The 56,857-nt window shown below is 72.9% G+C and carries 49 protein-coding genes (2 of these 49 running past the window's edge); 24 read left to right on the top strand and 25 right to left on the bottom strand.

Going from position 1 to position 56,857, the window contains the following annotated elements; genetic code table 11:
- Together dxs and ABD954_RS07490 are read left to right on the top strand one after the other, a co-directional pair.
- A protein-coding gene (gene dxs / locus ABD954_RS07495; protein ID WP_345485002.1) for a 1-deoxy-D-xylulose-5-phosphate synthase crosses the window boundary here: on the top strand, nt 1-1,822 show its 3' portion. Its footprint begins 98 nt before the window's first position; only the last 1,822 of its 1,920 coding nucleotides appear in the window; the start codon falls outside the window, past its left edge; its stop codon occupies nt 1,820-1,822.
- 169 nt (nt 1,823-1,991) lie between these two features.
- A complete protein-coding gene (locus tag ABD954_RS07490; protein WP_382746067.1) occupies nt 1,992-3,470 on the top strand; it encodes an amino acid permease in 1,479 nt (492 codons plus the stop codon).
- Between the two features lie 33 nt (nt 3,471-3,503).
- Here the strand turns inward: ABD954_RS07490 and ABD954_RS07485 are convergent, their stop codons facing one another.
- On the bottom strand, nt 3,504-3,872 hold the full coding sequence (locus tag ABD954_RS07485; protein WP_345484999.1) for a PIN domain-containing protein: 369 nt from the start codon (nt 3,870-3,872) through the stop codon (nt 3,504-3,506).
- Nucleotides 3,873-3,891: 19 nt separating this feature from the next.
- Nucleotides 3,892-4,965: an LCP family protein gene (locus ABD954_RS07480; protein ID WP_345484998.1), complete on the bottom strand. Its 1,074-nt coding sequence runs from the start codon at nt 4,963-4,965 to the stop codon at nt 3,892-3,894.
- A gap of 260 nt (nt 4,966-5,225) precedes the next feature.
- Between ABD954_RS07480 and ABD954_RS07475 the strand changes: the two genes are divergently transcribed.
- The 6 genes from ABD954_RS07475 (at nt 5,226) to ABD954_RS07450 (ending at nt 16,217) form a co-directional block, all read left to right on the top strand.
- Nucleotides 5,226-6,953, top strand: coding sequence for a PLL family lectin (locus ABD954_RS07475; protein WP_345484997.1), 1,728 nt, complete (start codon nt 5,226-5,228; stop codon nt 6,951-6,953).
- A gap of 354 nt (nt 6,954-7,307) precedes the next feature.
- Nucleotides 7,308-8,765 (top strand): stealth family protein, encoded by a 1,458-nt coding sequence (locus tag ABD954_RS07470; protein ID WP_345492019.1) that lies wholly within the window; start codon nt 7,308-7,310, stop codon nt 8,763-8,765.
- Nucleotides 8,766-8,780: 15 nt separating this feature from the next.
- The gene (locus ABD954_RS07465; protein ID WP_345484996.1) at nt 8,781-10,397 is read left to right on the top strand and encodes a sugar phosphotransferase; all 1,617 of its coding nucleotides are present in this window, start codon (nt 8,781-8,783) and stop codon (nt 10,395-10,397) included.
- Nucleotides 10,394-12,157, top strand: a complete 1,764-nt coding sequence (locus ABD954_RS07460) for a stealth family protein (RefSeq protein ID WP_345484995.1) — start codon at nt 10,394-10,396, stop codon at nt 12,155-12,157. Before ABD954_RS07465 ends, ABD954_RS07460 begins: the two co-directional genes overlap by 4 nt.
- Complete coding sequence (locus ABD954_RS07455) at nt 12,154-14,250, top strand: glycosyltransferase family 4 protein (protein ID WP_345484994.1); 2,097 nt, start codon at nt 12,154-12,156, stop codon at nt 14,248-14,250. Before ABD954_RS07460 ends, ABD954_RS07455 begins: the two co-directional genes overlap by 4 nt.
- A complete protein-coding gene (locus ABD954_RS07450; protein WP_345484993.1) occupies nt 14,247-16,217 on the top strand; it encodes a hypothetical protein in 1,971 nt (656 codons plus the stop codon). The genes ABD954_RS07455 and ABD954_RS07450 overlap by 4 nt, the downstream gene beginning before the upstream one ends.
- Nucleotides 16,218-16,297: 80 nt before the next feature.
- Here ABD954_RS07450 and ABD954_RS07445 read toward each other — a convergent pair whose 3' ends face one another.
- Together ABD954_RS07445 and ABD954_RS07440 are read right to left on the bottom strand one after the other, a co-directional pair.
- On the bottom strand, nt 16,298-18,427 hold the full coding sequence (locus ABD954_RS07445) for a 3-hydroxyacyl-CoA dehydrogenase NAD-binding domain-containing protein (RefSeq protein WP_345484992.1): 2,130 nt from the start codon (nt 18,425-18,427) through the stop codon (nt 16,298-16,300).
- The gene (locus ABD954_RS07440) at nt 18,424-19,650 is read right to left on the bottom strand and encodes a thiolase family protein (protein ID WP_345484991.1); all 1,227 of its coding nucleotides are present in this window, start codon (nt 19,648-19,650) and stop codon (nt 18,424-18,426) included. Before ABD954_RS07440 ends, ABD954_RS07445 begins: the two co-directional genes overlap by 4 nt.
- A 335-nt stretch (nt 19,651-19,985) precedes the next feature.
- Between ABD954_RS07440 and ABD954_RS07435 the strand changes: the two genes are divergently transcribed.
- A complete protein-coding gene (locus tag ABD954_RS07435) occupies nt 19,986-21,167 on the top strand; it encodes an alpha/beta fold hydrolase (protein ID WP_345484990.1) in 1,182 nt (393 codons plus the stop codon).
- Nucleotides 21,168-21,194: 27 nt separating this feature from the next.
- Here the strand turns inward: ABD954_RS07435 and ABD954_RS07430 are convergent, their stop codons facing one another.
- The 3 genes from ABD954_RS07430 to ABD954_RS07420 all read right to left on the bottom strand — a co-directional run bounded on the left by ABD954_RS07430 (nt 21,195) and on the right by ABD954_RS07420 (nt 24,314).
- Nucleotides 21,195-22,478 carry a ribonuclease D gene (locus tag ABD954_RS07430; RefSeq protein WP_345484989.1) on the bottom strand — a complete coding sequence of 428 codons (1,284 nt, stop codon included), beginning with the start codon at nt 22,476-22,478 and terminating at the stop codon, nt 21,195-21,197.
- A gap of 190 nt (nt 22,479-22,668) precedes the next feature.
- A complete protein-coding gene (locus ABD954_RS07425; RefSeq protein WP_015037008.1) occupies nt 22,669-23,334 on the bottom strand; it encodes a response regulator transcription factor in 666 nt (221 codons plus the stop codon).
- A 251-nt stretch (nt 23,335-23,585) separates the two neighbouring features.
- Entirely contained in the window at nt 23,586-24,314 is a 729-nt protein-coding gene (locus tag ABD954_RS07420; RefSeq protein WP_345484988.1) for a DUF3000 domain-containing protein, read from the bottom strand.
- 91 nt (nt 24,315-24,405) lie between these two features.
- Here ABD954_RS07420 and hemE point away from each other — a divergent pair, with 91 nt between their 5' ends.
- The gene (hemE, locus tag ABD954_RS07415) at nt 24,406-25,482 is read left to right on the top strand and encodes a uroporphyrinogen decarboxylase (protein WP_345484987.1); all 1,077 of its coding nucleotides are present in this window, start codon (nt 24,406-24,408) and stop codon (nt 25,480-25,482) included.
- Between the two features lie 37 nt (nt 25,483-25,519).
- On the opposite strand, the gene ABD954_RS07410 is transcribed toward hemE, so the two are convergent.
- The 3 genes from ABD954_RS07410 to ABD954_RS07400 all read right to left on the bottom strand — a co-directional run bounded on the left by ABD954_RS07410 (nt 25,520) and on the right by ABD954_RS07400 (nt 28,677).
- The gene (locus tag ABD954_RS07410) at nt 25,520-26,011 is read right to left on the bottom strand and encodes a hypothetical protein (protein ID WP_345484986.1); all 492 of its coding nucleotides are present in this window, start codon (nt 26,009-26,011) and stop codon (nt 25,520-25,522) included.
- Nucleotides 26,012-26,077: 66 nt separating this feature from the next.
- Nucleotides 26,078-27,451, bottom strand: coding sequence for an FAD-dependent oxidoreductase (locus tag ABD954_RS07405; RefSeq protein WP_345484985.1), 1,374 nt, complete (start codon nt 27,449-27,451; stop codon nt 26,078-26,080).
- A gap of 179 nt (nt 27,452-27,630) precedes the next feature.
- Nucleotides 27,631-28,677 (bottom strand): DUF4349 domain-containing protein, encoded by a 1,047-nt coding sequence (locus ABD954_RS07400; RefSeq protein WP_345484984.1) that lies wholly within the window; start codon nt 28,675-28,677, stop codon nt 27,631-27,633.
- 138 nt (nt 28,678-28,815) lie between these two features.
- Between ABD954_RS07400 and hemG the strand changes: the two genes are divergently transcribed.
- Nucleotides 28,816-30,351 (top strand): protoporphyrinogen oxidase, encoded by a 1,536-nt coding sequence (gene hemG / locus ABD954_RS07395; protein ID WP_345484983.1) that lies wholly within the window; start codon nt 28,816-28,818, stop codon nt 30,349-30,351.
- Between the two features lie 17 nt (nt 30,352-30,368).
- Nucleotides 30,369-31,082, top strand: a complete 714-nt coding sequence (hemQ, locus tag ABD954_RS07390; RefSeq protein ID WP_345484982.1) for a hydrogen peroxide-dependent heme synthase — start codon at nt 30,369-30,371, stop codon at nt 31,080-31,082.
- A 58-nt stretch (nt 31,083-31,140) separates the two neighbouring features.
- Here the strand turns inward: hemQ and ABD954_RS07385 are convergent, their stop codons facing one another.
- From ABD954_RS07385 to ABD954_RS07370, 4 genes are all read right to left on the bottom strand, one after another.
- Nucleotides 31,141-32,847, bottom strand: a complete 1,707-nt coding sequence (locus tag ABD954_RS07385) for an alpha/beta hydrolase (protein WP_345492018.1) — start codon at nt 32,845-32,847, stop codon at nt 31,141-31,143.
- Nucleotides 32,848-32,990: 143 nt separating this feature from the next.
- Complete coding sequence (locus ABD954_RS07380; RefSeq protein ID WP_345484981.1) at nt 32,991-34,034, bottom strand: TIGR04222 domain-containing membrane protein; 1,044 nt, start codon at nt 34,032-34,034, stop codon at nt 32,991-32,993.
- Between the two features lie 7 nt (nt 34,035-34,041).
- Nucleotides 34,042-35,463, bottom strand: coding sequence for a multinuclear nonheme iron-dependent oxidase (locus tag ABD954_RS07375; protein ID WP_345484980.1), 1,422 nt, complete (start codon nt 35,461-35,463; stop codon nt 34,042-34,044).
- A gap of 205 nt (nt 35,464-35,668) precedes the next feature.
- The gene (locus ABD954_RS07370) at nt 35,669-36,466 is read right to left on the bottom strand and encodes a peptidyl-tRNA hydrolase (protein ID WP_345484979.1); all 798 of its coding nucleotides are present in this window, start codon (nt 36,464-36,466) and stop codon (nt 35,669-35,671) included.
- Between the two features lie 82 nt (nt 36,467-36,548).
- On the opposite strand from ABD954_RS07370, the gene ABD954_RS07365 reads away from it, so the two are divergent.
- The 3 genes from ABD954_RS07365 to ABD954_RS07355 all read left to right on the top strand — a co-directional run bounded on the left by ABD954_RS07365 (nt 36,549) and on the right by ABD954_RS07355 (nt 38,130).
- Entirely contained in the window at nt 36,549-37,223 is a 675-nt protein-coding gene (locus ABD954_RS07365; RefSeq protein ID WP_345484978.1) for an AIM24 family protein, read from the top strand.
- 197 nt (nt 37,224-37,420) lie between these two features.
- Nucleotides 37,421-37,918, top strand: coding sequence for a hypothetical protein (locus ABD954_RS07360; RefSeq protein ID WP_345484977.1), 498 nt, complete (start codon nt 37,421-37,423; stop codon nt 37,916-37,918).
- A gap of 14 nt (nt 37,919-37,932) precedes the next feature.
- Complete coding sequence (locus ABD954_RS07355) at nt 37,933-38,130, top strand: hypothetical protein (RefSeq protein WP_345484976.1); 198 nt, start codon at nt 37,933-37,935, stop codon at nt 38,128-38,130.
- Nucleotides 38,131-38,161: 31 nt separating this feature from the next.
- Here ABD954_RS07355 and ABD954_RS07350 read toward each other — a convergent pair whose 3' ends face one another.
- The 4 genes from ABD954_RS07350 to ABD954_RS07335 form a co-directional block, all read right to left on the bottom strand.
- A complete protein-coding gene (locus tag ABD954_RS07350; RefSeq protein ID WP_345484975.1) occupies nt 38,162-39,001 on the bottom strand; it encodes a thermonuclease family protein in 840 nt (279 codons plus the stop codon).
- A gap of 321 nt (nt 39,002-39,322) precedes the next feature.
- Complete coding sequence (locus ABD954_RS07345) at nt 39,323-40,174, bottom strand: polysaccharide deacetylase family protein (protein WP_345492017.1); 852 nt, start codon at nt 40,172-40,174, stop codon at nt 39,323-39,325.
- A 38-nt stretch (nt 40,175-40,212) separates the two neighbouring features.
- Nucleotides 40,213-41,079 (bottom strand): PPK2 family polyphosphate kinase, encoded by an 867-nt coding sequence (locus tag ABD954_RS07340; protein ID WP_345484974.1) that lies wholly within the window; start codon nt 41,077-41,079, stop codon nt 40,213-40,215.
- Between the two features lie 108 nt (nt 41,080-41,187).
- Nucleotides 41,188-41,943, bottom strand: a complete 756-nt coding sequence (locus ABD954_RS07335) for an acyl-CoA-like ligand-binding transcription factor (protein ID WP_345484973.1) — start codon at nt 41,941-41,943, stop codon at nt 41,188-41,190.
- 76 nt (nt 41,944-42,019) lie between these two features.
- Between ABD954_RS07335 and ABD954_RS07330 the strand changes: the two genes are divergently transcribed.
- Nucleotides 42,020-42,967, top strand: coding sequence for an oxidoreductase (locus ABD954_RS07330; protein WP_382746068.1), 948 nt, complete (start codon nt 42,020-42,022; stop codon nt 42,965-42,967).
- A gap of 185 nt (nt 42,968-43,152) precedes the next feature.
- Here the strand turns inward: ABD954_RS07330 and ABD954_RS07325 are convergent, their stop codons facing one another.
- The 3 genes from ABD954_RS07325 to zapE form a co-directional block, all read right to left on the bottom strand.
- Entirely contained in the window at nt 43,153-44,535 is a 1,383-nt protein-coding gene (locus tag ABD954_RS07325) for an alkaline phosphatase PhoX (protein ID WP_345484972.1), read from the bottom strand.
- A 126-nt stretch (nt 44,536-44,661) separates the two neighbouring features.
- On the bottom strand, nt 44,662-45,087 hold the full coding sequence (locus tag ABD954_RS07320; RefSeq protein ID WP_345484971.1) for an OsmC family protein: 426 nt from the start codon (nt 45,085-45,087) through the stop codon (nt 44,662-44,664).
- Nucleotides 45,088-45,121: 34 nt separating this feature from the next.
- On the bottom strand, nt 45,122-46,201 hold the full coding sequence (gene zapE, locus ABD954_RS07315) for a cell division protein ZapE (protein WP_345492013.1): 1,080 nt from the start codon (nt 46,199-46,201) through the stop codon (nt 45,122-45,124).
- Nucleotides 46,202-46,252: 51 nt separating this feature from the next.
- On the opposite strand from zapE, the gene ABD954_RS07310 reads away from it, so the two are divergent.
- The 4 genes from ABD954_RS07310 (at nt 46,253) to msrB (ending at nt 49,579) form a co-directional block, all read left to right on the top strand.
- Entirely contained in the window at nt 46,253-47,050 is a 798-nt protein-coding gene (locus tag ABD954_RS07310) for a pyrimidine reductase family protein (RefSeq protein WP_345484970.1), read from the top strand.
- Between the two features lie 106 nt (nt 47,051-47,156).
- A complete protein-coding gene (locus ABD954_RS07305; protein WP_345484969.1) occupies nt 47,157-47,630 on the top strand; it encodes an indole-3-glycerol phosphate synthase in 474 nt (157 codons plus the stop codon).
- A gap of 112 nt (nt 47,631-47,742) precedes the next feature.
- Nucleotides 47,743-49,152 (top strand): UDP-N-acetylmuramate--L-alanine ligase, encoded by a 1,410-nt coding sequence (gene murC, locus ABD954_RS07300; protein WP_345484968.1) that lies wholly within the window; start codon nt 47,743-47,745, stop codon nt 49,150-49,152.
- A 19-nt stretch (nt 49,153-49,171) separates the two neighbouring features.
- Complete coding sequence (gene msrB, locus ABD954_RS07295) at nt 49,172-49,579, top strand: peptide-methionine (R)-S-oxide reductase MsrB (protein WP_345484967.1); 408 nt, start codon at nt 49,172-49,174, stop codon at nt 49,577-49,579.
- 120 nt (nt 49,580-49,699) lie between these two features.
- Here msrB and ABD954_RS07290 read toward each other — a convergent pair whose 3' ends face one another.
- Nucleotides 49,700-50,143, bottom strand: a complete 444-nt coding sequence (locus ABD954_RS07290; protein WP_345484966.1) for a Fur family transcriptional regulator — start codon at nt 50,141-50,143, stop codon at nt 49,700-49,702.
- Between the two features lie 210 nt (nt 50,144-50,353).
- Between ABD954_RS07290 and katG the strand changes: the two genes are divergently transcribed.
- From katG to ABD954_RS07270, 4 genes are all read left to right on the top strand, one after another.
- Nucleotides 50,354-52,588 carry a catalase/peroxidase HPI gene (katG, locus tag ABD954_RS07285; protein WP_345484965.1) on the top strand — a complete coding sequence of 745 codons (2,235 nt, stop codon included), beginning with the start codon at nt 50,354-50,356 and terminating at the stop codon, nt 52,586-52,588.
- Between the two features lie 164 nt (nt 52,589-52,752).
- Nucleotides 52,753-54,822: a serine/threonine-protein kinase gene (locus ABD954_RS07280; RefSeq protein ID WP_345484964.1), complete on the top strand. Its 2,070-nt coding sequence runs from the start codon at nt 52,753-52,755 to the stop codon at nt 54,820-54,822.
- 20 nt (nt 54,823-54,842) lie between these two features.
- Nucleotides 54,843-55,595, top strand: a complete 753-nt coding sequence (locus ABD954_RS07275; protein WP_345484963.1) for a hyaluronoglucosaminidase — start codon at nt 54,843-54,845, stop codon at nt 55,593-55,595.
- Between the two features lie 17 nt (nt 55,596-55,612).
- On the top strand, nt 55,613-55,777 hold the full coding sequence (locus ABD954_RS07270; protein ID WP_345484962.1) for a hypothetical protein: 165 nt from the start codon (nt 55,613-55,615) through the stop codon (nt 55,775-55,777).
- Between the two features lie 9 nt (nt 55,778-55,786).
- On the opposite strand, the gene ABD954_RS07265 is transcribed toward ABD954_RS07270, so the two are convergent.
- The 3 genes in view from ABD954_RS07265 to ABD954_RS07255 are tightly spaced (each overlapping or abutting the next) and all read right to left on the bottom strand, a layout consistent with a single transcriptional unit that may run on beyond the window.
- The gene (locus ABD954_RS07265; protein WP_345492011.1) at nt 55,787-56,557 is read right to left on the bottom strand and encodes an SDR family NAD(P)-dependent oxidoreductase; all 771 of its coding nucleotides are present in this window, start codon (nt 56,555-56,557) and stop codon (nt 55,787-55,789) included.
- A complete protein-coding gene (locus ABD954_RS07260; RefSeq protein ID WP_345484961.1) occupies nt 56,557-56,802 on the bottom strand; it encodes a DUF397 domain-containing protein in 246 nt (81 codons plus the stop codon). Before ABD954_RS07260 ends, ABD954_RS07265 begins: the two co-directional genes overlap by 1 nt.
- Nucleotides 56,799-56,857, bottom strand: partial view of a helix-turn-helix domain-containing protein gene (locus ABD954_RS07255; RefSeq protein ID WP_345484960.1) — the 3' portion only. It continues 769 nt past the right edge of the window; the window shows 59 of its 828 coding nt (coding positions 770-828); its start codon lies beyond the right edge, outside the window — the gene reads right to left on this strand; the stop codon is at nt 56,799-56,801. The genes ABD954_RS07260 and ABD954_RS07255 overlap by 4 nt, the downstream gene beginning before the upstream one ends.

Here is a 56,857-nt window from a genome sequence, read left to right as displayed (position 1 = left end):
GGACGCCGTCTCCAAGACCGGCGGGCACCTCGGTCCCAACCTCGGCGTGGTCGAGCTGACCATCGCCCTGCACCGCGTCTTCGACTCGCCCAGGGACAAGGTCCTGTGGGACACCGGCCACCAGAGCTACGTGCACAAGCTGCTCACCGGCCGTCAGGACTTCTCCCGCCTGAAGATGAAGGGCGGCCTGTCCGGCTACCCCTCGCAGGCCGAGTCCGAGCACGACGTCATCGAGAACTCGCACGCCTCGACCGTCCTCGGCTGGGCCGACGGCCTGGCCAAGGCCAACGAGATCCTCCGCAAGGACGACCACGTCGTCGCCGTCATCGGCGACGGGGCGCTCACCGGCGGCATGGCCTGGGAGGCGCTCAACAACATCGCCGCCGCCAAGGACCGCCCGCTCGTCATCGTGGTCAACGACAACGAGCGCTCCTACGCCCCGACCATCGGCGGCCTCGCCAACCACCTGGCGACCCTGCGCACCACCGACGGCTACGAGCGCTTCCTCGCCCGCGGCAAGGACATCCTGGAGCGCACGCCCGTCGTCGGGAAGCCGCTCTACGAGACCCTGCACGGCGCCAAGAAGGGCCTGAAGGACTTCATCGCCCCGCAGGGCATGTTCGAGGACCTCGGCCTGAAGTACGTCGGCCCGATCGACGGCCACGACATCGAGGCCCTGGAGTCCGCGCTCACCCGCGCGAAGCGCTTCGGCGGCCCGGTCATCGTCCACTGCATCACGCAGAAGGGCCGCGGCTACGAGCCCGCCCTCGCCGACGAGGCGGACCGCTTCCACGCCGTCGGCAAGATCCACCCCGACACCGGGCTGCCGATCTCCTCCTCCGGCGCCGACTGGACCGGCGTCTTCGCCGACGAGATGGTCGCACTCGGCAAGGAGCGCGAGGACATCGTCGCGATCACCGCCGCCATGCTGCAGCCGGTGGGCCTCGACAAGTTCGCCAAGGTCTTCCCCGAGCGCGTGTTCGACGTCGGCATCGCCGAGCAGCACGGCGCGGTCTCCGCGGCCGGCCTCGCCACCGGCGGCCTCCACCCGGTGTTCGCGGTCTACGCGACCTTCCTCAACCGCGCCTTCGACCAGGTCCTCATGGACGTGGCCCTGCACAAGTGCGGTGTCACCTTCGTCCTGGACCGGGCCGGTGTCACCGGCACCGACGGCGCCTCCCACAACGGCATGTGGGACATGTCGATCCTCCAGGTCGTGCCCGGCCTGCGGCTCGCCGCCCCGCGCGACGCCGACCAGGTCCGCGCCCAGCTGCGCGAGGCCGTCGAGGTCACCGACGCCCCCACCGTCGTCCGCTTCTCCAAGGGCGCGGTCGGCCCGGCCGTCCCCGCCGTGGGCCGGGTCGGCGGCATGGACGTGCTGCGCGAGGCCGGCACCGACACGCCCGACGTCCTCCTGGTCTCCGTGGGCGCACTCGCGCCCATGTGCCTGGAGATCGCCGACCTCCTCGACAAGCAGGGCATCTCCACCACCGTGGTGGACCCCCGCTGGGTCAAGCCGGTCGACGAGGCCCTCGCCCCGCTCGCCGAGCGCCACCGGGTGGTCGTCACCGTCGAGGACAACAGCCGCGTCGGCGGCGTCGGCTCGGCCGTCGCCCAGGCGCTGCGCGACGCCGGCGTGGACGTGCCGCTGCGTGACTTCGGCATCCCGCCGCGGTTCCTCGACCACGCCTCCCGCGCCGAGGTCCTGGCCGAGATCGGCCTGACCGCGCCGGACATCGCGCGCCAGGTCACCGGCCTCGTCTCGCGCCTCGACGGCCGCTTCGAGACCAGCGCCGAGGCCGTGGAGCCCGCCCGGGACTGACGTCCCGTCGGCCGTCGGGCCGTCACACCGCGTCACCATTGGGCCGGTCGGACCACCCTTACGGGTGCCGACCGGCCCTTGTCCGTGCATTCTGGGCTGAGGACGGGCAGCCCCAGTGCCAGGAGGTGCGACGGTGAGTACGGACCAGCAGCCACGCGCGAATTCCGGGATGTTCCGGACGAAAACGGTCGAACAGTCGATCCGTGACACGGAGGAACCGGAGCACGCGCTCAAGAAATCCCTCTCCGCCTGGGATCTGACCGTCTTCGGCGTCGGCGTCATCATCGGCACCGGCATCTTCGTCCTCACCGGCAAGGTCGCCAAGGAGAACGCGGGCCCCGCCACGGCGCTCGCCTTCGTCGCCGCGGGCATCGTCTGCGCGCTCGCCGCCCTGTGCTACGCGGAGTTCGCCTCGACCGTCCCGGTGGCCGGCTCGGCCTACACCTTCGCGTACGCCTCCATCGGCGAGCTGCCCGCCTGGATCATCGGCTGGGACCTCGTCCTGGAGTTCGCCCTCGGCACCGCCGTCGTCGCCGTCGGCTGGTCCGGATACGTGCGCTCCCTCATGGACAACGCGGGCTGGCACCTACCGGCCTGGATGGAAGGCCCCGACGCACCGGGCGGAACCTTCGACATCCTCGCGTTCTTCCTGGTGCTGGTGCTGACCGCGATCCTCGTCGTGGGCATGAAGCTGTCCGCCCGGATCACCGCCCTGGTCGTCGCCATCAAGGTGACCGTGGTGATGATCGTCATCATCGCGGGCCTGTTCTTCGTCGTCGGCGACAACTACAAGCCGTTCATCCCGGACGCCGTCACTCCGGAGGGCGGCGGCTCCAACTGGGACTCGCCCCTGGTGCAGCTGCTGTTCGGCTACGAGCCGACCAACTTCGGCGTCATGGGCATCTTCACGGCCGCCTCCGTCGTCTTCTTCGCCTTCATCGGCTTCGACGTGGTCGCCACCGCAGCCGAGGAGACCAAGCTCCCGCAGCGCGACATGCCCCGCGGCATCCTCGGCTCGCTCCTCATCTGCACCGTGCTGTACGTGGCGGTGGCGCTGGTCGTCACCGGCATGCAGCACTACACCGAGCTGTCCACCAGCGCCCCGCTCGCCGACGCGTTCAAGTCGGTCGGGCATCCGTTCTACGCGGGCGTCATCAGCTTCGGCGCCGCCGTCGGCCTCACCACGGTCTGTCTGATCCTGCTGCTCGGCCAGACCCGCGTCTTCTTCGCGATGAGCCGCGACGGACTGCTGCCCCGCTTCTTCTCCGTGACGCACCCGAGGTTCAAGACCCCGTACCGCCCCACCATCCTGCTCGGCGTCGTCATCGCGATCGTCGCCGGGTTCACCAGCATCAACGAGCTGGCGACCCTGGTGAACATCGGCACCCTCTTCGCCTTCGTGATGGTCGCCGCCGGCGTGATCATCCTGCGCCGCACCCGCCCGGACCTGCACCGCGCCTTCCGCACCCCCTGGGTGCCGGTGCTGCCGATCCTGTCCATCGCGGCCTCGCTCTGGCTGATGCTCAACCTGCCGGGCGAGACGTGGTTCCGCTTCGCCGTGTGGATGGCGATCGGCATCGTCGTCTACTTCCTGTACGGACGCAGCCACAGCCGCCTGGGCCGGATGGGCGCCGACGCGAAGTACTGACGAGGCGCCCTTCGGGACGCGACGGGCAGCGTCCTACGGCAGACTGCGCGGCCCCGCGCAGACGGCGCCGGACTCCTCGACCCGCCGGCGCAGCTCCCGGTCGGCCGTGACCACCAGGCACGGCCGGCCGGCCGCGTTCCGGGCCAGTTCCGCGATCAGGTCGTCACCACTGCCCGTCGCCTCCTCGACCCGTACGCCCGGGACGGAGGCCACGCCACGGGCCCGGCCCTCCACGACCAGGACGATCTCGTACGGGCCGGTGAACGGCCCGTCCTCGGGGCCGCCGCGCTCGGCGAGCCGGTCGCGCAGCCGCTCGGCGGCGCCGCGGCGGTCCTTCCACCAGCCGTCGGGGACCGAGCCCACGACATTGGCGCCGTCGACGACGAGCAGGGGACGTGTCATGCCCTCAGGATGCCCCGGCTCAGCCGCCGGTGGCAGGGGACTTGCGCACCTCGTCCGGGATGGTGAGGTCCTCGCGGATCGCCTTCCACAGCCGGGAGGCGTTGGGCTCGTAGGCGACGACCCGGTTGGGGTCGCGCTTGTCGTAGGCCACCGGGAGCATGACCGTCTCCATGTTGGCCGGGTCGACGCCGTCGAGGCTGCGGGCGTAGTCGCTCAGCGCGGTCAGGGAGGCCAGCTCCGAGTCGGTGGTGAGCGCCTTGGTCATCGAGTCGGCGATCTCGTACGTCTTGGCCGGGCTGCCCAGCAGGTCCTGCTTCTTGACCTCGGTCAGCAGGGCGGTGAGGAACTTCTGCTGGTTGCCGATGCGGCCGAGGTCGCTGCCGTCGCCGACCCCGTAGCGGGTGCGGACGAAGGCGAGGGACTGGGTGCCGTCGAGGCGCTGGGGACCGGTGGCGAGGTCGAGGCCGGACCTGCTGTCCTTGATCGGCTCCTCGATGTCGACGGTCACCCCGCCGATGGCGTCGACCAGGTCCTTGAACCCGGCGAAGTCGATCTCCAGGTAGTGGTCGAGCCGGACGCCGGACATCTTCTCGACGGTCTTCATCACGCAGGCCGGTCCGTACTGCGCGTACACCGAGTTGAACATCACGCGCTGGGCGGAGGGGGCGGTCCCGCCGCCCTTGCGGTCGCACTCCGGCCGGGTCACCAGCGTGTCGCGGGGGATGCTCACCGCCACGGCGCTCGACCGGCCCTCGGGTATGTGCACCACGAGCGCGGTGTCCGACCGCGCCCCGCTCACGGCCGCCCCGTCCAGCGCGCCGTTGGCCCCGGCCCGCGAGTCGGACCCGAGCACCAGCAGGTTCTGTCCCGACATGGGGGCCTTCGGCGGGCGGTTGTCGCCGAGCTCCTTGTCGAGGTCGACGGCGGCCTTGATGTTGCCGTCGATGCTGGCGTACATCCAGTAGGCGGTGCCGCCGGCGGCGAGGAGGAGGACGAGCAGCGTCAGCGCGATCTTCCGCCCCAGCCGCCCCCCTCCACGGGAGCCGCCCCGTCGGCTCCGGCGCGTGCGTCCGGTCGTGGTGGTGTCGCTCATTGCGGCGCGAGTCCTCTGCTCAAGGGCCCCGTGACGGGCGGTCGGCGTTGGTGGGGACTCGGGTGGGGGGGTGCCGGTCCACGGACAACAGGTGGCTGACCCCGCACTATAGACAGATTTTCGACTGGGGCGGGAAGCGGATGCGCTCGGCGCCCGAACGGTTGCCTACGTCACGAAAATAGTTCCTTCCTCAACGGAAGGAGGCCGTGCGGTGTGTGTAATGTGAGGGGGCTGTGAAGTGAGATGTGAGGAGCGGTTCGGTGAGCCGGGGGCGTACCCAGGGTGAACGGCGGTCGGCGGACCGCGGGCGCCGTCGTACCCTCCGCCGGACCGACGCCGGGCGTTCCGCCGGCCCCGTCACCGCCGACCGGAGCCGTGTGCTGCACCTCGTCGCCCACCCCGCCGACGCCCTGACGGTCACCCGGGCCGACGTCCAGGACCCCCTGGCCGACCCCGGCCGGTCGCTCACCGTCGTGAGCCTCGCACCCGGCGGTCCGGACGCCGCCGCGCACCTGCTCGACGCGCTGGGCCGGGGTGAGCCCTGGCACCGGCGCGGGGAACGGCTCGCCGACGGCACGGCTCTGGAGGTCCACACCCTCGCTTCGGCGCCCCGTGTCGAGGTCTGCTTCGCGGACGCCGCCGAGGTGTCGCGCCCCGAGGCGGCGGCCGAGCTCACCGGCCGGGTCCTCGCCCTGCTGGAACGTTTCCCGGCATCGGTTCTGCGCACCACCGACCCCGACCCCGGCCATGTCGCCTGGGACGGCGAGACCGCCACCCACGTCGACCACCCGGAGCACGCCGCCGTGGCGCAGGCCGCGCTCGAAGCCGTACGGCTGCGCGCCGGTGCCGCGGACGCGACGGGCCTCGTGGTGGAGTGCTTCCGCGCCACCGGGGCCTGCGACGCTCCCGCCACGCGCGCCCTGGGAGTGCCGCGCTACGCCGGCCGCCGGCTCTGGCTGACGCGTGGCGCGGACGGCCGGCTCACCGCGTACGCCGCCGTCGGCGGCGGAGTCGCGCGCTGGACCGAGACCGAGCCCGGCGGGCCCGGCTGGACCGTCGAGCAACTGCCCGGCACTCCGTCCCTCTTGCCCGTCCTGTCGGTGGCGCAGAGCCCGGAGGGCTGGGTCCACCTGGTCTCCCTCCGCCGCACCCCGGCCCGGGGCGGCGGGGCCCGGGTCGAGGTCATGCACGCGGTGCAGTACCAGACCGGGCGACCGGTCGGCCAGTGGCGTTCCCTCGGCAGCCCCAACGGCGACCATCCGGTCAAGAGCCGCGAGGTCGGCGTCCCCTGCGTGATCGTGGACGCGGAGGGCAGCCCGCACCTCTTCGCCCGCAACTTCGGGCGGGGCGTCAGCTCCAGGACGCAGGCGAGGAACGGTTCGTGGGGGCCGTGGGTCGACCGCGGCGGCGCGGGCGTGACCGACGGACTCGCCGCCGTGCTCGACGAGCAGGGCCGGCCGGAGGTGTACGCCCCCTCCGAGGAAGGCGTGATCCGCTGGCACCGCGCACCCGACTCCGCCGGGACGGACCTGGTGCGCAGTCCGCACCTGCTGCCCCTGCTGCCGGTCCCCGGATCGTCCCTGGCCGCGCAGCCGACCGGCCCCCGCCGGGTCACGGTGTACGGCTCCGACCTCCGTGACGGTGCCCTGTGGGCGCTGCGCACCGATGGCGTGACGACCCGGATCGGCGGTGTCGGGGGAGCGGGGACGACTCTCGTGCGGCACGCGATCGACGGATACGACTGCACGGTGCTGCTGCAGCGCGCCCCCGACGGCGAGACCGCCGTCGCCGCCTTCGCGACGGACCACGAGCCCGTCGACGTCTGGTGGGAGCGGACCGGCGGGCAGGGGGTCCGCGAACCGGCCGCCGCCGTCGACGCGTACGGCAGGATCGTCGTCGCCTCGCTCGATCCGGACGGCCGGCTGCGGGTGGCCCGTCAGGACACCGCCGTGCCAGGACTGCTCCTCGGCCGATGGATGACCGTCTGACAGGAACACGGGGAGGGGAACACGCCGACGCGGCAGGGGAGGCTGCGGCCGGCCGGAGCGCACGCGGCTCCACGAGACGGGGCAATGGCGCCCCGTTTTTATCGATTTATCTTCATTCGTTGTCCCGCACCGCTTCCGGACGTCCGGCGGCGGCCGCGGATCGCTGGACACAGCAGGAGGGAGGGGGAGGAGCTCATGACCGTGCCCGGGCAGGTGGCGGAGGCGCTGACCGAGGGCGGGACGAGCGCGGACACCGGTGGCGTTCCACAGGTGCCGTCCCTCAGGGTCCCCGTAGGTGACACCGGCGACGAGGCGTACGTCAACCCCCGGGTGCGTCCGCTCGCCGCCAGGGAGATGAACCGGGACGCCGTCGCCGAGCTCCTGGAGCACGTCGGCGTCCCCTACTTCGCCGTCCGCGGCACGACCGACCACGGCACCGTCGTGGCCGTCGCCGAGGACGACCGGGAGCGCGTGCTCGGCGGTCTCTTCCGCTACCTGACGACGTACCCGGGCCACCTCACCGTGTACGGCCCGGACCCGGTCGTGCCCGCGCGGCCGGTCCCCAGCAAGGACCCCCGCGCCTGGCGCGACGTCCGCACCGCGGTCGCCGTCCGGCTGAGCTGGCTCCAGACCGACCCGGGCGGACACCTGGTCCTCGGCCACGAGTACGGCGGCACCATCGAGTTCTGGAGCCGCCGGGGAGACCGACTCGTCGCCCCCCGGCCCAACCGGGTCACCTGGTCCGTCGCCGCCGACGGCGTCAACGTCGGAGGCGCGGCCCGGCTGTTCAGCCGCTTCGTCTCCGACCACACGCCCGCCGTCGACGCGCCGGCGCTCATGACCCGGCCGGAGTTCCTCGTCCCCTCCGTCGAGGACATCTCCTTCCCCGTCGACGCCGTCTACACCTGGGTCGACGGCCAGGACCCGGCGTGGAAGGAACGCAAGGCCACCGCCAAGGGCGAGATCTACCACGCGGAATCCGCCAGCGACGCCCGCTTCATCAGCCGCGACGAACTGCGCTACTCCGTCCGGTCGCTCCACCTCTTCGCCCCCTGGATCCGGACGATCTACATCGTCACCGACGACCAGGTGCCCGCCTGGCTGCGCGAGGACGTGCCCGGCATCCGGGTGGTCAGCCACCGCGAGATCTTCGCGAACCCCTCCGACCTGCCGACGTTCAACTCGCACTCCATCGAGAGCCAGCTGCACCACATCGACGGCCTCGCCGAGCACTTCCTCTACTTCAACGACGACATGTTCATCGGGCGGCCCGTCGCACCGCACGCCTTCTTCACCCCCACCGGCACCGCCCGCTACTTCCCGTCCCGCAACCGCATCCCGCAGGGCCCGGTCGTCGAGACCGACACCCCCGTCGACGCCGCCTGCAAGAACAACCGCGCACTGCTCCAGGCCCGCTTCGGCCGGGTGATCACCCAGCCGATGGAGCACATCCCCTACGCCCTGCGGCGCAGCGCCATGTACGAGGCGGAGGCCGACTTCCCGGAGGCATGGGCCAGGACCTCGGCCAGCCGCTTCCGGGCGATGACCGACCTGTCGCCCACCTCCTCCTTCGCGCTCTACTACGCGGCCCTGACCGGACGCGCCCAGCCGGGCTCGATGCCCTTCACCTACCTCCAGCTCGCCGTGCCCGACCTCGCGGACCGGCTGCAGCGGCTCCTCGACGGCCGCGACCAGGACTCGTTCTGCCTCAACGACGCCTTCTCCACCCCGGAGGACCTGGAGGCGCAGCAGGAACTGCTCGACGGTTTCCTCAACGCCTACTTCCCGACCCCCAGCCCCTTCGAGCGGTGAACAGGAACCGTCGTCATGTCTGAACCGGGGTCCATGAGCTCCGCCGCCGGCGTCTACCAGAAGGTCGTCCCCCAGCCGCTGCGCGCCGTCGCCGCCAGCCGGGTACCGCCCCAGGTCCGCCGCAAGGTCAAGTCCAGGCTCGCCCGCACCCTGGCCGAACGCGAGTCACGCCTGCACCGGCGCAGCCTCCGGCAGGTGCGGGACGCCGGCTTCACCCACCGGCCCGAGGGCCGCACGCTCGCCCCCGACGGCCGCGTGGCCCACGTCCACGCACGCCTCACCGCCGACCGCGCCCGCCGACTCGACCACGACCTGGTGACCGCCGCCCTCGACATGGCCGGCGTCCCCTGGTTCGCCGTGCCGCCGCTCGACGACCGCCGCACCGCCCTCGCCGTACCGAAGGAGCACAAGCCGGCCGTACGGCGGGTGCTGCGCGCCCTGCTGGAGGAGCAGACCGGATACCTCACCTCGGTGTCGCCCGCGGACAACTCCGCCGCCCAGATCCCCGGCAGCCACCTCAAGGCGTGGAAGCACTTCGGCAAGGCCCGCGTGATCCGGGTGGTGTGGCTGCGCACCGAGCCCACCCACTCCCTGTGGATCGGCGAGAACCAGGGCGTCGAGATCGAGTTCTGGAACCTCAACACCGACCTGCCCACCCCCCGGCTCGTCGGCCCGCGCCCCAACCGGGTGCAGCGGGTCGTGCCGGTGGACGGCCCCGTGATCGGCGCCGACCACCACCGGCTCACCGGCTACGCCGAACTCGCCGGATCGGCGGAGCAGACCAGGACCCGCGAACACTTCGACATCGTCCGGGTCGAGGAGGTCACCTTCGCCGTCGACGCCGTCGTCCTCTGGCAGCACACCGGCCCCTGGGCCGAGGAACTGCTCCGGGCCACCCTGCGCTCCCTCCACCAGTACGCCCCCTGGACCGACATCGTCCACGTGGTCGCCCTCGCGCCGCTGCCCCAGTGGGTCCGGCGCAGCGACTGGCTGACCGTCCACTCCGCCGGCCGCGACGCCGAGGCGCACCTGCACGACCTGCCCGACCTCGCGGAGCACTTCCTGCTGTTCCGGCCCGGCGCGGTCCTCGCCCGCCCGGTACGGCCCTTCGACTTCTTCACCCCGATGGGCGGCACCCGCCCCCGGCGCGGCCCGTGGACGGCCGAGGAGGCCACCGCGCCCTGGACCGCGACCGCCTTCTCCTTCACCACCCGGGCCGTGGCCCACGGCTACGGCAGCGGGCCCCAGCCGTACACCCGCACGGTCCTCGCCGCGCTCGCCGACGGCTACGACTGGACCGAGTACGCCGTCGACACCCAGACGGCGCCCCAGCTGACCGGCACCCACCCGCTCGACGGCATCGTCCACCACTCCGCCCACTGCGCCGGTCTGGCGGAACCCTCCGGCGAGACCACCATCGCCCTGCACGCGGCCATGCCCGGCGTCCAGCGCTGGCTCGAACGGCTCCTGGTCCGCAGGGACGTCCAGCAGTTCCAGCTCTTCGGCCTCGACAGCCCCGACGCGCGCGGACGCGGCGGCACCGCCGCCGTTCTCACCTTCCTCCGGCGCTACTTCCCCGTGGAGAGCCCCTTCGAGCACCGGGACGACGAGGAAGGAGACGCCCGCAGATGACCGCACTGAACCCCGAGGCCTCCTCCGCGGTCGGGGCATACCGTGCCCTGCTGCCCACCTCACTGCGCCGGGGCATCGCCCGGCGCGTCCCGATGCGCCTGCGCACGCTCGTCAAGCGGCTGCTGCGCCGGCTCCAGCTCGGCGTCGGACTCACCCGTGCCCTGCGCGCGCTGCGCGCCCGGCGCCGCTGGCCCGCCCTGTTCGCCGGCGGCGAGCGGCTCGCCACCCTCGTCGACCGTGGGGCCCTGATCGCGCTGGTCCGCCCCACCGCGTCCCCGCTCGGCCTGCGCGAGGGCAACCTCGAACTGGTCGCCTCGGCGCTCGACGCCGTCGGCGTCGACCACTTCGCGGTCCGCGGCAGCTCCGAGTTCCGCGCCTGCCTCGCCGTGTCCCTGGCCGACCGGGCCCGGGTCGTCGAGGCACTGACCCGGGCGGGCGAGCAAGCCCCCGTCTACGTCGCCCGCTGGCTCGGCGGCCAGACCTACGGCCGTCCGGCACTGGTCGGCGCGCGCAGCGGCCGGCGCGTGACCGCCGAGTCCTCCGTCATCCGCGTCGGCATGGTGTGGCGCGACCCGGGCGGCACCCTCTCGCTCGGCCTCGAATACGGATGCGACATCGAGTTCTGGGTGCCCGAAGCGGGCCGTCTCGTCGCCCCCCGCCCCAACCGGGTCACCGAGGACGTGGCGGCCGACGCCCCCCGCGTCCACGTACCCATCAGCAGGCTCACCGGCTTCGCCGCGCTGCACGGCCGCCGCACCCGCACCGTGCGCACCATCGCGCCCTGCGCCACGCCGCTGCCCGAGGACGTCCGCTTCCCCGTGGACGCCGTCTACACCTGGGTGGACGGCAACGACCCCGCATGGCAGGAACGGCGCAGGCAGTACGGTGCCGGCGGTTACCACGAGGAGTCCGCCAACGCCGCCCGCTACATCAGCCGCGACGAACTGCGCTACTCCCTGCGGTCCCTGGAGCAGCACGCACCCTGGGTGCGGCGGATCTACCTGGTCACCGACCGGCAGCGGCCGCGCTGGCTCGACCCGAACCACCCGCGCATCCGGGTGGTCGACCACACGGAGATCTTCGACGACCCGCAGGCGCTGCCCACCTTCAACTCGCACGCCATCGAGAGCCGGCTGCACCACATCGACGGTCTTTCCGAGCAGTTCCTGTACTTCAACGACGACATGTTCCTCGGCAGCCCCGTGACGGCTCAGGACTTCTTCCTGTCCAACGGGATGACGCGGATCTTCCTGTCCCCCTCGCAGGTGCCCCAGTGGGACCTGCACCTCGGCGACCGGCCGGTGGACGCCGCCGGCAAGAACAACCGCAGGATCCTGGAGGCGAGCTTCGGCTCCTCCATCGTGCAGAAGATGCGGCACGCGCCCTACCCGCTGCGCCGCAGCGTGCTCTTCGAGATCGAGCGGGCCTTCGCCGAGCAGCACCGGGCGACCACCATGAGCCGCTTCCGCAGCGCCACCGACATCTCCATCCCGTCGTCGCTCTACCACTACTACGCGTACTTCACCGGGCGCGCGGTGCCCTCCGACATCCGCTTCGCCTACCTCGACCTCGCCAAGCGGGAGATCGAGCGGCGCTTCGGCATCCTGCTCGCCCGCCGCGACCGGCAGGCCTTCTGCATCAACGACACCCTCTCCGACGGACAGGACGTCGCTCGCCAGGCGGCCATGCTCACCCGGTTCCTGCGCGCCTACTACCCGATCCCCAGTGCCTTCGAGCTGAAGGAGCCCCAGGAACGATGAAGGTCTCCTTCCTCATCAACAACATCTACGGCATCGGCGGCACCAACCGGACCGTGATCAACCTGGCCGAGGCGCTGTCCGCCCGGCACGAGGTCGAGATCGTCTCCGTCTTCCGCCGCGCCGGTACCACCAAGTTCGAGATCTCCCCTCAGGTCACCGTGCGGGCCCTGGTCGACCTGCGGGCGGGCAGCGGCGCCGACCGGGGCGCGGACGGCCTCGACGAGCCGAGCTCCGTCGTCCCGCGCCAGGAGGAGTTCTACGCGCAGTACAGCAGACTGTCCGACGAACGCATCATCAACCACCTGAAGAAGACCGACGCGGACGTCGTCGTCGGCACCCGGCCGAGCCTGAACCTCTTCGTCGCCCGCTTCACCCGCGACTCGGTCCTGCGCGTAGCCCAGGAGCACATGACCCACCTGGCCATCCCCCTCGCCGTACGCGAGGAGATGGCCCGGGTCTATCCGCGCCTCGACGCCATCACCACCGTGACCGACGCCGACGCCCGCTCCTTCATGGAGAACACCCCCATCGCCGGCGTACCGGTGACGGGCATCCCCAACAGCGTGCCCCAGCCCGTCGTCACCCCCTCCGACGGCACCCGCAAGGTCGTCGTCAGCGCCGGCCGCATGCACCCCGTCAAGCGCTACGACCTGCTGGTCCGGGCCTTCGGGCAGGTCGCCGACGAGTTCCCGGACTGGCAGCTGCGGATCTACGGCGACGGCGCCGAGGCGGGCAAGGTCCGTGCCCTCGTCACCGAACTCGGGCTGACCGGGCGGGCCCTGCTCATGGGAGGCTTCTCGCCGATCGAGTCGGAATGGGCCAAGGGCTCCATCGCCGCGGTGACCTCCAGCGCCGAGTCCTTCGGCATGACCCTGGTCGAGGCCATGCGCTGCGGCCTGCCCGTGGTCTCGACCGACTGCCCCGTCGGCCCCCGCGAGATCCTCCGCGACGGCGAGGACGGCCTGCTCGTGCCCAACGGGGACACCGAGGCCGTCGCCGCCGGCCTGCGCCGGCTGATGGGGGACGACGCGCTGCGCGGCGCCATGGGCGCGGCCGCCCTGCACAACTCGGCCCGCTACGACCCCACCGTCATCGCCGACCGCTACCTCCGGCTCTTCGAAGAGGCCGCCGAACGCAGGGCCGCCGCCGAACCCAAGTACCGCCGGCCGTCCCGCAAGACCCTGCAGCGCGGTCCCGGCGGCAGCGCCCCGCCCACCACCATCAAGACCACTCTCGTGCACACCATCGCCGACGACTCCGGCTGGCTGCGGTTCACCGCCGACGGCCCCGACGACGGCAAGCACCGCTGGACCTTCCAGCTGCGGCAGAACCCCGGCGCCGGCCGCCGGCTGCCCGACCTGCCCCTGCGGACCACGCGCAGGACGCTGCCGTCCGGCGCCACCCGCTACACGGCGGCCGTCACCCCCTCCGCCCTCGACGTCCTCGGTGACGGCCGCTGGCGCGTCACCATGGTCTCCGCCAAGGGCGAGACCGTGCACATGAAGGCCGGCATCCGCGACACCCGGGCCCTCATCACGGCACGCGAACGCCTCCTCGCGTCCCCGGCCGGCGCCCCCGTCGTCTGGAACCTGCCCTACGCCCAGCCGAACGGCAAGCTCATGCTGCGCACCATCCTGCGCACCGAGCACGCCGAGTGCACCGGCATCGCGATCACCGACGACTCGATCACCGTCAGCGGCGTCTTCTGCGCCGAGCGGCCCGTCCGCCCCGGCGCCCGCTTCGTTCTGGTGCGCCGCGGACACCACCGCGCCGAGGTCTCCGTACCCGCCCACGCCCTCGACGAGCGCACCTTCCACGCGGAGGTTCCGCTGCGCCAGGTCGTCGACGACCGGCTGGAGCGCTGGGAGGACTGGGACTGGTGGCTGCAACCCACCCCCGGCGACCGGCGCAAGGTCCGCGTCTGCCACCTCTTCGAGGACTTCCCGGACGTCAAGGGCGCCTACGCCTACCCGGCCGTTCCGGTAGCCGACGAGGCGTCCCGTTTCGTCGTCGTACACCCCACCCGACCCGTACGGGTCCGTCCCTACTGCTCAGTGTCTGGAGCCATGGCCATGAACGTGGTGGACCGATGAACCACGACGCACGCTCGATCCTGCACGTCGTCGCCCACCAGGACGACGACCTGTACTTCATGAACCCGGACCTGGTGCGGGCCCTCCAGGACGGCGACCGGATCACCACCGTCGTCCTCACCGCGGGCGAGGGCGACGGGATCAACGCCGACACCGACAACCCGCGGCGTGCCTCGCTGCCGCCGGACTTCTCCGGCTACAGCACCGCCCGCGGCTGCGGTCTGCGCTCCGCCTACGCGCGGATGACGACCGGTGACCGGAACAGCCCGTGGAACCGTGACGTCGTCGACCTCGTGCCCGGCTTCGCGGTCGAACGCTTCGTCCTGGCGGCCGACGAGCGGGTGCAGATGTTCTTCTGCCAGCTGCACATGAGCGCCGCCACCCCGGAGGGCACCCGCGCCCGGATCACCGACCTGTGGGCCGGCCGGACGGCCACCCAGCCCACGCTCCCGGTCCGCGGCTCCGTCCTCACCGAGGTGCAGCACATCTCGCGCGACCAGGTCATCGGCGGTCTCGTGACCCTCCTCGCCTACGCCCGGCCGACCACCGTCCGCACCATGGACCCCGACCCCGAACACGACGGCGGCAAGCAGGGGTTCGTGATGTCGGACCACCTCGACCACACCGCCACCACCCAGTTCGCGCTCGCCGCGCTGGAGCGCTACCGGGCCGGCGCCCAGGTGATCCCGGTCGTGGAGCACTTCCGTGCCTACTCGAACCGCTTCTGGGGATACAACCTGGACGCGACCGCCCTCACCGAGAAGGCCCAGTACCTGGCGACGTACGCGGGACTCGACGCCACCGCGTGCCCGCAGGGCACCTGCGACGAGTGCGGCGACCGTCAGCTCGGCACCAACCCGTACCGCAGCACCCACATGCGCAGCGCCGCCTACCGCTACTCGCCCGACGCCAACTGGCTGCGGCTCGGACCCGGCGGGCGGCTCAACGCCTTCGGCGTCCTCGGCGGCCGGTTGGCCTTCTGGTCGGAGACCGGACCCGGCACCGGCGACTGGCGCGGCCCCTTCCTCGTGGGCGAGGGCTGGATCTCCCCGACCCTGGCGGTGGCCGGCCGGCCGGGCGGCCCGGCCCACGTCGTGGCCCTGCGCCGTCAGCACGTGCCGGGCGGCGACGTGAACGTCGACCTCGTCCACACCATGCAGGACCCCGAGGGCAACGGCTTCTACGACTGGGAGAGCCTGGAGAACCCGGACTGGCACCACACCGACCGGCGCCACCAGCGCGAGATGGGCGTCCCGTCCGCCGCCGTCGACGGCACCGGCCGGCTCCACGTCTTCGTCCGCAACTTCGGGCAGGGCGTCAGCACGCGCCGCCAGACCGAGCACGGCGCCTGGGGTCCGTGGGAGGACCTCGGCGGCTCGTTCGTCCAGGACGCCGGCACCGCCCTGTGCAACGAGCTGGGCGCGATCGAGCTGTACGTGCCCGGCAAGGGCTCCGTCCACCGGTTCCACCAGAACGACGTCGGCGGGGCGTTCGTCCGGGACGACACGCTGACCACCGGCAAGGTCGCCACCGGCGGCATCACCGCCGTCAACTCCGGTGGCGGGCGCACCTGTCTGTACTTCCGCGAGGCGGCCACCGGACAGGTCATGGCCTATCGCCAGCACGACAACGGACGCTGGCCCGGCTCGGGGGCGGGCGTCGGCGGACACGGCGGCACCGGCGCGATCGCCGCGCTGTGGGCGCCCGAACGCGGCGCGCGTGAGGCGTACCTGGCACACCGGGGCTCGCGCGGGCGCCTGGTCGTCTCGATGCCGCTGCCCGACAAGGACGTGTCCGGCGCGCACTGGCGCGAACGCGGCGAGATGCTGACCCACGCCCCGGCGATGGCGCTCGACGCGAACGGCTCGCTGGTGATCACCGCCATCGGCACCGACGGCCGGCTGCACGTCCACCGGCAGCTCGTCCCCGGCCCCGGCGGCCCGCTGGGCCCGGTCCGGGTGTTCTGACGGCGCCGCGCACGGACGGACGGGCCGTACGGAATCCTTCCGTACGGCCCGTCCGCGTCGGTGCGCTCGCGCGCTCGCGGTTACGCCGGGACGCTCGCCACGCCCTGCGCCAGGAACCGCTTGCCGTTGACGCGCTCGGAGACGCCCTCGCGGTCCAGGTACGGCGTGATGCCGCCCAGGTGGAAGGGCCAGCCCGCGCCCGTGATCAGGCACAGGTCGATGTCCTGCGCCTCGGCGACGACACCCTCCTCCAGCATCAGGCCGATCTCCTGGGCCACCGCGTCCAGGACCCGGTCGCGGGCCTGCTCCTCGGTCAGGACGGTGTCGCCCTGCTTCAGGAGCGCGGCGACCTCGGGGTCGAGCTCCGGCTTCCCGGAGTCGTACACGTAGAAGCCGCGCTTGCCGGCCTCGACGACCGCCTTCAGGTTGGGGGAGACCTTGAAGCGCTCCGGGAAGGCGCGGTTCAGGGTCTCGGAGACGTGCAGACCGATGGCCGGGCCGACGAGCTCCAGGAGGACCAGCGGGGACATCGGCAGGCCCAGCGGCTCGACCGCCTTCTCCGCCGTGGCCACCGGGGTGCCCTCGTCGATGATGTTCTGGATCTCGCCCATGAAGCGGGTCAGGATGCGGTTCACGACGAACGCCGGGGCGTCCTTCGTCAGCACACCCGTCTTCTTCAGCTTCTTGGCGACGGCGAAGGCCGTGGCCAGCGAGGCGTCGTCGGTCTTCTCGCCGCGGACGATCTCCAGGAGCGGGAGGATCGCGACCGGGTTGAAGAAGTGGAAGCCGACCACGCGCTCGGGGTGCTGGAGCTTCGAGGCCATCTCGGAGACCGACAGCGAGGAGGTGTTGGTGGCGAGGATGGCGTGCGCCGGGGCGACCGCCTCGACCTCCGCGAACACCTTCTGCTTGACGCTCATCTCCTCGAACACGGCCTCGATGATGAAGTCCGCGTCCGCGAAGCCCTCGGCCTTGTCCAGGACACCGGAGACCAGGCCCTTCAGGCGGTTGGCCTTGTCCTGGTTGATCCGGCCCTTGCCGAGCAGCTTGTCGATCTCGGCGTGGACGTAGCCGACGCCCTTGTCGACGCGCTCCTGGTCGATGTCGGTCAGGACGACCGGCACCTCCAGGCGGCGCAGGAAGAGCAGGGCGAGCTGGGAGGCCATCAGACCGGCGCCGACGACACCGACCTTGGTGACCGGGCGGGCCAGCGACTTGTCCGGCGCGCCGGCCGGGCGCTTGGCGCGCTTCTGCACCAGGTTGAAGGCGTAGATGCCGGCGCGCAGCTCGCCGCCCATGATCAGGTCCGCGAGGGCCTGGTCCTCGGCGTCGAAGCCCTTCTGCAGGTCGCCGTCCTTGGCGGCCTCGATGATGTCGAGGGCGCGGTAGGCGGCCGGGGCGGCGCCGTGCACCTTGGAGTCGGCGACGAAGCGGCCCTTGGCGACGGCCTGGTCCCAGCCCTCGCCGCGGTCGATCTCCGGGCGCTCGACGGTGACGTCGCCCTTGAGGACGGACGCCGTCCAGATCAGCGACTGCTCCAGGAAGTCGGCGCCCTCGAAGATCGCGTCGGCGATGCCGAGCTCGAAGACCTGCTTGCCCTTGAGCTGGCGGTTCTGGTTCAGCGAGTTCTCGATGATGACCGAGACGGCCTTCTCCGCGCCGATCAGGTTCGGCAGGATCGTGCAGCCGCCCCAGCCGGGCACCAGGCCGAGGAAGACCTCGGGCAGCGAGAAGGCCGGCAGGGCCTTCGACACGGTGCGGTAGGTGCAGTGCAGACCGACCTCGACACCGCCGCCCATCGCCGCGCCGTTGTAGTACGCGAAGGTGGGCACGGCCAGGTTCGACAGACGCTTGAAGACGTCGTGGCCGCCCTTGCCGATGGCGAGCGCGTCCTCGTGCCGCTTCAGCAGCTCGACGCCCTTGAGGTCGGCGCCGACGGCGAAGATGAACGGCTTGCCGGTGATGCCGACGCCGACGATCTCACCGTTCGCGGCCTCGGCCTCGACCTGGTCGATCGCCGTGTTCAGGTTGGCGAGCGACTGCGGGCCGAAGGTGGTCGGCTTGGTGTGGTCGAAGCCGTTGTCCAGCGTGATCAGCGCGAACCGGCCCGCACCCGCGGGGAGTTCGAAGTGCCGTACGTGGGCGGACGTGACGACCTCGTCCGGGAAGAGCTCGGCGGCGCCCTTCAGAAGCTCTGCGGTGGTGCTCACTTGCTGCCTCCGGCGTCCTTGTGGTTCGGGTTCTCCCAGATGACCGTGGCGCCCATGCCGAAGCCGACGCACATGGTGGTGAGGCCGTAGCGGACCTCCGGCTGCTCCTCGAACTGGCGGGCCAGCTGCGTCATCAGACGGACGCCGGAGGAGGCGAGCGGGTGGCCGTACGCGATGGCGCCGCCGTACTGGTTGACGCGGGCGTCGTCGTCGGCGATGCCGTAGTGCTCCAGGAAGGCGAGGACCTGGACGGCGAAGGCCTCGTTGATCTCGAACAGGTTGATGTCGTCGATCGTCAGGCCGGCCTTGGCGAGGGCCTTCTCGGTGGCCGGGATCGGGCCGTAGCCCATGACCTCGGGCTCGACGCCGGCGAAGGCGTAGGAGACCAGGCGCATCTTCACCGGGAGGTTGTTCTCGCGGGCGAAGTCCTCGGACGCGATGATCGAGGCGGTGGCGCCGTCGTTCAGGCCGGCCGCGTTGCCCGCGGTGACGTTGCCGTGGACGCGGAACGGCGTCTTCAGGTTCGCCAGCGACTCCAGGGTGGTGCCCGGACGCATCGGCTCGTCGGCGGTGACCAGGCCCCAGCCGGTCTCGCCGCCCTCCGGGGAGGTGCGGCGGACCGAGATCGGCACCAGGTCCTGCTGGATCTTGCCGTCGGCGTACGCCTTGGCGGCCTTCTCCTGCGAGCGCACGGCGTACTCGTCGGCGCGCCGCTTGGTGATGCTCGGGTAGCGGTCGTGCAGGTTCTCGGCGGTCATGCCCATGAAGAGGGCGGACTCGTCGACGAGCTTCTCCGACACGAAGCGCGGGTTCGGGTCGACGCCCTCGCCCATGGGGTGGCGGCCCATGTGCTCGACACCGCCGGCGATGACGGCGTCGTACGCGCCGAAGGCGATGGAGCCGGCGACCGAGGTCACGGCGGTCAGCGCACCGGCGCACATGCGGTCGATGGAGTAGCCGGGCACCGACTGCGGCAGACCGGCGAGGATGCCGGCGGTACGGCCGAGGGTCAGGCCCTGGTCACCGATCTGCGTGGTCGCGGCGATGGCGACCTCGTCGATCTTCTTCGGGTCGAGACCGGGGTTGCGGCGCAGCAGCTCCCGGATGGCCTTCACGACGAGGTCGTCGGCGCGGGTCTCGTGGTAGATGCCCTTCGGGCCCGCCTTGCCGAACGGGGTACGGACGCCGTCGACGAAGACGACGTCCCTGACGCTACGAGGCACGATGGCTCTCCTCCAGGGTGCGGGGTGGCACTGCTGCGGGCGCACTGCCCGGCACGCGGCTAAGCGCGCGCTTGCTCCCTCCATGCTACTTGCGGGTAACCAGGCTGCCCAGTCCCCCCGCCCCAAGCGGTGAAGGTCACACCCGGACTCCCTACCCCGAGGCGCCCGCGCGCCCCTCCCGCACGCCCGGCCGATCGGAGCGAACCCCCTACCCGATCGGGTCGGCCGCCCCGCCGTCCCGGTCACGTCGGCCCCCTCCGGCACCCGCCCGAGCGGACCCTGTCCACGCCCGGGCGACCGCAGCCCCGGGTCCGACCGAGAGCAGGGAGCCGCCCATGCCACCCACCGTGAACGACCTCTACGTGGACCACGTGTCCACCATCCCGGCCAACCAGGGACACCAGGTCAAGCTCTTCGTCCGCGAGCACGTGGCCGCCAACCCCGGCGATCCGCGCAGACCCGTCCTCATGCTGCACGGCCGCAGCATCCCGGCCGCGGCCGGCTTCGACCTGCCGTACAAGAAGTACAGCTGGGCGGCCGAGCTCGCGAAGGCGGGCTTCGACGTCTACATCATGGAGCTCCAGGGCTCGGGCCTCTCCACCCGGCCGACGATGGACACCCACAAGAACGTCAGCCCCGCCCCCGCCCAGCGGGCGCTGCTCAGCCCGAACCCGAACGCCACGCCGTACACCGGCCCGCCGGACTACAAGGCGCAACTGAACAACTCCCGGAGCGACTGGGACGAGGTCGGCACCGTCGTCGACTTCGTCCTCCAGCGCACCGGCGCGACGAAGATCGACCTGATCGGCTGGTCCGCGGCCGCGCAGCAGCTCGGCCCCTACGCCATCCAGAACCCCGGCAAGGTGCGCAGCCTCTTCCTGACGGCACCGATCTTCCCGCCGAACGGCCGGAGCAGTAAGCCCGGCACCGACTTCGACGCGCCCGTGCCCCTGCCCGTCACCGGCCCGGCCGGCGCCTTCGACTACCCGATGACCGTCAGCACCAAGGCCGGACTCGACACCGCCTGGCGCAGGGACCTGGGCTGCCCGGACCAGCGCGAGGCCGGCATGGTCGACGAGGTCTGGAAGGCGATCATGGCGGTCGACACAATCGGCGCCGCCTGGGGCGGCCCGACGCCCGGACAGCCCGAGGGACTCAACCGCATCCGCAACTCCTACTGGTGGGGCTGGAACAAGACCACGGTCAAGCTCCACGGCGTCCTCGGCGACAAGGTGCCCGTCTGCATCGTCTACGGCGAGCACGACACGATCATCAACACCTCACCCGACCTCGGCCTGGTGTACTTCTCCACGCCCGAGCTGTACCGGAACATCCCGGGGCCCAGGAAGCTGATGATCCGGGTCTCCTGCGCCGGCCACCAGATCGTCTGGGAGCGCAAGGCCAAACTGCTCCACACCATGTCCGAGCACTGGCTCAGGCACGGCAAGGTCGAGGGCGCCCAGGCCGGCAGCTACGCCCGGGACGAGGACGGGGCCCTCACCCTCCTGGAGGAGTGAGGACCCCGTACGTCACGGGCCCGGCCGTCAGGCCGTGGCCGTCAGCGCCCCCACCAGCAGCGGAGTCACCAGCTCCACCTGCCACGGGCGCGCCCCGTGGCCCGTCAGCGCCGCCGCGACCGTCTCCGGGTCGGCGGGGGACGGCGGCTCCCAGCAGACGCGGCGGACCGTGTCGGGAGTGATCAGGTTCTCCTGCGGCAGGTTCAGCTCCTCCGCGAGGGCCGACACCGCCGCGCGGGCCGCGGAGAGCCGGGCCGCGGCCGCCGGGTCCTTGTCCGCCCAGGCACGCGGCGGCGGCGGGCCCGCCACCGGCTGGCCCGGCTGCGGCAGCTCGGCGTCCGGCAGGGCCTTCGCCCGGTCCACGGCCGCCTGCCACTGCTCCAGCTGGCGCCGGCCCATCCGCTGCCCGAAGCCGGGCAGCGCGGACAGCGCGCCCACGTTCGGCGGCAGCGCGAGGGCCGCCTCCACGATCGCCGCGTCGCTCAGCACCTTGCCGGGGGAGACGTCACGCCGCTGGGCCACCCGGTCGCGGGCCGTCCACAGCTCCCGCACCACCGCCATCTGCCGGCGCCGGCGCACCTTGTGCATGCCGGACGTACGGCGCCACGGGTCCTTGCGCGGCGGCGCCGGGGGAGCCGAGGCGATGGCGTCGAACTCCTGGCGCGCCCACTCCAGCTTGCCCTGGCGGTCCAGCTCCTCCTCCAGCTCGTCGCGCAGGTCGACCAGCAGCTCCACGTCGAGCGCGGCATAGCGCAGCCAGGGCTCGGGGAGCGGGCGGGTCGACCAGTCGACGGCGGAGTGGCCCTTCTCCAGGGCGTAGCCGAGCACCGACTCGACCATCGCGCCGAGACCGACCCGCGGGAAGCCGGCCAGGCGCCCGGCGAGCTCGGTGTCGAAGAGCCGCGTCGGCACCATGCCTATGTCCCGCAGGCACGGCAGGTCCTGGGTCGCCGCGTGCAGGATCCATTCGGCCCCGGCGAGCGCCTCGCCGAGGCCGGACAGGTCCGGACAGCCCACCGGGTCGATCAGCGCGGTCCCCGCGCCCTCCCGGCGGAGCTGGACGAGATAGGCGCGCTGCCCGTAGCGGTAGCCGGAGGCGCGCTCGGCGTCGACGGCGACGGGGCCGGTTCCGGCGGCGAAGGCGGCGATCACCTCGGCGAGCGCGTCCTCGGTCGCGACGACGGGCGGAATGCCCTCACGGGGTTCGAGCAGCGGGATCGGCAGCCCATGCGCAGGGACGTCGTCGTCCGAGGGGGCGCCCCCGGTGGTTCGCAGTGCGGTGTCACTCGCGGTGTCTTGGGCGTCGGTCACCTGTCAAGGGTATCTGCGAATGGCAAGCCCCCCTCGACGGAACAGCCGGAACAGGCGGAACAGTCGAAACTCCTGTAACGGTCGAAACAGGAGAACGAACCGGCCGGACCCATGGGTCCGGCCGGTTCAGAGGGAACGTTCCGTCGACAGGCGCCTGCCGGTTCTCACACCCTTTCCGGGGCCGGGCGGCTCAGTGGATGATCCCGGTGCGCAGGGCCACCGCGACCATGCCGGCCCGGTCGCCGGTGCCCAGCTTGCGGGCGATGCGGGCCAGGTGGCTCTTCACGGTGAGTGCCGAGAGGCCCATCGAGACGCCGATGGCCTTGTTGGACTGGCCTTCGGCCACCAGTCGCAGCACCTCGACCTCGCGGCCGGAGAGCTCGCGGTAGCCGCCCGGGTGGCTCGGGGCACCCGGGGGGCGGCGGTGGCCGAGGCGGGCGGCCGCGGCGCCGATGGGGGCGGCGCCGGGACGGGTCGGGTGGCCGATGTTGGTGCGGGTGCCGGTGACGACGTATCCCTTGACGCCGCCGGCGAGGGCGTTGCGCACGGCGCCGATGTCGTCGGCCGCCGAGAGGGCGAGGCCGTTGGGCCAGCCCGCGGCGCGGGTCTCGGACAGCAGGGTCAGGCCGCTGCCGTCGGGCAGGTGGACGTCGGCCACGCAGATGTCGCGCGGGTTGCCGACGCGGGGACGGGCCTCCGCGATGGACGATGCCTCGATGACGTCGCGCACGCCGAGCGCCCACAGGTGGCGGGTGACGGTGGAACGGACGCGCGGGTCGGCCACGACGACCATGGCCGTCGGCTTGTTCGGGCGGTAGGCGACCAGGCTTGCGGGCTGCTCGAGGAGAACGGACACCAGGCCTCCTGGGGAAGGTGGGGGACGGAGCCGGCTCGGGGAAGAAGCCGGGGGCGGACCCGTGCTGTGAAGGGGTCACTGACTCCTTCGGCACCCGGGCCGCCCGCCTTTAGGGAAAGATCACGATTTAGTGAGTAACAATTGGTGCAATTCGGACGCGCGATCGATCATCGTACGAGCCTCATGCTCCCTGCGCCCGAAAGTGTCCGAAAAACGACGTCCGCCCCCGCGCGCCCGCTGACACCCGACGGTCAGGGCTGCTGCGGCCCGCGCCGCTGGGGCAGCGGCACGACCCCCGCCCCCGAGGCCGAGCCCGCCCCCGGGCCGGTCGCCGGACCCGCCCCCGGATCCACGGGCGACGGCGGCAGCCCCGCCACCTGGCACAGCAGGTCGCACCACGCCGCCAGGTGCGTCCCGGTGTCCGGCACCCCGGCCAGACCCTCCTGCGGCGTCCAGGAGGCCCGGATCTCGATCTGCGTCGCCGGACGCCGCTCCGCCAGTCCCCCGAAGTAGTGGGAGCCCGCCATCGTGACGGTGCCGCTCGCCTCCCCGTACGCCAGGCCGCGCGCCTCCATGGCGCCGGTCAGCCAGGACCAGCACACCTCGGGCAGCAGCGGGTCCGCGGCCATCTCCGGCTCCAGCTCCGCCCGGATCAGCGTCACCAGCCGGAAGGTGCCCTTCCAGGCGTCGTGTCCGGCCGGGTCGTGCAGCAGCACGAGCCGCCCGTCCGCCAGGTCCTCCTCGCCCTCCACGACCGCCGCCTCCAGGGCGTACGCGTACGGGGCGAGCCGCTGCGGCGGCCGGGTCGGATCCACCTCGATCTCGGGCCGCAGCCGGACCGCGCGCAGCCCCTCCACCGCCCGCCGGAAGGCGGGAGGTACCGGATTCGTCTCCGTGGGGTCCACCCTGTCGCCCGCCGTCTTCCCCGTCCCTCGAATGCCGTCGGAATGATCGGAAAAATGTCCCTGAGCCGCAGCCATGCCGGGAAGAGTAGGCGGAACGGGGCCCCTGCGCAGGGAGGGACACCCGGGCCGGGTGAGCGGCTTCTCGCCACATGCGAAGATTCTGGGCGTGAGCGCCATCGATCGCCCTCAGGGCCAGCAGACGAAGCACCAGCCGCAGACCTACGACTCCGCGTTCCTGAAGGCGTGCCGGCGCGAGCCCGTGCCGCACACGCCCGTCTGGTTCATGCGGCAGGCCGGGCGGTCCCTCCCCGAGTACCTGAAGGTCCGCGAGGGCATCCCCATGCTCGAGTCGTGCATGCGCCCCGAGCTGGTCACCGAGATCACCCTGCAGCCCGTGCGCCGCCACAAGGTCGACGCGGCGATCTTCTTCAGCGACATCGTCGTCCCGCTGAAGGCCATCGGCATCGACCTCGACATCAAGCCCGGCGTCGGCCCCGTCGTCGCCGGGCCCGTCCGCACCCGCGCCGACCTGGCCCGGCTGCGCGACCTGACCCCCGAGGACGTCCCGTACGTCACCGAGGCCATCGGCATGCTCACCGGCGAGCTGGGCGCCACCCCCCTGATCGGATTCGCCGGCGCGCCGTTCACCCTCGCGAGCTACCTCGTCGAGGGCGGCCCGTCCCGCAACCACGAGCACACCAAGGCGCTCATGTACGGCGACCCGCAGCTGTGGGCCGACCTCCTCGACCGCCTCGCCGAGATCACCTCGGCCTTCCTCAAGGTGCAGATCGAGGCCGGCGCCTCCGCGGTGCAGCTCTTCGACTCCTGGGTCGGCGCCCTCGCCCCCGCCGACTACCGCCGCTCGGTCATGCCGGCCTCCGCGAAGGTGTTCGACGCGGTCGCCTCGTACGGCGTCCCGCGCATCCACTTCGGCGTCGGTACGGGCGAGCTGCTCGGCCTCATGGGCGAGGCGGGCGCCGACGTGGTGGGCGTCGACTGGCGCGTCCCGCTCGACGAGGCCGCCCGCCGCGTCGGCCCCGGCAAGGCGCTCCAGGGCAACCTCGACCCGGCCGTGCTGTTCTCCTCGCGGGAGGCCGTGGAGGCCAAGACGGACGAGGTCCTGGCCGCCGCGAAGGGCCTGGAGGGGCACGTCTTCAACCTCGGTCACGGGGTGCTGCCGACGACCGACCCGGACGCGCTGACCCGCCTGGTGGAGCACGTTCACACGCGGACGGCCGTCTGACCCCTCGGGGTGCGGCCGCCCGCGTGCGGGGACGGGCTCAGTACTCGCAGTTGACGGGCGGCGCCCCCGTGGTGACCCGGCAGGAATCGAAACCGCCGGCCCCGTCCACGGTGCCGTTGTTGACGTTCACCCGGAGGATGTCGTTCCCCAGCCCACCGGTGACGGCGCTGCCGGGACCGACCGTCCCCTGCACGGCGATGTAGTCGGAGGCGTCGTTCCCGGACACCGTTCCCGTGTCCAGCGAGCCGGAGACGGTGATGTGGTCGCTGCCGGGACCGCCGGTCACGAGGCCCGCGACGTCACCGGTGACGGAGATGCTGTCGTTCCCCGCGACGCCGTTGACCTGGTGGCCGTCGGGCACCGTACCGCAGCGGATGACGTCGTTGCCGGGCGTGCCCATGACGACGTCGGCGGTGACGGTGGCGCCGTTGACGGTACAGGTCACGGCGTGGGCGGGAGTCGCCGTCAGGGCGATCGGGGCGATGACGAGAGCGGCCGCGCAGAGCGCGCGCATGCTGTGTCTGATCATGTGACCAGTCGCACACGGTGACGACCGAGGTGCAAGCCGTCACCGTGCGTCGCTGCGCCGCCCGGGTCAGCCCGCCGCCCGAACGGCGGCCACCGCCTTCCGCGCCGCCACCAGCACCGGGTCCCACACCGGCGAGAACGGCGGCGCATAGCCCAGGTCGAGGGACACCATCGTGTCCACCGTCATCCCCGCCGTCAGCGCCACGGCCGCGATGTCCACCCGCTTCCCCGCGCCCTCCCGGCCCACGATCTGCACCCCGAGGAGCCGCCCGGTCCGCCGCTCCGCCAGCATCTTCACCGTCATCGGCGCGGCCCCCGGGTAGTAGCCCGCACGACTGGTCGACTCCACCGTCACCGTCACATAGCGCAGACCCACCGCCCGGGCGTCCTTCTCGCGCAGCCCGGTACGGGCGATCTCCAGGTCGCAGACCTTCGACACCGCCGTCCCCACCACCCCGGGAAAGGTCGCGTAACCGCCGCCCACGTTCGCGCCGATCACCTGCCCGTGCTTGTTGGCGTGCGTGCCCAACGGCACGTGGCGCTCCCGCCCCGACACCAGATCCAGGACCTCGACGCAGTCGCCGCCCGCCCACACGTTCTCGTACCCGCGCACCCGCATCGACAGATCGGTCAGCAGACCCCCGTACGCGCCGAGCGGCAGCCCCGCCGCCCGCGCCAGCGAGGTCTCCGGCTCCACGCCCATGCCGAGCACCACCACGTCCGCCGGATACTCGGCGTCGTCCGTGACCACCGCCCGCACCCGGCCGTCCTCGCCCGTGAGGATCTTCGTCACCTCAGCCGAGCCGACCGTCGTGATCCCCAGACCGTCCATCGCCCGGTGCACCAGACGCCCCATGTCCGGGTCGAGCGTCGCCATCGGCTGCTCACCCCGGTTCAGGACCGTCACCTCGAAGCCCCGGCCGAGCAGCGCCTCCGCCATCTCCACACCGATGTACCCGGCGCCGACCACCACCGCCCGCCGGCCCTCCGCCCGCTCCAGGCTGTCCAGCAGGGCCTGCCCGTCTCCCAGCGTCTGCACCCCGTGCACACCCGGCGCGTCGATGCCCGGCAGCGGCGGGCGCTGCGGCCGGGCGCCCGTCGCGATCACCAGCTTGTCGAAGCCCGTCCAGGACTCCTCGCCCGACTCCAGATCCCGGGCCCGCACCCGCTGCCGGTCCAGGTCTATCCCGGTCACCTCGGTCCTCATCCGCAGATCGATGTCCCGGGCCCGGTGCTCCTCCGGGCTCCGGGCGATCAGCTCCTCCAGGGAGCCGACATCGCCGCCGACCCAGTACGGAATGCCGCAGGCCGAGTAGGAGCTGAACCGCCCCCGCTCGAAGGCGACGATCTCCAGCTCCCCGGGCCCCTTGAGCCTGCGTGCCTGCGACGCGGCCGCCATGCCCGCCGCGTCGCCACCGATGACCACCAGTCGTTCGCTCATGTCCCTATTTTCGTGGCTCGGTTCTCCTCCGGGGTGCTCGAGCCGGACTCGTATTTTCGTGGCTCGGTTCTCCTCCGGGGTGCTCGAGCCGGACTCACAGCGCCGTACGTGCTCGCCTCCCTCGTTCCTCGGGAGGCTGCGCGCGTTCGTCACTGTTCCCCCGGCCGCACCCCTTCGGCTCACTCGCCGGGGTTCAGGGGGGCGCCGTCAGGGGCCCTGGGAGTGGCGGGCGCATCGGCCGGGTCGGCCCTCACCGGCCCCGTCCCAGGTCCCGGACCCGGGTTCGGCTCCGGCCGCCGCCGCAGCCACAGCGGCCGGACCAGCCGGCGCCACCCCACGTACAGCACCGCCGCCGTCGCCAGCCACGGGGCCAGCGCGGCGAGCACGATCAGGACCCACGCGGCGGCGCCCACCAGGGCGCCCCAGCCGCCGGCCAGCGCGTCCAGGAAGCCGGGCCGGTCGTCGGCCCCGGCGGCCGGTGCGGCCTCCGGCTCGGTGAGGTGGAGGGTGATCGTGGCCAGCGAGGTGCGGTCCTTCAGCGAGGCCCGCTGGGCGAGCAGCGACTCCAGGTCGGCCTGACGGCGGCTCAGTTCCCCTTCCAGGGTGACCACGTCGCTCAGCTGCGTGGCCTTGTCCATCAGGGCCCGCACCCGCGCCACGCTCGCCCGCTGGGTGGCGATCCGGCTCTCCACGTCCACCACCTGCTCGGTGACGTCCTTGGCGTTCGCCGTGCGGGACAGCAGCTTGCCCGCGCCCGCCAGTTCGGCGAGGACGGAGTCGTAGCGCTCCTGGGGGACGCGGAGCACGATCCGGGAGCTGATGTGAGTGCCGTCCGTCCGCTCCGTCGTCTCGTTCTCGACGTGGCCGCCCGCGGCCGCCGTGACCCGGCGCGCCGAGGCCAGCGCCTTCGTCGCGTCCTTGACCTCGACGGACAGTTCGGCGGTACGGATGACGTGCTGCGGGGCCGGCCGGTTCTGGCTCCCGGGCGTCCGCTCGGGGGCTCGCTCCGGGCCCGGGGCGCCGTCCGCCGCGCCCTCGGGCGCACCCGAACCCGCCGGTTTCGCCGCGTACCCGCTTCCCTTGCCGTCCGCGGCCGAACGGCCGTCCCCGGCGCCGCACCCCGTCAGCACGAGCGCGGCCGACAGCAGCAGCGCCGCCGCGGCCGTGCGCGTCCCCGCCGTGCGCCTCCCCGCCGTACGCGTTCTCGCCGTACGCGTTCTGTACATCCGAACCCCCCAAGGCGGTGATGTGTCGTGCCGCTTGGACGCGAGGAGAGGGGGAGCGGGTTTCGGTCCGGCGGTAGCGAAGCGGTCACGGTCGGGCCTCGGAACGGACGCGGGCGGGCGATTTGAGAGAGTGGTCCCATGAACGGCCCCACGAACCCGCAGCCCACGGACGGCCGGCCCACGACCGGGAACGGACCGCACGTCGTCGTGGTGGGCGGCGGCATCGCCGGACTCGCCGCCGCCCACCGGCTCGTCACGGCCGGCGCGCGGGTCACCCTCCTGGAAGGGGACGAGCGGGTCGGCGGCAAGCTCCTCGCCGGGGAGATCGCCGGCGCCCCCGTCGACCTCGGCGCCGAGTCCCTGCTCGCCCGCCGCCCCGAGGCCATCGCCCTCGCCGAGGCCGTCGGCCTCGGCGACCGGCTCCAGGCCCCCGCCACCACCACCGCCTCCGTGTGGTCCCGGGGCCAGCTGGTCCCCATGCCGAAGGGCCACGTCATGGGCGTCCCCGGCGACGCCTCCGCCGTCGCCGGGCTGCTGTCCGACGAGGCCCTGCGCCGGATCGACCGCGACCGCGAACTCCCGCCGACCGACATCGGCGACGACATCGCCATCGGCGCGTACGTCGCCGAACGCATGGGCCACGAGGTCGTCGACCGGCTCGTCGAACCCCTCCTCGGCGGCGTCTACGCCGGCGACGCCTACCGCATCTCCATGAAGGCCGCCGTGCCCGCCCTCTTCGAGGCCGCCCGCCGCCACCCCACGCTCGCCGACGCCGTCCGCGCCGTCCAGCGGGCCGGTGCCGCGACCCCGGCCGACGCGGCGGGCGCCGCCACCGGCCTCGGCGGCGCCGCCTTCGCCGGCCTCCGCGGCGGCATCGGCACCCTGCCCGGCGCCGTCGCCGACGCCGTCCGCGCCGCCGGCGGCGAGATCCTCACCGGGACCCGGGCGGGTGCCCTGCTCCGCGGCGGCGACGGCCGCTGGCGGGTCGCGACCCGCCAGCGGGTCCTCGACGCCGACGCCGTGGTCCTCGCCACCCCGGCCGACGTCACCGCCGGCCTCCTCGCCGCCCACGCCCCGGCCGCCGCCGACGAGCTGGCGGAGATCCGCTACGCCTCCATGGCCCTCGTCACCCTCGCCTTCCGCCGCTCCGACCTGACGGACACGGGCCTTCCCGCCCTGCCCGGCTCCGGGTTCCTCGTCCCGCCCGTCGACGGCCACACGATCAAGGCCGCCACCTTCTCCAGCCAGAAGTGGAGCTGGGTCGCCGACGCGGCCCCCGATCTCCTCGTGCTGCGCACGTCCGCCGGCCGCCGCGGCGAGGAGGAGCAGCTGCGCCGCGACGACGCCCACCTCGTCGACGTCTCCCTCAAGGACCTGTCCGCCGCCACCGGACTGACCGCCCGGCCCGTCGCCTCCGTCGTGACCCGCTGGAACGGCGGACTCCCGCAGTACCCGGTCGGTCACCTCGCCCGCGTCGAGCGCATCCGCGCCGCCGTCACCGGCCTGCCCGCACTGCGCCTCGCGGGCGCCGCGTACCAGGGCGTCGGCATCCCCGCGTGCGTCGCCTCGGGCCGCCGGGCCGCCGACGAGATCCTCGCCGAGCTCGCCGACACGCCGAACGAGATCATCGCCACGTCGAGAACGGCCGACCCGGGTACGGGGCACTGTCCGTGACGGGCGAGAATAGGCGTATGAGTGCGCCCGAAAAGATCCCGAACGCCGGTAAGAAGGCGAAGGACCTCAACGAGGTCATCCGCTACACCCTGTGGTCCGTGTTCAAGCTGCGCGACGTCCTGCCCGCCGACCGCGGCGGCTACGCCGACGAGGTCCAGGAGCTGTTCGACCAGCTCGCGGCCAAGGACATCACGATCCGGGGCACGTACGACCTCTCCGGTCTGCGCGCCGACGCCGACGTCATGATCTGGTGGCACGCCGAGACGAGCGACGAGCTCCAGGAGGCGTACAACCTCTTCCGGCGCACCAGGCTGGGCCGCGCTCTGGAGCCGGTCTGGTCGAACATGGCGCTGCACCGCCCCGCCGAGTTCAACAAGTCGCACATCCCGGCCTTCCTGGCCGACGAGACCCCGCGCGACTACGTCTCGGTCTACCCCTTCGTGCGCTCCTACGACTGGTACCTGCTGCCGGACGAGGACCGCCGCCGGATGCTCGCCGACCACGGCAAGATGGCCCGCGGCTTCCCGGACGTGCGCGCCAACACGGTCGCCTCCTTCTCGCTCGGCGACTACGAGTGGATCCTGGCCTTCGAGGCCGACGAGCTCCACCGGATCGTCGACCTCATGCGCCACCTGCGCGGCTCCGAGGCGCGGATGCACGTCCGCGAGGAGGTGCCGTTCTACACCGGCCGCCGCAAGAGCGTCGCCGACCTGGTGGCGGGCCTGGCCTGACGGCCGGGCACCGGCACCGGTACCGGCTCCTTCACCGGCACCGGTACTCCCGACCCGGTCACCGCCCGGCGCCCAGCCGGGCGGCGACCCCTTGACCCGGAAGATCAGACGGCCTGCGGAACTCCGCCTGCCGCTCCAGCGACACCGGGTCCGGCTCCGGGTGCGGCGCGCACGACGCGCGCCGCACCGGCGTCCCTTCCCCCGCCTGCGGCTTCCCGGCGGGCGGCACGGCCCCCGTGAGCAGATAGCGCTCCAGATGGCCGTTCACACAGGCGTTCACTCCGCCCCCGATGCCGTGCGTCCCGGCGTCCCGCTCCGTCACGAGCGCCGCGCCCGCCAGCCTCCGCTGCAGTTCGCGCGCCCCTTCGTACGGAGCCGCCGCGTCCCGCTCCGCCGCCAGGATCAGCACCGGCGGCAGCACTCCCGGACCGGTCCGCACGTCCATCGGCTTCTGGCGGGGCGCCTTCCAGTAGGCGCAGGGCAGATTGGCCCACACGTTGTCCCAGGTCTCGAACGGTGCCTGCCTGGCGAGCCGGGTGTTGTCCCGGTCCCACAGGGCGAAGTCCTCCGGCCAGGGGGCGTCGTTGCACTCCACCGCCGTGTACACCGCGGCCCCGTTCCCGGGGTCGACCGCCGCCGGCTCTCCGCTGCGGGCCGGCGCGGCCGGTGCGGCCTGGGCGATCAGCGGTTTCGGGTCACCTTCGAGGTACGCGCCGAGGGCGCCCGCCCGCGCCGCCCAGAACCGGTCGTCGTACAGCGCCTGGAGCATCGCCCCGTGCAGCTGCCCCGGGCCGACCCGGCCGCCCGCGGGCGACGCGGCCAGCTCCACGCGCACCTTCTCGTAGTGCGCGCCCACCTCGGCGGCCGTCGTGCCGAGCCCGTACACCGCGTGGTGCTTCGCCGCCCAGGTGCGGAAGTCGGCCCAGCGGCGCTCGAAGGCGAGCGACTGGTCGAGGTTGTTGACGTACCAGACGCGCTCGGGCGCCGGGTTGACGGGCGAGTCGAAGACCATGCGGCGCACCCGGTGCGGGAAGAGCGTCGCGTACAGGGCGCCGAAGTACGTGCCGTACGAGGCTCCCATGTAGGTCAGCCGCGGCTCGCCGAGGGCCGCCCGCAGCACCTCGAGGTCGCGCGCGTTGTTGAGCGAGTGGTAGTGCCGCAGCGCGGAGCCGGTGCGGGTCGCGCAGCCCTGCGCGTAGGTCCTGGCGCGGGCGATCCGCTCCTTCTTGTAGACCTCCGACGGGATCGTCGGCGCGAGCGTCGGCCCGGTGACCCGGTCGGCCGGGTCCTGGCAGGAGACCGGCGCGGAGCGGCCGACCCCGCGCGGGGCGTAGCCGACCAGGTCGTACGCGGCGGCGATCCGCTTCCAGACGGGGAGCGCGGCCACGAGCGGGAAGGGGGTGGACGACGCGCCCGGGCCGCCCGGGTTGTAGACGAGCGCGCCCTGCCGTCCGGCCGCCGGGCCGGAGGCCCGCACCCGGCTGACGGTGAGCGGGACGAGGGTGCCGTCGGGGCGCGCGTAGTCGAGCGGGACGCGTACGGTGCCGCACTCCACCGGCGCCGGCAGCCTCTCGGCCGCCGGGCACGGCCCGAACCGGATGCCGCGGGCCGCCGCGGCCCGCGCGGCGGCCTGGACGCCCCGGCTCTCGGCAGGCGGTGCGTCGAGCCGGGGCGCGGCGTCGGCGGCCGGGCCGAGGGCCGGTGCGAGGGCCGGAGTGAGGAGGGCGGTCAGTGAGGCGGACAGCATCAGCGCGACGGACTTCATCGGCGCTTCCCTTCGTAGCCACGGAGGCGGGCGGGCGACAAAGGGATCGTTCGGGCCGGGGGCGCGGAAGTAAAGGATCCACGAGGGGTGTCGGCTGTCATGTCCCCGAAAGGCGGCACGCCGCTCGGGCCGGGGCGGTCGCGTCAGGAACTGCTGGACGAGCAGGAGCTGCTGCTGGACGAGGACGAGCACGAGCTGCCGCCGGACGAGGACGAGCACGAGCTGGAGGAGCCCGAGGAGCACGAACTCCCACCCCCGGAGCACGAACTCCCACCACCCGAGCACGAACTCCCGCCACCCGAGCACGAGCTCCCGCCGGAGCAGGAACTCCCGCCCCCGCAGCCGCCCCCCGTGCCCCCGGCCGGGGCCGCGCACCACAGGACCGGCAGCACGGTGGCGTCATCCGCCGAGTGGGAGGGGTGCGAGCGGGAGAACCGGCGGACCGGGGACGGCAGGGGCGTCCGGGCCGCCGTCGCCAACTGCTCCCGCAGGACCGGGTCCGGCAGCGCGCGCAGCCCGTACAGGGCCACCGGCATTCCGCCGTGCGGCAGATGCCCGTGCGCCGAGGCGTACGCCGAAACGGCCGCCTGCCCGGCAGGAGTCACCCGGCGCTTCGCGGCCGAGGCGCACAGCACCGTCGCCACGATGAGACCGACGATCACCGGCAGCACCTTCAGGATGAACGGCAGCCGCGGGCCCGACCCCATCAGGTCCGCCACCGTGAGGATCAGCGAGACCGGCACCGCCAGCATGGCCAGGATCCCCAGGACCGTGCTCCAGGTCAGCGCGGACCGCCGGGCCCGGGGGTCCATGATCAGCCCCCGGGCGGCGAGCCCGTCGCCGATCTCCTGCACCGCGGGGTGCCGCATCACGGCGAACCGCAGCGGAGCCAGGGCGCCGTGCGGGGCTGCCGCCAGCTCCTGGAGCACGGCCCGCTCGACCGGGTCGTGCGCGGTCGGCCGCAGCACCCGCACGATCCCGGGACCGCCCACCGCCACACGGCCGTCCCAGATCAGGGCGGTGAGCGCGGTGTCGACGACCCGGGCCGGACCGCCGTTCAGGAACGCCGCCTCGTACGGGTCCTGCACCGGCCCGCCCGGACCGCGCCCGGCCCCGTTGCGCTTGACGAACAGCACCGCCATGCCGGCGCCGCCGACCACGTAGAAGAAGAACGCGAGCGTGTTCACGGTCGCCTCACCCCCGTCCCAGAACCGTACGAACCCGATGTGCGAAGCGCGCGGCCGGTCCCGGCGGCCGGACGCCCGCCCGCTCCCGCCACCACGCGGTGAGCCGCCGCCGGACCTCCGCGTCCTCCGGCAGCCCGGCGACGAGCAGCCCCTCGACGAAGCCGAGGGCGTCGTCGCGGTAGCCGCCCCTCATGGGCCGGCTCCGGGCGTGCGCGAGGAACGCGGGCCGGTAACCGTCCCCCAGGATCTCCGGCAGCTCGGGCGCCACTTTCGCCACGACGTCCGCCCGCTTCGCGGCGAGCGCCCGGCTCTGCACCCCGAGCCGCCGCACGTCGAACCCCTCCGGCGCGGGCGTCCCGGCGACCAGCGCCGACAGCAACGCCGCCTGGGCCACCCCGAGCCGCTGGCGCGCGGGAGAGCCGGCCGGGGCGGACGCGGCCGGGACGCCGCCGGGGGCGGACGGGGGCCGGACCGGCCCGTCCGTCGCGCCGGCCGGGGCCGAAGCCGTCGGCTCCGGCGAGGCCGTACCCCTGTCCGTCGGCGCCGGCGTCGGCATCGGGCCGCCCGAGACGCGGGCGCCCGCGCCGATCAGGAGCGGACGGGGGCGGGCGGCGGCGACCGTCGTGCGGATCGTCTCCAGTTCGGCGGCCAGCTCGTCCGCCGCCGGGAAGCGGTCGTCCCGCTCCAGGAGGACGCCCGGCGGGGAGACCCGGGAGGCCAGGTCCGCGAGGATGTCGAGGACGGGACGGGGCACCGGGTGGGCGTGGGTGTCGTGCCAGACGCCGTCCCGCTCCAGGCCGCCCGCCACGTGCACGTACGCGATCGCCTCGACCGGCAGCGAGGACAGCGCCTCCGCCGGGTCCTCGCCCCGGTTGACGTGGTTGGTGTGCAGGTTGGCCACGTCGATGAGGAGCCGCACCCCCGTGCGCTCCACCAGCTCCGCGAGGAACTGGCCCTCCGTCAGCTCCTCGTCCGGCCAGGAGACGAGGGCCGCGATGTTCTCCAGGGCCAGCGGCACCGGCAGCGCGTCCTGGGCGATCCGGACGTTCTCGCACAGCACGTCGAGCGCGTCCCGGGTCCGGGGCACCGGCAGCAGGTGCCCGGCCTCCAGCAGCGGCGTCGCGGTCAGCGGCCCCCCGGCCCTTACGAACGCGATGTGCTCCGTCACCAGCGGCGCGCCCAGGGCCTCCGCCTTCTCCGCGAGCGCGGCCAGCCGCCCGGTGTCCGGCCGGTCGGCGCCGCCGAGGCCGAGCGAGACGCCGTGCGGCACGACGGTCACGCCGCGGGCCCGCAGCCGTTCCAGCGAGTCCGGCAGATGCCCGACGCAGATGTTCTCCGCGACGACCTCCACCCAGTCGACGCCCGTCAGCCCCTCGATCGCGTCCGCGATCTCGGGCCGCCAGCCGATGCCGACACCGAGTTCCGTCATGTCCCCCTCCTTCAGTCCCCCAGGTGATGGCCCACGCGCGACCGTTCGAATCCGGACCCGGAGACGTTCAGAGGTTGATTTGAGGTTTCGGCGCGACAAGGCGGGTACGAGCGAACGGGCCGTGCCCCGGCGCGCGCAGAACTGCGTTCGTGGGTTGCCGTTCAGGGAGCGGGCGTCAGGGGAGGCGCCGTACCCGGGCCGGTGCTCAGGGGGCCGCGCGGAGGCCCATCGCCGGGAACTCCGACACCACCGTGCACGAGCCGGGCGCGATCTCCGTGAAGCCCGCGTCCCGCACCACCGGCAGCCCGCCCGACGTGAGGCGCGCCCAGCGCGCCGGGTCGGCCGTCCGCACCGCGAGCGGGAAACCGGCCGCACGCCAGGTCTTCCGGTCGGCGTCCGACAGCTCCCACCACAGCAACTGCGCGCCGTGCCCGGCCTGCGCCATGGTCTTGCCCGCCGACATGTCGAGCTCGGGGTTGAGCCACAGCACGGCGGCCCCCTCCGGCACGGGGCCCGGTTCGGCGGGATCGTCCAGGTCGGTGCCGGACACCTGGAGCTTGACCAGCTCCTTGGGCCAGCCGTCCAGCGGGACGGGCGGGAAGACCCGTACCTCGGCCGGACTCGTGACGTCGACGGCGCCACTGCCGGCACCGGCCTCGGCCGTGCCGCCGTCGCCCGTGGCGCCGTGGCCCGTGCCGCCGTCGCCCGTGCCCGTCACGGTGATGCCCGGCAGGGCCGCCGCCCGGCGCCACTCCGCACCGCGCGCCCGGCGCACCACCTTGCGGATCCGGGCGTCCTCCCAGTCCGTCATGGCCCGGGCCCACTCGCCCTCGCCGAGCGACCGTTCGTCGGCCAGGATCTCCAGGACCGCCCGGGCCGCTGTCTCCAGGGCATCGGTACGGGCCGGCGGCGCCGCCCGCTCGATGCGGACCACGAGGGGAAGGACGAACTGCGGCTTCTCGTCCCGGGAATCGTCACGGACGTCGGTGTCGTTGCTGCTCACCCGGCAAGTCTGCCACCGCCGGAACGGATGCCCGTACGAGCGATTCTTGTAGGAATGGGAGCCTCCGGGACAGGATGCCCCCATGAAGAGTGATCTTTTCGCCAGTGAGCACCTCGCCGAGGCGGCGACGTTTCCGGGGATGACCCTCCAGAACGCCAAGTCGGTCAAGTACAGCGTCAACGGGGAGATGCACGCCCGGCAGGGCTCGATGATCGCCTTCCGGGGGAACCTCCAGTTCGAGCACAAGAGCCAGGGCCTCGGCGGCCTGCTCAAGCGCGCGGTGACGGGCGAGGGGCTGGCGCTGATGGCCGTACGCGGCCAGGGCGAGGCGTGGTTCGCCCACGAGGCGCAGAACTGTTTCATCGTGGAGATCGAGCAGGGCGACGCCCTGACCGTCAACGGCCGCAACGTGCTGTGCTTCGACCCCACGCTCCGCTACGAGATCAAGACGGTGAAGGGCGCCGGCATGACCGGCGGCGGCCTGTTCAACAGCGTCTTCACCGGCTACGGCAAGATCGCCCTGGTCTGCGAGGGCACGCCCATCGTCATCCCGGTCGCCCCGCACGACCCGGTCTTCGTCGACACGGACGCCGTCGTCGGCTGGAGCGAGCAGCTCCACACCTCGCTGCACCGCTCGCAGTCCTTCGGGTCGATGATCCGGGGCGGTTCGGGCGAGGCGGTGCAGCTGAAGCTGGAGGGGCAGGGCTTCGTCATCGTCCGCCCGAGCGAGGCGGTCCCGCAGAAGCCGACCGGCTGACCCGGACCGACCGCCGTGCGAGGGGCGGACGCGGCGTACGCGGTGACGGCGGGCCGCGTCCACCGCACCGAGCGGGTAGCTTCCGCGCCCCCGCGGCCGGTCGCGCCCCCGCCCCTGGCCCGTGTCACCGCAGCAGGCGGTACGGAACTCCCGGCCGGCCTGCCCGGGGTCCCGGAAGCCACCCGTGAGGGAAACCGATGGACCCTCACGGTCGACGCGTCGCGCTCCGACGCCGTGCTGCGCGCCCTGCTCGACGCGGGCTGGCGCGGCGGCGGCCGGGCCCGGCCGGCTCCCACCTCGCCGGGATCCTCACCGCGACCGCGGCCGTCCTGCTCGTCGCCGCCGTCACGGTCCTCGGCGTGACGGCCGTGAGCGACCACCGCGGTGAGGCGCCCCTCGCCGCCGGCGGGGGCGGACTGCTCGCCGCCACCGCGTGCGTCCTGACCGGCGCGGCCATCGGCACCCTCACCAGCCGCCCCTTGATCGCCTCCCGCGGCCGGTCCCTCGCGGCCCTCCTCCTGGGCGCCCTCGCCCTGGTCACCACCGGTTCCCCGGCCCACGCCGCCGTCGCTTCCCTCGTCACCGGCGACCGGACCTCCACCGTCCCCCTGCCGTGGCCCGCCCTCGCGGGCGCCGTGGTGCTCGCGGCCGCCTCGGCGGCGTTCGCGAGCCGGGCCACGGCACGGCGGGGATGAGTACGCTCGACGGTATGGACGACAAGACGGAAACGCGTGCGTACTGCGAACCCCCGAGCGAGCGTCCCGGGCCCGTGACGGCGGGCGAGGGCCCCTTCGCGGAGTGCGTGCTGTGCCGGGAGCCGACCGAGTACCCGGAATCGACCAAGGGCATCACCCTCTGCCCCGTGTGCGAGTGGCGCGAGGCGGAGCGGACGGCCTGCTCGGGCTGACCGGCCCGTCGGCGCCCGGGCACTCCGGCGGTCAGTCGGTCTCGCACCCGATGCCGTCACCGTCCCGGTCAAGGCGGTGCGGGTCGTCGGGGCCGACCCGGACGGGGCCCGGAAGGTCCGAGCAGTCGACATCGGGCGCCCCGGCGGGAGGACCGTCCGGGAGACCTGGGCGTGCCGGGGCCTTCGGAGCCGGTGACTCGCGGGGAGCGACAGGAGATTCCGGCTGCCCTGGACACGCGCTCCACTGGCCGGCTCCGGCCTGCCGGGCGGCGGCCTCGGCGGCGGAGAGCCTGGTCCAGTGCTTGTCGTTGGGCGGGTGGAGGACCGCCTCGGCGTGACCGCTGCGCACGAGGGACTCGTTGACGAACGTGCCCTGCGCGTTCCACACGTACAGCAGGTGGCGGTCGTAGCGGTCGACCAGTTCGACGTCGCGTTGGGCGCGGATACGGCTGCCCGGCGGCAGGAGCGCGGTGGTGCGGGCGGTCGCGTCGTCGGCGAAACAGGCACCGCGCTCGGGGGTGTCGATGCCCAGGAGCCTCACACGGGCGACATCGTCCTTCGGCAGGATCCGGCCGTCGCCGCGCACCTCGAGCGTGTCGCCGTCGATGATGCGGAGCACCACGACGCGCGGCGGAGCCGCCGGGGGCGGGCTCGGCTTCGTGGTCGGGGTGCCCGGGAGGACATCGGACGGCTCGACGGGCGGCTTCGTCGTGTGCGTGGGCGCGTCGGGTCGGGGTGTGTCGGACGGCTGAGCCGTGGAGGTCCGTGTCGGCTCCGTCGTGCCGGAGGCGGGCTCCCGGCCCTCGTCGAGCAGTGCCCCGAGGCCGCCGAGGCCCACGAGAAGGCCGAAGAGCACCAAGATCGCGGTCATCAAGGGATGCTTCGGGCGTCTGCGCCCTCTGGGTCCACGTGGCTCGCCCGAACGGTGACCCCAGGACTGCCGGCGCCAGGCGTTCGGGTCCGGCGGAGGAGAAGGGCACATGGCGCCCTCCACGGAAGGAAAGTCCTGCGTCACCAGTACAGCACCGGGCTGACCACGGAACCACCCGGGCACTCCGGACGCTCGGAGGCGGCCTGAGGTGGTGACACGGACGCACGGTGCCGACGCCCCGGTCGGCAGGATGGACCCCGTGGGAAGTCGCACCACCGCTCCTGACCCACAGGAGAATCATCGAGGGCCGTGCTGGCGGCCCTAACGGCTCATCAGCTCCGACACCTTCACGAAGCGGAAGCCCCGCGACCGAAGCTCCGGGACGATTCGGCGGACGGCCTGCTCCGTCACCGGGGCGGCGCTGCGGGTGCAGTGCAGGACGACCAGGGAGCCCGGCTTCACTCCGGCGAGGACCTGGTCGGCGACGGCGTCGGGGTCCTTGGCGAAGGCGTCGCCGCTGACGACGTCCCACTGCACGGCGGTGACTCCGGACGGGGCGAGGGCGCGGCGGGCGTCGTCGTCGTAGCAGCCGCCGGGGAAGCGGAAGTACGGGACGACGTTGACGGCGCCCGCGTCGCGGAAGGCGTCGAAGGCGCGCTGGACGTCGGCCGCCATGTCGGCGCGGGGCACGGTCGGCAGCCCGTAGCAGGGCGCGGCGAAGGCGTAGTGGCTGAAGGAGTGGTTGGCGATCTCGAAGAGCGGATCGGTCCCGATGGAACGCGCCTGCTCCGGGTACTCCTCCGCCCAGCGGCCCGTCATGAACACCGTCGCGTCCACCTTCAGACGGCGCAGGGTCGCGATCAGCTGGGGGTTGTCGAAGCGCTCGCCCCGCGCGGCGCGCGGGCCCTGGTCGGCCGTCATGTCGGCGTCGAAGGTGAGCGCCACGACCTTCTCCGCGCTCGTCGCCCGGTGGGTGTAGACGGGCGCAAGACCGCCGGCCGCCGGGGCGAGCGTCGGCACCCTACGGGCGGGCCGGGCCGGCGCGGCCTGGTGGCCGGGCGCGGGCGGGGCCGCCTTCGCGGCGGGAGCCCTGGAGGCCACCGGTGCGGGCCGCTCGGCCGCGCCCCCGCCGCAGCCGACAAGAACGGCACCCAAGAGGGCAAGGGCCGACAGTCTTCGTACAGGAATGGTCACCCACGGAAATTAACCGATCATCGGGTGAGCAGCCGCCTCCGGCACTCCGCCACGTCGAAGTCGGCCTCCGGGTACCGCGGATCCAGCTCCTCCAGGTGTTCCAGGAGCAGGGTGCTGATGGCCCAGTTGCGGTACCACTTGCGGTCGGCCGGGACCAGGAACCACGGAGTGCGGTCGGTCGCGCAGCGGGCGAGGGCGATCTCGTATGCCTCCTGGTAGTCGGGCCACAGGGCGCGTTCGTCGATGTCGCCGGGGCTGAACTTCCAGTGCTTGTCCGGGTTGTCCAGGCGCTCCAGGAGCCGGGCGCGCTGTTCCTCGTACGAGAGGTGGAGGAAGACCTTCACCAGGGTCACCCCGTCGTCGGCGAGGGACCTCTCGAAGGCGTCGATCTGCCCGTAGCGCTCCTCCAGCTCCTCCGGCGGGGCCAGGCCGCGGACCCGGGCGATCAGGACGTCCTCGTAGTGGGACCGGTCGAAGATGCCGATCTCGCCGGGGCGCGGGAGGGCCTGGGTGATCCGCCACAGGAACGGGTGGGCGCGCTCCTCCTCCGTCGGGGCCTTGAAGGCGCGGACGCGGCAGCCGGACGGGTTGAAGTGGCCGATCACGTGTTTGACCGTGCCGCCCTTGCCGCTGGTGTCCATGCCCTGGAGCACGAGGAGCACCCGGCGCCGGTCGCCGGCCGTGCTCGCCGCGTAGAGGCGTTCCTGGAGCTCGGCGAGCCGGGGGCCGAGCTCGGTGGCGGCGGCGACGCCGGCCGTCTTGCCGGGCGGGCCGCCGGGGGTCGCGGCGGCGTCGTACGCGCGGAGGTCGATCCGCTCGCCCACGGGGAGCTTCAGCAGCTCCCGCAGGGATCCCCGGGGCGTGGTGGTGTGGTCGCTCGGCATCCGCTCTCGCCTTCCCCAGCCGGTGACCGGCCGCTGTCCGGTCGCTCGTCCGGCCGCTGTCCCGTCGGTGTCCGTCCGGCGCCCGTCTACCCCGTCGCGCCGCCGCTGCTACCGATCCTGCGCGTCCAGCGCCGGTGCCACCACCGCGAAGGCCCGGTCGAGCAGCTCCAGCGGGTCCTCGGCCGCGTCGCTGTCGGCCCAGTGCTGGAGCGCCGTGTGGAAGGCGACCAGGGCCGTGCCCGCCGCCAGCCCCGGGTACAGGTCCCGGGCCGGGTCCTGCCCCCGGCGGCCGGCCAGCTCCGCCGCCAGGGCCTCCCGCCAGTGGGCCTGCCGTTCCAGGAAGCGGGCGAGGAGCGCGGGCGTCCGCAGGATCAGCTGCACCACGCGCAGGGCTCGGGCCGCGTGGTCGGGGTGGCGGTCGGTGCAGGCCGCGAGCGGTACGGCGACGGCGTGCCGCAGGGACGCGGACGGGGGTTCACCGGCCGGGCGGGCGGCGAGGGCGGCGTGGATGTCGGCGCCCATGCCCGACAGGAACTGCACGACCACGTCCTCCTTGGAGGCGAAATAGCGGAAGAACGTCCGCTTCGACACTCCGGCGTCGGTCGCGATCTCGTCCACCGTGACCGCGTCGAAGCCCTTCAGGGCGAGCAGCTGGAGCGCCGACTCGGTGAGTTCGGTCGCCACGAGGAGGCGCTTGCGCTCGGCGAGGCTGAGGGCGGGAGTGGCTGGAGTGGCTGGAGCGGCGGGACCGGCGACAGCGGCAGGACCGGCGGTACCGCCGGAGTCGCCGGAGGCCGGGGCGGCGGAGGCGGGGGCGTTGGAAGTCCGGTCGGAGGGAGCGGGCGTCGTCGCGTCGGTGGGCATGCCCCGATCCTAGTCCCGCCACTGTCACTCGGAGAACTACTTGACACCGAGTGACACGAACGGCAGCGTGTGCCGCATGACCTTGAACGAGCAGCAGCGCTGGAACGCCGACCTCATCCCCGACCTCACCGGGCGCGTCTTCGTGGTCACCGGCGCCAACAGCGGCCTCGGCCTCGCCACCGCCCGCGAGCTCGCCCGGCACGGCGGACACGTCGTGCTCGCCGTCCGCGACGAACGCAGGGGGCGCGCGGCGGCCGAGGCCCTGACCCGGGAGGTGTCGGGCGCCCGCCTGGACGTGCGGCGGCTCGACCTCGCCGACCTCGACTCCGTACGGGAATGCGCCGCCAAGCTGCGCGCCGACCACGAGCGGATCGACGTCCTCGTCAACAACGCCGGCGTCATGGCGCCGCCCCGCACCCTCAGCGCCCAGGGCCACGAACTCCAGTTCGCCGTCAACCACCTCGGCCACTTCGCCCTCACCGGGCTCCTGCTCGACCGCCTGGCCGCCGGCCGCGACGCCCGGGTCGTCACCGTCAGCTCGCTCCAGCACCGCAAGGGCCGGATCGACCTCGACGCCCTGGAGGACGGAGACAGCGTCCGCCGCTACTCGCCCATGGGCTCCTACAACCGGTCCAAGCTGGCCAACGCCGTCTTCGGGCACCAGCTCCACCAGCGCCTGACAGCGGCCGGCAGCCCGGTGCGCAGCCTCCTCGCCCACCCCGGCTACACCGCCACCAACCTCCAGAACGAGACCCCGGTCGCCGTCGTCCGGCTGGTCTTCGGCCGCGTCCTCGGCCCGCTGCTCGCCCAGGCCCCGCAGGCCGGGGCGCTGCCCCAGCTCTACGCGGCGACGGCCCCGGACGTGGAGGGCGGGGCGTTCATCGGGCCGGACGGCCGGGGCGAGCTGCGCGGCGCGCCGACGCGGGTGGCGCTCGCACCGGCGGCGGCCGATCCGGAGACCGGCCGCCGCCTGTGGGAGTTGTCCGAGACGCTCACCGGGGTGCGGTTCGCGCCCCTGAGCTGACCGGCACCCGGGCCGCCACCGGCACCCGCCTCACCCCCCAGGCAGCCCCGCCGCCGGCACCGGCACCGGCACCGGGCGCCCCTGGACTGACCGGCACCCGGGCCGGCACCGGCACCCGCCTCACCCCGCAGGCAACCCCGCGACCGGCACCGGCGCCGTGGCCGGCGTGTCGGACCGTACGGGGCTCAGCGCCACGGCCCCGTCACCGCGAACGTCGTCCCCGGCGTATAGCAGTTGACGTACATCGTCGAACCGTCCGGCGAGAAGGTCACGCCCGCGAACTCGCCCCACTCCGGGGCCTCCGGAGTGCCGATGTTCTGGGCGCCGCGCGCCACCGGGTACACCCGGCCCTTCCGGTCGACCCCGTACACGTGCTGGCCGCCGTCGCCGTCCTCGCAGACCATCAGGCCGCCGGTCGGCGCCAGACAGATGTTGTCCGGCGACTCGCCCGGGAGCTGGATGTCGGTGCTCGGGCCGAAGACCACGACGAGGGTGAGCCGGCGCCGGTGCGGCTCGTACTTCCAGACCTGGCCGAAGTGGGTCGCCCCGGAGCCGTCCCTGGTCCGGGCGAAGGACGACACGAAGTACACCGCGCCCGGGCCGTTCCCGCGCCCGCCCCAGTAGCAGCCCTCCAGCTTCTGGGCGTGGGTGATGCCCCTGGGGCCGAAGTCCTGGAGCCGGATGGGGGTGGTGACCGCCTGCGGGTCCGGTACGGGCACCCACTCGACGCCCTCGAAGCAGGCGCCGGTCTCCTGGACCACCGACAGGTCCGGCACGCCCGGCACCCGCATCGCCTCCAGGGCGCCGCCCGCGCGCAGCGAACCGGTGCCGCCGAGCGGCTTGTTCGGCAGGAAGCGGTAGAACAGCCCGAAGGGGTGCTGGAAGGCGTCCTCCGTCTCGTACACGATGCCGCTCCTCGGATCGACCGCGACGGCCTCGTGCTGGAAGCGGCCCATGGCGGTGAGCGGTACGGCGCCGGTGCGGCGCGGATCGGCACCGTCGACCTCGAAGACGAAGCCGTGGTCCTTGGTGTAGCCGTTCGTGCCTGCCTTGTCCTCGGTCTCCTCGCAGGTGAGCCAGGTGCCCCAAGGAGTCGGCCCGCCCGCGCAGTTGACGGCGGTGCCGGCGACGCCGACCCGCTCGTCCAGGACGTCGTGGCGCCCGTCGAGGGTGAGGACGGTGCAGCCGCCCTTGGCCGCCGGGTCGTAGGTGAGGCCCTCGACGGTGGGGACGCCCAGCCGGGCGGTGGCCCGGTTCTCGTGGTTCCGTATCAGGTGGATCCGGCCACGCGGGCCGGCGAACGCACCCATGCCGTCGTGGTTGCCGGGGACCACGCCCTCGCCGGAGCGCAGCCGTTCGCCCTGCCGGGAGAGGACCTTGTAGGAGAAGCCGGCCGGGAGGTCGAGCAGGCCGGCCGGGTCGGGGAGCAGCGGGCCGTAGCCGGCGCGGCTCCCCAGGGGCGAGGCGGCGGCGGTGCCGGCGAAGAGTTCGGAGACGGCGCCGGTGAAGGCGATGCCGGCGACGGACGCGCCGGTACGGGCGAGGATCTGACGTCGTGTTGCGGACATGAGGCAACAACCCGTTTCCTGTTGGCGGACAGTGAGGGTGGTGTGACGTATGACCCGCATGTGTGTATCACGCAAGGTGGTGACACGTGAACATGCGGGACACACGTTGCCTCGGGTTACGGAGGATCAGACGAGCTCGGCGTCGAGCGTGATCGTCGTCCCCGTCAGCGCCTGGCTCACCGGGCAGTTCTTCTTCGCGTCCTCGGCGAGCGCCTGGAACTGCTCGGCGTCCAGGCCGGGCACCTCGCCGCGCACGGTGAGGTGGCTGCCGGTGATGCCCTTGCCCGGGACGAAGGTGACCTCGGCCTTGGTGTCCAGACGGGTCGGCGGGGTGTCGTTCTTCGCGAGGATGTTGGAGAACGCCATGTTGTAGCAGGAGGAGTGCGCGGCGGCGATCAGCTCCTCGGGGCTGGTCACCCCGTTCGGCTCCTCGGTGCGGGCCGGCCAGGACACCGGGTAGGAGCCGATGCCGGAGGAGTCGAGCGTCACGGTGCCCGACCCCTTGAGCAGATCGCCCTCCCAGACGTTGTGGGCGGTACGCGTAGCGGCCATGGTGGATCCCTTCTCATCGGGTACGGCCCCCAAGCTACTGCGCGACGAGTCCCTTCGCGTCCCGTGCCAGGGCGGTGAGCCGGGAGATCGCCCGGAAGTACTTCTTCTTGTACCCGCCGTTCAGCATCTCGTCGCTGAACAGCTTGTCGAAGGGCATGCCGGAGGCGAGCACCGGGATCTCACGGTCGTAGAGCCGGTCGGCGAGGACGACGAGCCGCAGCGCGGTCGACTGGTCGGGGACCGGCCGCACGTCGGTGAGGCAGACCGCCGTCAGGTCGTCGGTGAGCGCCCCGTACCGGCTCGGGTGCACCCTGGCCAGGTGTTCGAGCAGGTGCGGGAAGTCGTCGAGGGAGGCGCCGGGCGTGGCGTACGCGGCCTTGGTGACGACGTCGTCGGTGTACGGGGCCGGGGCCTCCGGCAGGCCGCGGTGGCGGTAGTCCTCGCCGTCGATCCGCAGCGGCCGGAAGTGCGCCGACAGGCCCTGGATCTCGCGGAGGAAGTCGGCGGCGGCGAACCGGCCCTCGCCGAGCTTGCCGGGCAGCGTGTTGGAGGTCGCGGCGAGCGCCACGCCCGCGTCGACCAGCTTGCCGAGCAGGGTGGAGACCAGGACGGTGTCGCCCGGGTCGTCCAGCTCGAACTCGTCGATGCACAGGAGCCGGTGCCCGCTGAGCGTCTTCACGGTCTGCTGGAAGCCGAGGGCCCCCACCAGGTTGGTCAGCTCCACGAAGGTGCCGAAGGCCTTGAGCGCGGGCTCGGCCGGGGTGGCGTGCCACAGGGAGGCGAGCAGGTGGGTCTTGCCGACGCCGTAGCCGCCGTCGAGGTAGATCCCGCGGGGGCCGGCCGGCGCGGCGGACTTCTTCGGGGCGCGGGAGAACCAGCGGCGCTTCCCGGCGCCGGAGGCGTGGGCGCCGCCGAGGCCCTCGGCGAAGGCGCCGAGCACCTTGACGGCTTCGATCTGGCTCGGCTGGTGAGGGTCGGGGATGTACGTGTCGAAGCGCACCGAGTCGAACCGGGGCGGCGGCACCATCTCCGCCACGAGCCGGTCGGCGGGGACGTGGGGCTCTCGGGAGCACAGCGAGAGGGGGGCCGCTTCGGTGGAAGCCGCTTCGGTCATGGCACGGGTCGACACAGTTCCCCACTGTAAGCGCCATGTCAGACTGCGGGGATGCGACGCCTGTTCCCTGTGACGGACATGACAGCCGCCGGCACGCCGGCCTCCGACACCGCGGCCGCCTCGGACAGGGAGTGGTCCCTCGACGAGCTCGCCGACGCCTACGCCTATCCGGCGGAGGCCGCCTTCGGACCCTGGCTGCGCGCCAACATGGTCTCCTCGCTGGACGGGGCCGGCCAGCACGACGGCCGCTCCCAGCCGCTGTCCTCCGAGGAGGACATGCGGATCTTCGGGACCCTGCGGGCCCTGGCCGACGTGGTCGTCGTCGGCGCCGAGACCGTACGTCTGGAGGGCTACCGCCCGGCGCGGGCGCGGGAGGTCTTCGCGGCCCGCCGGGCGGCGGCGGGCCAGGGGCCGGCGCCGGTGATCGCCGTCGTGACGGCCTCGCTGGACCTGGATTTCTCGCTTCCGCTTTTCACCGAGCCCCTGGTGCCGACCCTCGTCCTCACCGGCGCCGCGTCCTCTCCGGAGCGGCGGGCGGAGGCCGAGCGGGCGGGCGTGGAGGTGGTGATCGCCGGAGACGGTCCCGGGGTGGAGCCGGAGCGCGCGGTGGCGGCCCTCGCGGAGCGCGGTCTGCGGCGCCAGCTGACCGAGGGCGGACCCCGTCTGCTCGGGCAGTTCGTCGCCGCGGGAGTGCTCGACGAACTGTGTCTGACGGTCTCGCCGACCATGACGGCGGGAGGTGCCCAGCGGATCGCCCAGGGGCCCTCCGTCGAGGTTCCGAAACGCTTCGCCGTGGCGGCGGTGCTGGAGCAGGACGGCTTCCTCTTCACCCGCTACCGTCGGATCTGACAATCGGCGGAATTTGTCGTTCCGCTTAGCGTCAGCTGGGCACAATCACTCTCGCAATCCCCGTGCGGGCACGGGGAAGGATGGTTTCCGCAGAAGGGCTCCTGAGGTGTTCACAAGCGTTCTGATGATCGAGAAGCCCCTGACGTCCGTCGACGTGGATTTCGTCACCACCCTGCACGGCGACGAGGGCGTTTCCTTCATCGTTCTGATGCAGCCGCGCGGTGACCAGGCCGATGTACTGCTGCGCGCCATCGACGACGTCGCCCTGGGCGAACTGAAGGAAGCGGCCCGCGAGGGCGAGAAGCCGGAGGGCGAGGAGGCCCGGCCGCTGGCCGAGCAGGCACTGGAACGCTCCCTCCAGGCGCTGAGAGACGCCGGCTGCGAGGCGGTCGGACAGGTGGTCGAGGACCACCCCCTGGACAAGATGAAGTCCGTGGTCGACGAGGTGAACGCCGACGAGGTGATCGTGCTGACCGCCCCGCACTACGTGGAGGAGTTCTTCCACCGCGACTGGGCGTCCCGGGCCCGCCACAAGGTCGGCGTCCCGGTCCTGAAGCTGTTCGCGCACAGCGAGGAGTAACCGCTCCGCGGCGGCCGGCCCGGGCGCCCGCCCGGGCCGGCCGCCCCCAGCCACTAGGCTGGACCGCGACAGTTCGCCGCAGCATCCGCACGTACTCCGGGGAGAGAACCGCATGGCACCCGCCATCCCTGCCGCCATGGAACGGCCGCACTTCATCGGCATCGGCGGTGCCGGAATGTCGGGCATCGCGAAGATCCTCGCCCAGCGCGGCGCCGAGGTCTCCGGCAGCGACGCCAAGGAGTCGGCGACCGCCGCGTCCCTGCGCGCCCTGGGCGCCACCGTGCACATCGGCCACGCCGCCGGGCACCTCGCCGACGACGCCACCGCCGTCGTCGTCTCCAGCGCCATCCGTGCCGACAACCCCGAGCTGGCCCGCGCCGCCGAACTCGGCATCCCGGTCGTCCACCGCTCCGACGCGCTCGCCTCCCTCATGGACGGCCTCAGCGCGATCGCCGTCGCCGGCACCCACGGCAAGACCACCACGACCTCGATGCTGGCCGTCGCCCTCACCGAGCTCGGTCTCGACCCGTCGTACGCCATCGGCGGCGACCTCGCCGGCCCCGGCACCAACGCCCGGCACGGCGACGGCCGGATCTTCGTGGCCGAGGCCGACGAGAGCGACCGCAGCTTCCAGAAGTACGACCCCGAGGTCGCCATCGTCCTCAACGTCGAGCTGGACCACCACGCGAACTACGCGTCGATGGACGAGATCTACGAGTCCTTCGAGGCCTTCGCCGCCAAGATCCGCCCCGGCGGCACCCTCGTCGTCGGCGAGCACGCGGGCGCCCGCGAGCTGGCCCGCCGGGTCGCCGGACGCGAGGGCCTGAGCGTGCTCACGGTCGGCGAGTCCGAGGACTCCGACGCCCGCATCCTGAAGATCGTCCCGAACGGGATGAAGAGCGAGGTCACCGTCGCCCTCGACGGCACCGAGCACACCTTCACCGTCTCCGTGCCCGGCCGCCACTACGCGCACAACGCCGCCGCCGCCCTGGCCGCCGGCTCCCGCGTCGGCATCGACCCGGCCGAGCTCGCGCAGGCCCTCACCGCCTACACCGGCGTCGGCCGCCGCCTCCAGCTCAAGGGCGAGGCCGCGGACGTCCAGGTCATCGACTCGTACGCGCACCACCCCACCGAGATGACCGCCGACCTGGAGGCCATGCGCGGCGCCGCCGGGGCCTCCCGGCTCCTCGTCGTCTTCCAGCCGCACCTCTTCTCCCGCACCCAGGAGCTGGGCCGGGAGATGGGCGAGGCCCTCGCGCTCGCCGACGCCTCCGTGGTCCTGGACATCTACCCCGCCCGCGAGGACCCGATCCCCGGCGTCACCAGCGAGCTGATCATCGCCGCGGCCGTCGCCGCGGGCGCCGACGTCACGCCCGTCCACGACAAGGCGACCGTCCCCGACGTGATCGCGGGAATGGTGAAGCCCGGCGACATGGTTCTGACGATGGGCGCGGGCGACGTCACCGACCTGGGCCCGGAGATCCTTGACCGGCTCGGCCGGCTTGGCCGGCTTGCGCAGTAGGGAAGCAGGGAGCGAGCTCATGGCGTACGAGGTCGAGAAGACCGACGAGGAATGGCGGGCCGAACTGACCCCGGCGGAGTACCAGGTGCTCCGGCAGGCCGGCACCGAACCCGCCTTCCGCGGTGAGTACACGGACACGAAGACGAAGGGCGTCTACTCCTGCCGCGCCTGCGGAGCGGAGCTCTTCACCTCGAACGAGAAGTTCGAGTCGCACTGCGGCTGGCCGTCCTTCTACGACCCGAAGGACAGCGACGCGGTCGAACTGGTCACCGACACCTCCCACGGCATGGTCCGCACCGAGGTCCGCTGCGCCCGCTGCGGCTCCCACCTGGGCCATGTCTTCGAGGGCGAGGGCTACCCCACCCCGACGGACCAGCGCTACTGCATCAACTCGATCTCACTGCGGCTGGAGCCGCAGGAGAGCTGAGCCGTACGGCACCACCGGACCCGGAGGAGAGCCGAGCCCCCGGCACCCCGGCACCACCGGACCCGGACCCGAGCCGGCCCGCGCACCCGCGCGGGCCGGCTCGGTCGTTTCCGAAGACCCTCAGTCGCTCTCGGGGCCCTCCTCCGGCGCCGCCGCCCCGCACACCGGGCACAGCCCCCGGTACGTGATCTCCACGCCCGTCACCGTGAAGCCGAAGCGCTCCGTGTCCGGCAGGCCGACCATCGGGTCGCCCTCGGGGTGGACGTCGCGGACCGTGCCGCAGCCCGCGCAGACCAGGTGCTGGTGGGCACGGTGGGCGTTCGGGTCGTAGCGCTTGGCGCGGCCCACGCTGGAGACCTCGATCACCTCGCCGAGCGACGCCAGCTCGCCCAGCGTGTTGTAGACGGTGGCGCGGGAGATCTCCGGCAACCGCTCCGTCGCGCGCGCCAGCACCTCGTCCGCCGTCAGGTGGATGTGCTCGCCGTCGAGGACCTCGGCGACCACGCGGCGCTGGGCGGTCATCCGCCAGCCGCGTCGGCGAAGCCGTTCCAGCAGGTTGCTCATGGTCACCCAGCCTTGCACCGCGACAGCAGAACGATTCGGCCACATCGAGCGCGGGTCGGTCTGACCGTCGTATTGACTTGGACTGAGTCCACCATAGGATCTACTCCAGTAGTAGCCAAGAGGGTGTGCACCGGCCACACCGATACCCACACCGGCGCCTCGGCAGTCATACCCGAGCTCGCGATCCGAATGGTTCGGAAGGAAGACCCGATGTCTGAGCAGAATCACGATCCGCTGGTCACCGAAGACGAGGCGGCGAAGGGCGTCGGCGGCTGCCCGGTCGCGCACGACCGCGCCCCGCACCCCACCCAGGGCGGCGGCAACCGCCAGTGGTGGCCGGAGCGGCTGAACCTGAAGATCCTCGCCAAGAACCCGGCCGTGGCGAACCCCCTCGGCGAGGACTTCGACTACGCCGAGGCGTTCAAGGCCCTCGACCTCGCGGCCGTCAAGCGGGACATCGCCGAGGTGCTCACCACCTCCCAGGACTGGTGGCCGGCCGACTTCGGCAACTACGGCCCGCTGATGATCCGCATGGCCTGGCACAGCGCCGGCACCTACCGCATCAGCGACGGCCGCGGCGGCGCCGGCGCCGGCCAGCAGCGCTTCGCGCCGCTGAACAGCTGGCCGGACAACGGCAACCTGGACAAGGCCCGCCGTCTGCTGTGGCCGGTCAAGAAGAAGTACGGCCAGAGCATCTCCTGGGCCGACCTCATGATCCTCACCGGCAACGTCGCCCTGGAGACGATGGGCTTCAAGACCTTCGGCTTCGCCGGCGGCCGCGAGGACGTCTGGGAGGCCGAGGAGGACGTCTACTGGGGCCCCGAGACCACCTGGCTCGGCGGTGACGAGCGCTACAGCGGCGACCGCGAGCTGGAGAGCCCGCTCGGCGCCGTCCAGATGGGCCTCATCTACGTCAACCCCGAGGGCCCCAACGGCAACCCGGACCCGATCGCCGCGGCCCGCGACATCCGCGAGACCTTCCGCCGGATGGCGATGAACGACGAGGAAACCGTCGCCCTCATCGCCGGTGGCCACACCTTCGGCAAGGCCCACGGTGCCGGCCCGGCCGACAACGTCGGCGCCGACCCCGAGGCCGCCCCGCTGGAGCAGCAGGGCCTCGGCTGGAAGAACTCGTACGGCTCCGGCAAGGGCGCCGACGCGATCACCTCCGGCCTGGAGGTCACCTGGACCACCACCCCGGCCAAGTGGGGCCACGACTTCTTCAAGCACCTCTTCGAGTACGACTACGAGCTCACCAAGAGCCCGGCCGGCGCCCACCAGTGGGTCGCCAAGGACGCCCCGGAGATCATCCCGGACGCGTACGACGCGGAGAAGAAGTACCGCCCGACGATGCTCACCACCGACCTGTCGCTGCGCTTCGACCCGGTCTACGAGCAGATCTCGCGCCGCTTCTACGAGAACCCGGAGCAGTTCGAGGACGCCTTCGCCCGCGCCTGGTACAAGCTGACCCACCGTGACCTCGGTCCGGTCGTCCGCTACCTCGGCCCGGAGGTCCCCTCCGAGGTCCTCCTGTGGCAGGACCCGCTGCCGGCCCGTTCGTACGAGCTGATCGACGACGCCGACATCGCCTCCCTCAAGGAGCGCATCCTCGGCTCGGAGCTCACCGTCACCCAGCTGGTCTCCGCCGCCTGGGCCGCCGCCTCCTCCTTCCGCGGCAGCGACAAGCGCGGCGGCGCCAACGGCGGCCGCATCCGCCTGGAGCCGCAGCGCAACTGGGAGGTCAACAACCCGGACGAGCTCGCCCAGGTGCTGCGCGTCCTGGAGGGCATCCAGGAGTCCTTCAACTCCGCCCAGACCGGCGGCAAGCAGGTCTCCCTCGCCGACCTCGTCGTCCTCGCGGGCACCGCGGCCGTCGAGAAGGCGGCCAAGGACGCCGGCCTCGACATCCAGGTCCCGTTCACGGCCGGCCGCGTCGACGCCTCCCAGGAGCAGACGGACGTCGAGTCCTTCGCCGCCCTGGAGCCGGCCGCCGACGGCTTCCGCAACTACGTGGGCAAGGGTCAGCGCCTGCCCGCCGAGTACCTGCTGCTCGACAAGGCGAACCTGCTCACCCTCTCCGCCCCGGAGACCACGGTCCTCGTCGGCGGCCTGCGCGCCCTGGGCGTGACCCAGCCGCAGACCTCGCTCGGCGTGTTCACCGAGACCCCCGGCACGCTGACGAACGACTTCTTCGTCAACCTGCTCGACCTCGGCACGACCTGGAAGTCCACCTCCGCCGACCAGACCACGTTCGAGGGCCGCGACGCGGCCACCGGCGAGGTCAAGTGGACCGGCACCCGCGCCGACCTGGTCTTCGGCTCGAACTCCGAGCTGCGCGCGCTCGCCGAGGTGTACGCCTCCGACGACGCGAAGGAGAAGTTCGCGAAGGACTTCGTCGCGGCCTGGAGCAAGGTCATGGACCTGGACCGGTTCGACCTCCGCTGACCTTGCCGTAACACCGCGTCGGCCTCCACACCCCCCGGGGGGGGCGTGGAGGCCGACGTCGCGTTCCGCCCGCCTTCTCCCGCGACGGCCACCTGCGCATACGGCGCGCCAGGGCCTGAGAACCGGCCCCTCGCTGTGGGGCGGTTGGACTAGTCTCCTTCCCCGTGGACCAGCTGACCGCCGAAGACCCGTCGCACATAGGCCCCTACCGCCTCATCGCCCGCTTGGGCGCCGGCGGCATGGGCCGCGTCTACCTCGCCCGCTCCGAAGGCGGGCGCACGGTCGCGGTCAAGGTCGTGCAGACCGAGTTCGCCCAGCACGCCGAATTCCGCGCGCGGTTCGCGCGCGAGGTCACCGCCGCGAAGCGGGTCGGCGGGGCCTGGACCGCGGCCGTGCTCGACGCGGACACGGACGCGGAGACGCCCTGGGTCGCGACCCAGTACGTTCCCGGACCCGACCTGCACGCCGTCGTGGCCGAGCAGCACGGGCCGTTGCCCGAGCACTCGGTGCGGGTCCTGGCCAACCGGCTCGCGCTCGCCCTGCAGGGCATCCACGAGGCGGGCCTCGTCCACCGCGACCTCAAGCCGTCCAACGTCCTGGTCACCGTGGACGGGCCCCGGGTCATCGACTTCGGTATCGCCCGGGCGCTGGACGGCGTCAGCGGGGACAGCCTGCAGACCCGCACGGGCATGGTGATCGGATCGCCCGGCTTCATGTCGCCGGAGCAGGTGCGCGGGCTCCACGTCACCGCCGCTTCCGACGTGTTCTGCCTGGGTTCCGTCCTCGCCTACGCCGCCACGGGACGCCAGCCCTTCGGAGTGAGCGGCATCGGGCTGCACGCCCAGTTGTTCCGGGTCGCCGAGGAGGAGCCCGACCTCGACGGGGTGCCGGAGGCGCTCCTCGGACTCGTACGGGAATGCCTGCGGAAAGACCCGGCCCAACGGCCCACACCGGAGCAGATCGCCGCCCGCACCACCACAGAGGTCGCCGACGAATGGCTGCCGGGCGCGCTGCTCGGCCGACTGGGGCGGCACGCGGCACAGTTGCTGGACTTCGATCCGCTGCGGCCGCACACGGCCCTCGTGCCGGGTCAGGTTCCGACTCCGCCGGCACCTGCCCGGCCTGTGCCGACCCCCCGGCCCGTACCCGCGCCCGCCGCACCTCAGCCCGTGCAGGCGCCCGCCACGCCTCAGCCCGTGCAGGCGCCCCCCGGGCATCAGCCCGTGCAGGCGCCTGCCGCGTCCCCGTCGGAGCTGCTCGCGCAGGCGCCCACGGTGGGGCCGGGGCACGACGAGACGGCACGCTCGCACCTGTCGGCGCAGACCCCGGAACGGCGGCGTCGCCCGGCCGTCGTGGCGGGAACGGCAGCCGTCGTGGTGCTCGTCACCGTCGGCGGCCTGCTCGCGCTCCGCCCGTGGCAGGGCGGGGCGGGGGAACCGCCTTCGCCGAGTGCTCCGAAGGCGTTGCAGGGGAGCTGGGAGGCGCGACTGAGCAAGGGCGACCTGCGCGCGGAGGGGGCGCTCGCACGCCTGCTCGTCGACGCGACGGGCACCGTCCAGTACTCCCTGCTCAACGAGGTGCGGCTGTGCGTCTGGGAAAGCAGCATCACCGCCTCCAGAAGCGACGCGATCAAGCTCGGCTCGAGCCGGCTGAAGAGAGCAAGCCCCCAGTCCGAGGCGGAACGGTGCGAAGACACCACCGAGGACTACAGCTCGTCCCGCCCGGACGGTAACGGGGCGTTCGTCGCCTCGTGGAACGGTGCGTTCGAGTGGGAAGACGACCCGAGCTTCTACGACCGCCACAATGACGGACAGACCTCCTACGAACCTGCCCTGTTCGAGAAGGCGCCGCCCGCCACGGGCGCGCTGCCGGAGAAGTTCCGGGGCTCGTGGAGCGGTCGGGCGGCGGACGGCACCTACCGCTTCGACGTCACGATGGGTCAGGGGGCGGCGAAACGCGACATTCGTCTCGTCTCCATCAGCGCGGTCGGCGAGAGGTGCACGTACAAGGCGGAGGTGTTCTCCCAGGAGCCGACCCGGCTCCGCACCACGCCCGCGGAGCTCGCCGACAGCAAGCAGCCGTCGGGCTGCTCCAGAAGCGCCCCCTCTTTGACGTTCTGGGCGAGCGAGGACAAGGGAAGACGGAAGCTGTCCTCCGGTCCCCTCCGCGGCGCCGACACACCCTGGGCCGAGGCCGTCCACTGGGTGGCAGAGCTGAAGGAAGTAAGCGAATGATCACGAGGAGGGGCGGGCACATGGCCGTCACGAGAAGGCTGTTCATGGGCGGGTTCACGGCCGGGGCCGTGACCGTCGCCGTCGGAGCGACGGCGACGGAGGCCGAGGCGGCGGGGGAGACCACGACCTTCACCGGCCCCGTGGTCGCCCAGGGCCAGGTCACCGCACCGCGCTACTACGCGGCGGCGCCCGGCGAGGGGCTGTACGTCAAGTCGACCAACACCACCGGCAACGGGGCGACCGTCGTCCTGGAGGCGACCGAGGGCCCCGGCTCCGCCCTCAACGTCGTCTCCAAGAACCCCGTCACCTCGGCCATGTACCTGAAGGGCGTGGAGGCCGACCGCGGCACCCTCAAGATCGCTCACGTCGGCTACGCCGACGGCTCCGACCACGGCGCCTCCGCCCTCTCCATCGACCTCCAGACCAAGGGCACCGCCTCCCAGGGCATCTTCGTCACGGCGACCCAGGGCCCGACCTCCGGCGCCCTGCTGGTCCTGCGCAACAACGACGGCCGCGAGGACCTCACCGTCGAGGGCAACGGCCTCATCGGCATCGGCATCGACCGCGGCGCCAACCCGCGCGCCCAGGTCCACATCGTGCAGCGCACGGACAAGCCGGGTCTCCTCGTGGAGGGCACCGTCGAGATCGGGAACGTGACGACACCGCCCACCGGGACCGTCTCGGCCACGGGCGGCGGCGTCCTCTACTCCCAGGACGGCGACCTGTGGTGGCGCGAGAGCGGCGGCACGCCCCGCCGGATCGCCCTGGTCTAGGGGAGGGAGGAGAAACGATGGTGCAGCTCACGCCCGAAGAGCTGGTCGGCGAGTTCCAGGACGCCGTGGTCGAGCTCTACTTCGCCCGGAAGCGGATCCACGCCCTGGAGGCCGAGAACGCCGAGCTGAAGACCCGGCTGGCCGCGGCGCTGCCCCGCCAGGAGGAGGAGCCGCGGCCGTAGCGGGCGCCCTCAGTGGACGGACAGGCCGCCGTCCACGAAGATCGCCTGCCCCGTGACGTACGCGGAGGCCCGGCTCGCCAGGAAGACGGCCGCCCCCTCGAAGTCCTCGGCGAGCCCGTTCCGCCCGGTCATCGTGCGGGCGGCCAGCTCCGCGACCCGCGCCGGGTCGGAGGAGAGACGCACGTTCAGCGGGGTCATCACGAAGCCCGGGACCAGGGTGTTCACGGTGACCCCGTACGGCGACCACGCCTCCGCCTGCGAACGCGCCAGCGACTCGAGGGCGCCCTTCGACACCCCGTACGCACCGGACTGCACGAACGCCCGGTGCGCCTGCTGCGAGGTGACGTGGATGATCCGCCCGAAGCCCCGCTCGGCCATCCCCGGCCCGAAGCGCTGGCCGAGGAGGAACGGCGCCTCCAGGTTCACGGCCATCGTCCGGTCCCACACGTCCTCGGTGAGCTCCGACAGCGGCGGACGCAGGTTGATCCCGGCCGAGTTGACCAGGATGTCCGGCTCCCCGTACACGGCGGCGGCCGCCTCGGCCGCGGCCCGTATGCCCTCACGGGTGGAGAGGTCCCCGCTCACCCCGCCGGCCTCGGCACCGGCGGCGGTCAGCTCGTCGACGGCGGCCTTCCGCTCGGCCTCGCGCCGCGCCACGATCACCACGGACGCCCCGGCGCGGGCGAGCGCGCGGGCGATGGCCTTGCCGATCCCGGAACTGCCGCCGGTGACGAGGGCGGTGCGGCCGGAGAGGGAGAACAGGTCGTCCAGATAGGCCATTACAGGCGCTCGCACCCGGCCACGAACGCGCCCCAGGCGGCGGGCGCGAGGGCGAGCTGCGCGTCCTCGGGCCGCTTGGAGTCACGGACGTGGACGGTGCCGGGGCAGGCGGCGACCTCGACGCAGTCGTCGCCGGAACCGCCGCTGTACGTCGACTTGCGCCAGGCGAGCGCCACTTCGACGCAGTCACCGCTTCCGCCGCTGCTGTAGCTGCTCTTGAACCAGGCCAGGTCTGTGGTGCTCATGTCGCTCCTCGCATCTGCCGCAACAGGCTCGCGGAGTCTTCCAGGGTAAGAGCCT

Source organism: Streptomyces roseoviridis (assembly GCF_039535235.1).
GTDB classification, from domain to species: domain Bacteria; phylum Actinomycetota; class Actinomycetes; order Streptomycetales; family Streptomycetaceae; genus Streptomyces; species Streptomyces roseoviridis.
This window is presented reverse-complemented; position numbering and strand designations above follow the sequence as displayed.

What these genes read in the sequence shown, in the direction of transcription:
- ABD954_RS07490 (WP_382746067.1), top strand. Translation starts at nt 1,992, where the DNA reads ATGTTCCGGACGAAAACGGTCGAACAGTCGATCCGTGACACGGAGGAA.
- ABD954_RS07485 (WP_345484999.1), bottom strand. Translation starts at nt 3,872, where the DNA reads ATGACACGTCCCCTGCTCGTCGTCGACGGCGCCAATGTCGTGGGCTCG.
- ABD954_RS07480 (WP_345484998.1), bottom strand. Translation starts at nt 4,965, where the DNA reads ATGAGCGACACCACCACGACCGGACGCACGCGCCGGAGCCGACGGGGC.
- ABD954_RS07470 (WP_345492019.1), top strand. Translation starts at nt 7,308, where the DNA reads ATGAACCGGGACGCCGTCGCCGAGCTCCTGGAGCACGTCGGCGTCCCC.
- ABD954_RS07465 (WP_345484996.1), top strand. Translation starts at nt 8,781, where the DNA reads ATGTCTGAACCGGGGTCCATGAGCTCCGCCGCCGGCGTCTACCAGAAG.
- ABD954_RS07460 (WP_345484995.1), top strand. Translation starts at nt 10,394, where the DNA reads ATGACCGCACTGAACCCCGAGGCCTCCTCCGCGGTCGGGGCATACCGT.
- ABD954_RS07455 (WP_345484994.1), top strand. Translation starts at nt 12,154, where the DNA reads ATGAAGGTCTCCTTCCTCATCAACAACATCTACGGCATCGGCGGCACC.
- ABD954_RS07450 (WP_345484993.1), top strand. Translation starts at nt 14,247, where the DNA reads ATGAACCACGACGCACGCTCGATCCTGCACGTCGTCGCCCACCAGGAC.
- ABD954_RS07435 (WP_345484990.1), top strand. Translation starts at nt 19,986, where the DNA reads ATGCCACCCACCGTGAACGACCTCTACGTGGACCACGTGTCCACCATC.
- ABD954_RS07420 (WP_345484988.1), bottom strand. Translation starts at nt 24,314, where the DNA reads ATGGCTGCGGCTCAGGGACATTTTTCCGATCATTCCGACGGCATTCGA.
- ABD954_RS07410 (WP_345484986.1), bottom strand. Translation starts at nt 26,011, where the DNA reads ATGATCAGACACAGCATGCGCGCGCTCTGCGCGGCCGCTCTCGTCATC.
- ABD954_RS07405 (WP_345484985.1), bottom strand. Translation starts at nt 27,451, where the DNA reads ATGAGCGAACGACTGGTGGTCATCGGTGGCGACGCGGCGGGCATGGCG.
- ABD954_RS07400 (WP_345484984.1), bottom strand. Translation starts at nt 28,677, where the DNA reads ATGTACAGAACGCGTACGGCGAGAACGCGTACGGCGGGGAGGCGCACG.
- hemG (WP_345484983.1), top strand. Translation starts at nt 28,816, where the DNA reads ATGAACGGCCCCACGAACCCGCAGCCCACGGACGGCCGGCCCACGACC.
- hemQ (WP_345484982.1), top strand. Translation starts at nt 30,369, where the DNA reads ATGAGTGCGCCCGAAAAGATCCCGAACGCCGGTAAGAAGGCGAAGGAC.
- ABD954_RS07385 (WP_345492018.1), bottom strand. Translation starts at nt 32,847, where the DNA reads ATGAAGTCCGTCGCGCTGATGCTGTCCGCCTCACTGACCGCCCTCCTC.
- ABD954_RS07375 (WP_345484980.1), bottom strand. Translation starts at nt 35,463, where the DNA reads ATGACGGAACTCGGTGTCGGCATCGGCTGGCGGCCCGAGATCGCGGAC.
- ABD954_RS07365 (WP_345484978.1), top strand. Translation starts at nt 36,549, where the DNA reads ATGAAGAGTGATCTTTTCGCCAGTGAGCACCTCGCCGAGGCGGCGACG.
- ABD954_RS07360 (WP_345484977.1), top strand. Translation starts at nt 37,421, where the DNA reads ATGGACCCTCACGGTCGACGCGTCGCGCTCCGACGCCGTGCTGCGCGC.
- ABD954_RS07355 (WP_345484976.1), top strand. Translation starts at nt 37,933, where the DNA reads ATGGACGACAAGACGGAAACGCGTGCGTACTGCGAACCCCCGAGCGAG.
- ABD954_RS07350 (WP_345484975.1), bottom strand. Translation starts at nt 39,001, where the DNA reads ATGACCGCGATCTTGGTGCTCTTCGGCCTTCTCGTGGGCCTCGGCGGC.
- ABD954_RS07340 (WP_345484974.1), bottom strand. Translation starts at nt 41,079, where the DNA reads ATGCCGAGCGACCACACCACCACGCCCCGGGGATCCCTGCGGGAGCTG.
- ABD954_RS07335 (WP_345484973.1), bottom strand. Translation starts at nt 41,943, where the DNA reads ATGCCCACCGACGCGACGACGCCCGCTCCCTCCGACCGGACTTCCAAC.
- ABD954_RS07330 (WP_382746068.1), top strand. Translation starts at nt 42,020, where the DNA reads ATGACCTTGAACGAGCAGCAGCGCTGGAACGCCGACCTCATCCCCGAC.
- ABD954_RS07325 (WP_345484972.1), bottom strand. Translation starts at nt 44,535, where the DNA reads ATGTCCGCAACACGACGTCAGATCCTCGCCCGTACCGGCGCGTCCGTC.
- ABD954_RS07320 (WP_345484971.1), bottom strand. Translation starts at nt 45,087, where the DNA reads ATGGCCGCTACGCGTACCGCCCACAACGTCTGGGAGGGCGATCTGCTC.
- zapE (WP_345492013.1), bottom strand. Translation starts at nt 46,201, where the DNA reads ATGACCGAAGCGGCTTCCACCGAAGCGGCCCCCCTCTCGCTGTGCTCC.
- ABD954_RS07310 (WP_345484970.1), top strand. Translation starts at nt 46,253, where the DNA reads ATGCGACGCCTGTTCCCTGTGACGGACATGACAGCCGCCGGCACGCCG.
- murC (WP_345484968.1), top strand. Translation starts at nt 47,743, where the DNA reads ATGGCACCCGCCATCCCTGCCGCCATGGAACGGCCGCACTTCATCGGC.
- msrB (WP_345484967.1), top strand. Translation starts at nt 49,172, where the DNA reads ATGGCGTACGAGGTCGAGAAGACCGACGAGGAATGGCGGGCCGAACTG.
- ABD954_RS07290 (WP_345484966.1), bottom strand. Translation starts at nt 50,143, where the DNA reads ATGAGCAACCTGCTGGAACGGCTTCGCCGACGCGGCTGGCGGATGACC.
- katG (WP_345484965.1), top strand. Translation starts at nt 50,354, where the DNA reads ATGTCTGAGCAGAATCACGATCCGCTGGTCACCGAAGACGAGGCGGCG.
- ABD954_RS07275 (WP_345484963.1), top strand. Translation starts at nt 54,843, where the DNA reads ATGGCCGTCACGAGAAGGCTGTTCATGGGCGGGTTCACGGCCGGGGCC.
- ABD954_RS07270 (WP_345484962.1), top strand. Translation starts at nt 55,613, where the DNA reads ATGGTGCAGCTCACGCCCGAAGAGCTGGTCGGCGAGTTCCAGGACGCC.
- ABD954_RS07265 (WP_345492011.1), bottom strand. Translation starts at nt 56,557, where the DNA reads ATGGCCTATCTGGACGACCTGTTCTCCCTCTCCGGCCGCACCGCCCTC.
- ABD954_RS07260 (WP_345484961.1), bottom strand. Translation starts at nt 56,802, where the DNA reads ATGAGCACCACAGACCTGGCCTGGTTCAAGAGCAGCTACAGCAGCGGC.